Source organism: Pseudomonas sp. GM25, assembly GCF_000282255.1.
Taxonomy (GTDB): Bacteria; Pseudomonadota; Gammaproteobacteria; order Pseudomonadales; family Pseudomonadaceae; genus Aquipseudomonas; species Aquipseudomonas aphyarum.
On record NZ_AKJQ01000009.1, the window covers coordinates 112983 to 170251 of the forward strand.

The following is a 57269-nucleotide window of genomic DNA, read 5'->3' on the forward strand; positions in this document are numbered from 1 at the left end:
AAGACCGGTGCCGCCGAAGCCGTGGGCCTGGTGCTGCCGGAACTGGCGGGCAAACTGACCGGCATGGCCGTGCGTGTGCCGGTGATCAATGTGTCGCTGGTCGACCTGACCGTGCAGCTGAAGCGCGAAGCCTCGGCCGATGAAGTCAACGCATTGATGAAAGCCGCGAGCCAGCATTCGAAGATCCTCGGCTACAACACCCTGCCGCTGGTATCGAGCGACTTCAATCACAACCCGCTGTCGTCGATCTTCGACGCCAACCACACCAAATCCAGCGGCAAACTGCTGAAAGTGCTGGCCTGGTACGACAACGAGTGGGGCTTCTCCAACCGCATGCTCGATAATTGCCTGGCGCTGTGCAACGCGGAATAAAACCGCAGCCGCCGTTTTGAGAGCGGGCAAAAGCTTTACCAACCTTTGACAAATCAACGCTTGACCACTCGGGCGGATGATAAGCATTATCATTCGCTCGAAATGGATCAGGTCTTCCCGTGAGTCAATCACACTTCAATCACGTCTTCCTCGCCCAGCGCACTTCGCTGCTGCGGACCCTGGAACGGATGGTCAACAACCACAGCACCGCCGAAGACCTGTTGCAGGAAACCTACCTGCGCGTCACCCGGGCGCTGAGCGAACGGGCCATCGATCACCTTGAACCCTTTGTCTTCCAGACCGCGCGCAACCTGGCGCTGGACCATTTGCGTGCGCGCAAGATTCATTCGCGCACCATGGTCGACGACGTGCCGCAGGACGTGGTGCACAGCGTCGCCGCCCCCGCCAGCAGCGCCGAAGACGCCGCCCACGCCGAACAATTGCTGGAGCGCCTGAACGTGAGCCTCGGTGAACTCAGCCCCCGCCAACAGCAAATCTTCATCCTCAGCCGCCTGCACGGGCATAGCTATCAGGAAATCGCCGAAGAACTGAGCGTGTCCCTCAGCACAGTGCAGAAAGAACTCAAACTGATCATGACCATCTGCATCGGTGTCGCCGAGCGCTTGAACGGCGACTGATTTGTAGGCCTCGTCTGTATTCGACAGGATCGACTGCACTGATCATCGGGCTTTGTTACCCTTGCCCGACTTTTACGCTTCACTAAAAAAACAGCCGTGCACAGACACTGCCGAGGAAACACCGTGACGGACATCCACCGCTCCCCTTCGCCTTCATCGGCGCAGGACGCCGCAAGCGCAATGGACCAGGCTCTGGACTGGCTCATCGTGCTCGGCAGTCCGGACGAGGAGCAGACCCGGCAATTCCATGCCTGGCTGGCGGCCGATCCGTTGAATGCCGAGGCGTTCGCCAAGGCCCAGGCAATCTGGGACGGTCCGCAGATTGCTCAGTGCGCGCAGAACCTCGCCGCACAACCGAAGAAAGTCACCGTCCTCACTCGTCTGCGTCCGCACTGGAAACCGCTGGCCACCGCCGCGGTGCTGCTGCTCGGGCTGTTCAGTTTCAGCAACCTGCCGATGCGTTTGCAGGCCGATCACCTGACCGTGGTCGGCGAGCGTCAGCGCCTGCAGCTTGAGGACGGTTCGAAAGTCCTGCTCAACACCAATTCCGCGTTCTCCAGCACCATCAACGATCAGCAGCGAGTCGCGCGGTTGTATCAGGGCGAAGCGTTTTTCGAGATCCCCGCCAGCCGCAATCAGCCACTGGAAATCGACGCCGGCCCGGTGAAAGCCAGTGTGCGCGATACCGCATTTGCCGTGCGTTATCTGGACGGCGTGGCGCAGGTGCGGGTGCAGCGTGGCGATGTCGATCTGCGTGCGACCCGTGACGATGCCCGTGTGCGTCTGTCTGCCGGGGAAAGCATCCGCATCGGCCCGAACGGTTTCGACCGCCCGGCCAAGGTCGACGCCGCCACCGATCTGGCGTGGGTGCAGGGTCGGCTGATCTTCGAAAACTGCCCGCTGAATCAGGTGCTGGCCGAACTGCGCCGCTACTACCCGGGCTTCATCATCAACACCAACGAACAGTTGGCCGACGTTGCCGTCACCGGCAATTACCGTCTCGACCAGCCGCTGGACGTGGTGCGTTCGCTCGCTCACATCACCTCGGCCAAGCTTCAGGAATTCCCGGCGCTGGTGATTTTGAACTAAATGAGAATTATTTTTACTCGATAGCCAAAGCTCGTTCGTCTCGTTATAGCCAATGCAATTGATTCGCATCTCGCGAGATCAATCAGCACCTATAAAGATTCGTGCGACACGGAGCGCTATCGATGTCCTCACGCCTTACCCGCCAGACTTCTTCCCCTTCCCGCGTGCTGTCGCTGCTGACCGCTGCCATCCTGATGGCCGGCACCGCGCCGCTGATGGCCGCCACCGAACAGCCGACGCGCAACATGGGCGATTACTCGTTCGCCATTGCCCAGCAGCCGCTGGTGTCGGCGCTCAATGCGTTCACCGCCGTCACCGGCTGGCAGGTCGGTTTGCCGGCGGAACTGGGTCAGGACGTGTCGTCGCCGGGCGTGCGCGGTTCGCTGCCACCGGAAAAAGCCCTGGAGCGCCTGTTGGTGGGGACCAACCTGAGCTTCCGCAAACTGAGCAACAACAACGTTGTGCTGGAAAAACGCGCCAGCAGCGGTGCACTTAACCTCGATCAGGTGACCATCAGCGCCACCCGTCAGGAACAATCGGTGAGCAGCGTGCCGGCCACCGTCACCGTGCAGACCCGTCAGGATCTGGACCGCAACAACGTCAACACCATCAAGGATCTGGTGCGCTACGAGCCGGGTGTGTCCGTCGGCGGCGCCGGCCAGCGCGGCGGGATCAGCGGCTACAACATTCGCGGCATCGACGGCGACCGCATCCTGACTCAGGTCGACGGCGTCGAAGTGCCTGATGGTTTCTTCAACGGCCCCTACGCCAAGACCCAGCGCAATTACGTCGACCCGGAAATCGTCAAACGCGTCGAAATCCTCCGTGGCCCGGCCTCGGTGCTGTACGGCAGCAACGCCATCGGCGGCGCCGTGAGCTACTACACCCTCGACCCGGACGACATCATCAAGCCCGGCAAAGACGTCGGCGCCCGCCTGAAGACCGGCTACAGCTCCGCCGACGAGAGCTGGCTGAAATCCGCCACCGTCGCCGGTCGCGCCGACCAGTTCGACGGCTTACTGCACTACAGCCAGCGCGACGGCCACGAAACCGATTCCTACGGCAGCAACAACGGCACGGGCCTTGAGCGCACCGCCGCCAACCCGGAAGACGTGAAAGCCAGCAACGTGCTGGCCAAGATCGGCTGGAACTACAACGCAGGTTCGCGCCTGGGCCTGACCTACGAAAAGTACAAGGATGATCGCGACACCGATCAGAAAAGCGCCTACGGCGGCCCGTACTTCAACGGTGCTCCGACGATCCCGAACAGCGTGCTGCCCGGCGGCATGTACCAGTGGCGTACCGGCAACGACACCATCACCCGCGAGCGTTTCGGCCTGGAGCACAGCTTCGAGCTCGACAGCCTGCTGGCGGACAACGTGAAATGGAGCCTCAACCACCAGACTGCCAAGACCGACCAGAGCACCGACGAGTTCTACTACCCGATCACCCGTAAAGTGCTGCGCACCCGCGACACGATCTACGAAGAGAAACAGTGGGTCTTCGACGCGCAACTGGACAAGGCCTTCAGCATCGGCGCCACCGATCACGTGCTGACTTACGGCACCACCATCAAGCAGCAGAAAGTTACCGGCTCGCGCAGCGGCGACGGCACATGCCTGGCGGTCGGTCGCGGCTGCACCGCGATCGGCGCCACCAGCGCGGCTGACGTATTGAAAAAATCCAGCGACTTCCCGGACCCGACCATCAACACCTACAGCCTGTTCGCCCAGGATCAGATCAGCTGGAACAACTGGACCTTCCTGCCGGGCCTGCGCTACGACTACACCCAGCTCAAGCCGCACATTACCCAGGAGTTCCTCAACACCGTGGCCGCCGACGGCAACGGTACGGTCAGCGACGAGAACAAGACCTGGCATAAAGTCTCGCCGAAATTCGGCCTGACCTACGCCCTGACCGAAAACTACACTTGGTACGGTCAGTACGCCGAAGGCTTCCGCACCCCGACCGCGAAAGCGCTGTACGGCCGCTTCGAGAACAGCACCACCGGCTACAACGTGGCGCCGAACCCGGACTTGGAACCGGAAAAGAGCAAAAGCTATGAAACCGGTCTGCGCGGCAACTTCGAACAAGGCTCGTTCGACGTGGCGGTGTTCTATAACAAGTACCGCGACTTCATCAACGAAGATGCCGTCACCCCGGGCTACAGCGAGCTGACGTTCCAGTCCAGCAACATCAAGCACGCCACCATCAAGGGTGCTGAAGTCAAAGGTCGCCTGAACCTGGATTCCTTCGGTGCGCCGCAAGGCCTGTACACCCAGGGTTCGATCTCCTACGCCTACGGACGCAACAACGACAACGGCGAGCCGTTGAACAGCGTCAACCCGCTGACCGGCGTATTCGGCCTCGGTTACGACCAGGACAACTACGGCGGCCTGCTGAGCTGGACCGTGGTCAAGAAAAAGGATCGCGTCGACGACAGCAACTTCAAGTCGCCGGACGGTGTGAGCAGCCAATTCAAGTCGCCGGGCTTCGGCATTCTCGATCTGGCCGGTTATTACAAGGTCACCGACGACGTCACCGTCAGCGGCGGCATCTACAACCTGACCGACAAGAAATACTGGCTGTGGGATGACGTGCGCGGTTACGACAGCGTCGGCGAAGCGTCGGTGACACAACCGGCCAACCTCGATCGCCTGACCCAACCGGGTCGCAACTTCGCGATCAACCTGGTCTGGGATATCTGATCCGGATGACCTCACGGCGCGCGTGCATTGCCGCGTCGTGAGGTTTTTTTACTGTCCGGCGCTTGCCCGTACGTCTCGTTATCAAGCGCCTCTTCTTTTCAAGGACATCTCATGAGCACCCCGGAAAAAGCCCTGCGTTCGCAACGCCTGAACCAGATCACCCACGAGCCGCACAGCAAACTCGACGCACTGGTCAAGGCCCACGCACCGTTCGAGACCCGCGCCAATTTCGCCCGTTTCGTGGTCGCGCAGTACCTGTTCCAGTCGGAACTGGTGTCGCTGTACAACGATGCCGAACTGACCGCCATCGTCCCTGACCTGCCGGCCCGCTGCCGCGCCGAAGCGGCCAGGGCCGACCTTGCCGATCTCGACACTGAAGTGCCTGCGCCAGTCGCCGGCGCGGTGAAAAACCCGAGCAAGGCCCGCGCCCTGGGCTGGATCTTCGTCTCTGAAGGTTCCAAGCTCGGTGCTGCGTTCCTGATCAAACGAGCCGTAGCGCTGGAGCTGAGCGAAACCTTCGGCGCCCGCCACCTTGGCGAGCCTGAGGGTGGTCGCGCCGAAGGCTGGAAGAGCTTTGTGCGTACCCTCGACTCGCTGCAATTCAGCGCTGAAGAGGAAGCCGAAGTGGAGCAAGGCGCGATTGACGCGTTCAATCGCTTCACCGTGCTGCTGGAACAGGCTTACTCGACTGAAGCCGAACCGGCCTGATTGCTGAACCCCTGTGGAAGCCTGGCTTCCACAGGGAACTGCATAAGCCTGTAAGATTCCCATCCCGCTTCATAAGCCTCTCGCTGAGCCCATGCCCCAACCCGCCTCCTCCCGACTCGCCCGCCTGCTGTTCGGTCTGCTCGCCTATGTCAGTCTCGGCATCGGCCTGATCGCCATCGTCGTGCCCGGCCTGCCGACCACCGAGTTCATCCTGCTCGCCGCCTGGGCCGCGACCCGCAGTTCGCCGCGCCTGAGTGCCTGGCTGGAAAACCATCGGCTGTTCGGCCCGATCCTGAGCAACTGGCGCAACGGCAAGATCATCGCCCGCAAGGCCAAGCTCAGTGCCACCGTCAGCATGCTGCTGTGCGCCACGCTGATGCTGGTGATGCTCGATCACGGCTGGCCGATCTATCTGGCGATTGCAGGCATGACGATGGGCAACCTATGGATCTGGTCACGACCGGAAGCGCTGCCGAAGATTTCCTGATTTTCCCCTTGTTTTCAGGGCTTTTACCCGCGCAAACGTTTAGCCATGACCGTTCGTCGGCATGCGGCTCATGCGCCCTCGCCCCGCGCCGATGAGCATTGAATGGCGCTGAATGGATTTGGCGAACCGGGCACCTCCCTGCCCCGTAGCCAACAGTTCATTCATTCGCGAGAACGTCCCATGTTCGACTCTCTGTCCATTCGCCTGAAAATCGTCCTGCTGTCCGGCCTGTGCCTGCTCGGCGTGGTTGCGCTGATCGTCGGCATCAACATCTACCAGACCAACCAGAACGACGAACTGGTCAGCCAGTCGAGCAGCAAGATGCTCACCGCCAGCGTGCAGGATCTGCTGCAGGCCAAGGCGGCCGAGCAGGCGGTGCAAGTGCAGAAAACCTTCGGCGAAAGCCTGTTGGTGATCACCGCGCTGGCCGACCAGATCAAGGACATGCGCGTCATGGCCGCCAAGCGTTCGCTGGACGCCGGCGCCCTGCGTGAAGAATTGAACCTGAGCCTGAAGACCGCCTTCGAGCGCAACAGCAAGGTGCTCGGCATCTGGCTGGCGTTCGAACCGAACGGGCTGGACGGCAAGGACAGCGAGTTCGTCAACGACGCCGCACGCCAGTCCAACGAAGCCGGGCGCTTCGCCACCTACTGGAGCCGCGCCGCCGGTTCTGCGCTGAATACGATCATGGTCGAAGAAGACATGACCAAGACCACCCTCAGCCTCAGCGGCACGCCCTATAACAGTTGGTACACCTGCCCTCGCGACAACAAGCGCACCTGCCTGCTCGACCCGTACGCCGACACTGTGGGCACCAAGGAAATGCTCATGACCACGATTTCCGTGCCGCTGCTGGTGGACGGCAAGGCCATCGGCGTGGTCGGTATCGACATCGCTCTCGATGCGCTGCAAGCGGCGGCCGTGGGTTCCCAGCGCGAACTGTTCAACGGTGCCGGGCACATGCTGATTGTCTCCGGCAGCGGCGTGTTGGGTGCCTACAGCACCGACGCGACCAAGGTCGGCAAAGGCATCGCCGAAACCCTCGGCGCCGAAGGCAAGGACATCCTGCAACTGCTGAGCGCCGGTACGCCGAAGATTCTCGAACAGGGCGACCTGATCCGCGCCGTGTACCCGGTCGATCCGATCGGCAACTCCCGCGCCTGGGGCGTGGTCATCGACCTGCCGAAACAAGTGCTGCTGGCCGACTCGGTCAAGCTGCAAGCCGTACTCGACGACGCGCAGGAAACCGGCACGATTACCGCCCTCGCCGTTGCAGTGATCGCCGGTCTGATCGGCCTGGTGCTGATCTGGCTCACCGCCTCGGGCGTGACCCGTCCGATCAACAGCGTTGCCGAGATGCTGAAGAACATCGCCAGCGGTGAAGGCGATCTGACCCAGCGCCTGAACTACACCAAAAAGGATGAACTGGGCGAACTGGTGAACTGGTTCAACCGCTTCCTGGACAAGCTGCAACCGACCATTGCCCAGATCAAACAGAGCATCACCGAGGCCCGTGGCACCGCCGATCAGTCGTCGGAAATCGCCCGCCAGACCAGCGAAGGCATGCAGGTGCAGTTCCGTGAGATCGATCAGGTGGCCACCGCCTCCAACGAAATGAGCGCCACCGCCCACGACGTGGCCAACAGCGCGTCGAATGCGGCCAACGCGGCGAAGGGCGCCGACCAGTCGGCCAAGGACGGGATGTCGATCATCGAGCGCAGCACCCGCGACATCAATCAACTGGCGGACGAAGTCAGCAAAGCGGTGACCGAAGTCGAAGAGCTGGCAGTCAACAGTGAGCAGATCGGTTCGGTGCTGGAAGTGATCCGCAGCATCGCCGAACAGACCAACCTGCTGGCGCTGAACGCTGCGATCGAAGCGGCCCGTGCCGGTGAAAGCGGTCGTGGTTTTGCGGTGGTGGCCGACGAAGTCCGTAACCTGGCCAAGCGCACCCAGGATTCGGTGGAAGAAATCCGCGTGGTCATCGAACGTATCCAGACCGGCACCCGTGGCGTGGTCGCGACCATGCACTCGAGCCAGACCCAGGCCCACAACAACGCCGGGCAGATCCGCCAGGCCGTGGACGCCCTCGGCAAGATCAGCGACGCGGTCACCGTGATCAGCGACATGAACCTGCAGATCGCCAGCGCCGCCGAACAGCAAAGCGCCGTGGCCGAAGAGGTCAACCGCAACGTCTCGGCGATCCGCACCGTCACCGAAACCCTGACCGAACAGGCCACCGAATCGGCTGCGATCAGCAGCCAGCTCAACGCCCTGGCCAGTCAGCAGATGAAATTGATGGATCAGTTCCGCGTCTAGAACATCACTGTCATCCCTTCCCTGATCGTTCCCACGCTCCGCGTGGGAATGCAGCCCAGGACGCTCCGCGTCCAGCTCCTGAACTGGAACGCAGGGCATGGGAACGATCTCGTCATCTGTTCTATGATCAAGCCCTCTTCCGGAGGGCCTTCGATGACTGATCTGCTCACGTCCATTCAAGCCGCGCTCGGCTTGTCCCCCACGCCGATTCCGTTCACCGCCGAGGGCGCCCTGCCTTCGGCGTTTGCCGTCACCGACCTTGCCTGCGCGAGCATTGCCGCTGCCGGGCAAGCCGTCGCCGAACTCCTTCAGCAGCAAACCGGCGACTTGCCCACTGTAGAAGTCGACCGCCGACTCGCCTCGTTCTGGTTCGCCACGTCGTTGCGACCGATCGGCTGGGAAGTGCCGCCGCTGTGGGATCCGGTGGCCGGCGACTACGCGACCAAAGACGGCTGGATCCGACTGCACACCAACGCCCCGCATCACCGCGCCGCCGCTGAAAGCGTGCTCGGCGCCTGTGCCGACCGCGCAGCGATGGCGGCGAAAGTCGCGCAATGGGCCAGTGCCGATCTGGAGCGAGCGGTGGTCGAGGCCACGGGCTGTGCGGCTGAAATGCGCAGCTGGGAACAGTGGCAGAAACATCCGCAAGGGCTGGCGGTGAATGCCGAACCCTTGGTGCATTTCAGTGATGGGAAAGACGAAAGCCATCAACCCTGGCATGGCTCGGTGGCGCAGCCATTGGCCGGGCTCAAGGTGCTCGACCTGACCCGCGTCCTCGCCGGCCCGACCGCCAGCCGCTTCCTCGCGGGGCTCGGCGCCAATGTGCTGCGCATCGACCCACCGACCTGGAACGAACCCGGCGTGGTGCCGGAAGTGACCCTCGGCAAACGTTGTGCACGACTGGATCTGCATGAGCCGGCGGATCGCGCAGTGTTCGAAAGTCTACTCAAGGATGCCGACATTCTGCTGCACGGCTATCGCGCCGACGCCCTTGAACATCTCGGCTTCGACGTCGAGCGTCGCCGACAACTGGCGCCGGGGCTGATCGATGTCTGCCTCAACGCCTACGGCTGGAACGGCCCGTGGCAGAACCGCCGGGGCTTCGACAGTCTGGTGCAGATGAGCAGCGGGATTGCCGAAGCCGGGCAGCGCTGGAAGCAGGCGGACAAACCGACACCGCTGCCGGTGCAAGCGCTGGATCACGCGACGGGGTATCTGATGGCGGCGAGTGTGATCCGGTTGCTGGCTGAACGGTTGCGCAGTGGTCGAAGTGGATCGGCACGGTTGTCGCTGGCGCGGACGGCGAAGTTGTTGGTTGAGCGTGGGGCTGGGACGGATGAAACGTTGCGTCCGGAAAATCCACAGGATCAAAGCTCGCTGGTGGAGCAGACACCTTGGGGGCCGGCGCATCGGCTACAAGCGCCGCTTCGCATCGCAGGAACGCCGTTGCAGTGGGCATTGCCGGCGACCGAGTTGGGCTCACATCCAGCACAATGGTTTTGAAGGCGTGCGGATATCAATCCGCACGACTCAAAGACGCCCACAAAACCTGCGCCGCATACCCCCGAAACGGCCGCCAGGCCTCTGCCCGAACAGACAATTCCCGCGCCGTCATCCGCTCCCCTTCCAGCACCTCCAACGCCCGCAGCAATCCCACATCGCCAGTCGGAAACCCGTCCATGTCCCGCAACTGCCGCAGGGCAATGTACTGCGCCGTCCAGTCGCCAATCCCGTGCAGCGCCAGCAAGCGCGCCGTCCCGGATGCAAACAGCAACGGATCCTCCAGCGACGCCTGCGCCACCCCGGACAAGGTGCGCCCGCGACTTTTCGGCATGCCCAGCGCGGCCAGATCAGCGTTCGCCAAAACCGCAGCCCGAGGAAAAACGTGAGTCAGGCCCGGCACCGCAGAACGCAAAGGCTCGCCATACTGCGCCACCAGTTTCCCCGCCAGCCGAATCGCAGCGACCACGGTGATCTGCTGTCCCAGCACCGCCCGAAACGCCAACTCCAAACCGTCCCACGCCCCCGGTACCCGCAACCCCGGACGCTCGGCGATTAGCCGCGCCAGCAGCGGATCCGCCGCCAGATGCCGCTGCATCGTCGGCAAATCCGCATCCAGGTCAAACATCCGTCGCAAGCGCGCAACAATCTCGGGAACCGCCGACGGATCCGGGAAATCCAGTTCCACCTCCATTGCATCACCGTCACCGGGCCAGACCGAAACCGTGCCGTGAAGCCCATTCAGCCCGATGCTGCGCGAATACACGCCATCGACCACCGTCTCCATCCCCGCCACAGCCCGGGCCGCGAGAAACCCGAGCATCGCCGGCCAGTCACAGGATCCCTGATAGTCGAGCCGTAACCTCACAGAGACAACACGCCGCTGTACAACCCGTAGGCCGCGAGCCCGGCCCCGGCAATGACGCAGGTGAAAATCCCCTTCTCGAGCGTGGTGAACAGCGGCTCGCCCTGCTCATGCTTGGCCTTGGCGAACAGGATCACCCCCGGCGCATACAGCAGCGCCGACAACAGCAGGTATTTCACCCCGCCGGCATATAACAGCCACACCGCGTAACACAGCGCGATGCCGCCGATCAGCAGATCCTTGGTGCGTTCGGCGGAGGCATGTTCATAGGTTTCGCCCCGTCCACTGAGTAACACGGCATAGGCGGCCGACCACAGATACGGCACCAGAATCATCGACGAGGCGAGGTAAATCAGACTGGTATAAGTGCCAGCGGAAAACAGCGTGATCAGCAGGAAAATCTGGATCATCACGTTGGTCAGCCACAACGCATTGACCGGCACATGGTTGGCGTTTTCCTTTTTCAGGAACGCCGGCATCGTATTGTCCTTGGCGGTGGCGAACAGGATCTCCGCGCACAACAGCGCCCACGACAGCAACGCACCGAGCAACGAAATGGCCAGGCCCACACTGATCAGCAGCGCGCCCCATGGCCCGACAATGTGTTCCAGCACGGCGGCCAGCGACGGGTTCTGCAAGGTCGCCAGTTCCGGCTGGCTCATGATCCCCAGCGACAACACATTGACCAGCACCAGCAGCGCCAGCACACCGATGAAACCGATCACCGTGGCGCGGCCCACATCCGAGCGCTTCTCCGCCCGTGCCGAGTAAACGCTGGCGCCTTCGATACCGATGAACACGAACACCGTGACCAGCATCATGTTGCGCACCTGATCCATCACGCCGCCGAAATTCGGGTTGCTGCGGCCCCAGATATCCCGGGTAAACACGTCCGCCTTGAAGGCCACGGCGGCAATGACCACGAACATGATCAGCGGAATGATCTTGGCCACGGTGGTCAACTGATTGATCAGCGCGGCTTCCTTGATCCCGCGCATCACCAGAAAGTGCACGGCCCACAGCAACACCGAAGCGCAGCCGATGGCAATCGGCGTATTGCCTTGACCGAACACCGGAAAGAAGTAGCCAAGGGTGCTGAACAGCAACACGAAATACCCGACGTTGCCCAGCCAGGCACTGATCCAGTAACCCCACGCCGAAGAGAACCCCATGTAGTCGCCGAACCCGGCCTTGGCGTAGGCATACACGCCGGAGTCCAGTTCCGGTTTGCGGTTGGCCAAGGTCTGGAACACGAAGGCCAGGGTGAGCATGCCGATCGCCGTGATGCCCCAGCCGATCAGGATGGCGCCAGCATCGGCGCGGGCCGCCATGTTCTGCGGCAGGGAAAAAATCCCCCCGCCAATCATCGAACCCACCACCAGGGCGATCAGTGCGCCAAGGCGCAGCTTTTGCGTCGGTTGCGACATTCCAGCGTCTCCAAGTTCCAGAGCGGCGAATGCCGCGAAACCGTTATGCAACCGGCTTTTAACTAAATGGATAAAGCGTAATGACGTTTATTGAATAACGCCAACTTGCGCCTTTTATATATAGCCATTGGCGCTAACGCCCTAGCACGCTCAGACAGTTTTGTGCGCGAATCCTAATAAATCAATTCTGTACTGAAAACAGCGGTGAAAAATTTGCCAAAACCTGAAAAGGAACTAGCGTGATAATTCGAAAGTAATAGGATCCATTCTTAACCACTTCGGACAAAAGGCCTCTAGGACGGGCCTTCCAGACAATAGCTTTATGCCTCCAGACGTTTCATAAGTCATTCATTAACAATGGAATGTGACTATGCACTGATCTAAGTCAGCTGTTTGAAAAGCCAACAGAACTACGCTGTGAACTCTTCTCTCCTGCAATGGAGTCATGCAATGTCTGAAGCTCCCGGAAAACTACGACTAGGTGCACTGGTTGCATTGGTAGTCGGTTCAATGATCGGTGGCGGGATATTCTCTTTGCCACAAAACATGGCCGCCAGTGCCGACGTCGGCGCGGTACTGATTGGCTGGGCCATCACCGCTGTCGGCATGCTCACCCTCGCTTTCGTCTTCCAGACCCTCGCCAATCGCAAGCCTGACCTGGACGGCGGTGTCTACGCCTACGCCAAGGCCGGTTTCGGCGATTACATGGGTTTCTCCTCGGCCTGGGGTTACTGGATCAGTGCCTGGCTGGGCAACGTCGGTTACTTCGTTCTGCTGTTCAGTACCCTCGGTTACTTCTTCCCGGTTTTCGGTGAAGGCAACACTGTTGCAGCCGTGATCGGCGCCTCTGTCCTGTTGTGGGGCGTGCACTTCCTGGTGCTGCGCGGGATCAAGGAAGCGGCGTTCATCAACCTCGTGACCACCGTCGCCAAGGTCGTGCCGCTGCTGCTGTTCGTGCTGATCGCGGTCTTCGCCTTCAAACTGGACATCTTCACCGCCGACATCTGGGGCGTGAAAAACCCGGACCTGGGCAGCGTGATGAACCAGGTGCGCAACATGATGCTGGTCACCGTGTGGGTGTTCATCGGCATCGAAGGCGCGAGCATCTTCTCGGCCCGAGCGGAAAAACGTTCGGACGTCGGCAAGGCGACCGTGATCGGTTTCATCACCGTGCTGCTTTTCCTGGTGCTGGTGAACGTGCTGTCGCTGGGCATCATGACCCAGCCGGAACTGGCCAAACTGCAGAACCCGTCGATGGCCGCCGTGCTGGAGCATGTGGTCGGTCACTGGGGCGCGGTGCTGATCAGCGTCGGTCTGATCATCTCGCTGCTGGGTGCGTTGCTGTCGTGGGTGCTGCTGTGTGCGGAGATCATGTTCGCCGCCGCCAAGGACCACACCATGCCGGAGTTCCTGCGCAAGGAGAACGCCAACCACGTGCCGGTCAACGCCCTGTGGCTGACCAACGCGATGGTGCAGCTGTTCCTGATCATCACCCTGTTCTCGGCCAGCACTTACCTGTCGCTGATCTACCTCGCCACTTCGATGATTCTGGTGCCGTACCTGTGGTCGGCGGCCTACGCCCTGCTCCTGGCGGTGCGCGGCGAAAGCTACGAAGGCTTCGCGGCCGAACGGCGCAAGGACCTGATCATCGGCGGTATCGCCCTGATCTACGCGGTGTGGCTGCTCTACGCCGGTGGCGTGAAGTACCTGCTGCTGTCGGCCCTGCTTTATGCCCCCGGCGCGATCCTGTTCGCCAAGGCCAAGCTCGAACTCAAACAACCGGTTTTCACCAACGTCGAGAAGCTGATTTTCGCCGCAGTGGTCGTGGGCGCCCTGGTGGCAGCCTACGGACTGTATGACGGCTTCCTGACTCTGTAATTGCCCAACGTTTTCACTCTGGAGGATCACTGAAATGACCACGGAAAAAGCTAAGTACGGCGTCCATTCCGAAGCCGGCAAACTGCGCAAAGTCATGGTTTGCTCCCCAGGTCTGGCCCATCAGCGGCTGACCCCGAACAACTGCGATGAACTGCTGTTCGACGACGTGCTGTGGGTCGCCCAGGCCAAGCGCGACCACTTCGACTTCGTGACGAAGATGCGTGAGCGCGGGATCGAAGTGCTGGAAATGCACAACCTGCTGACCGACATCGTTGCCATCCCCGAAGCGCTGGACTGGATCCTCGAGCGCAAGGTCACCGCCGATTCGGTGGGCCTGGGCCTGATCAACGAAGTCAAATCCTGGCTGAAAAGCCTGGAGCCGCGACACATCGCCGAATTCCTGATTGGCGGCGTGTCCGCCGATGACCTGCCGGACAGCTTCGGTGGCAAGACCATCCAGATGTTCCGCGACTTCCTCGGCCACTCCAGCTTCATTCTGCCGCCGCTGCCGAACACTCAGTTCACCCGCGACACCACCTGCTGGATCTACGGTGGCGTGACGCTGAACCCGATGTACTGGCCGGCGCGCCGTCAGGAAACCCTGCTGGCCACCGCCATCTACAAATTCCATCCGCAATTCACCAACGCCGAGTTCGAGATCTGGTACGGCGACCCGGACAAGGATCACGGCAGCTCGACCCTCGAAGGCGGCGACGTGATGCCGATCGGCAACGGTGTGGTGTTGATCGGTATGGGCGAGCGCTCGTCGCGTCAGGCCATCGGCCAACTGGCGCTGAACCTGTTCAAGAACAAGGCCGTGGAAAAAGTCATCGTCGCCGGCCTGCCGAAGTCCCGCGCGGCGATGCACCTGGACACCGTGTTCAGCTTCTGCGACCGCGACCTCGTCACGATCTTCCCGGAAGTGGTCAACCAGATCGTCGCCTTCACCCTGCGCCCTGACGAAAGCAAACAGGGCGGCATCGACATCCGTCGCGAAGAAGGCACGTTCCTCGACGTCGTGGCCAAAGCCCTCAACCTGCCGAAACTGCGCGTCGTCGAAACCGGCGGCAACAGCTTCGCCGCCGAACGCGAGCAATGGGATGACGGCAACAACGTGGTGGCCGTGGAGCCGGGCGTGGTCATCGGCTACGACCGCAACACCTACACCAACACCCTGCTGCGCAAGGCCGGGGTCGAGGTCATCACCATCAGCGCCGGCGAACTGGGCCGTGGCCGTGGCGGCGGCCACTGCATGACCTGCCCGATCGTGCGCGACCCAATCGACTACTAAACGACCATCTCCCCGGCCGCACTGACCCTGTCGCGGCCGGGCCGATTACCGAATCCAAGGAGAATCATCATGGCGTTCAACATTCACAACCGTAACCTGCTCAGCCTGGAACACCACACCCCACGTGAGCTGCGTTACCTGCTCGACCTGTCCCGCGACCTCAAACGCGCCAAATACACCGGCACCGAGCAGCAACACCTGAAGGGCAACAACATCGCCCTGATCTTCGAAAAAACCTCGACCCGCACCCGCTGCGCGTTCGAAGTCGCCGCTTATGACCAAGGCGCCAACGTCACCTACATCGATCCGAATTCCTCGCAGATCGGCCACAAGGAAAGCATGAAGGACACAGCCCGCGTGCTGGGTCGCATGTACGACGCCATCGAGTACCGTGGCTTCAAGCAGGAAATCGTCGAAGAGCTGGCCAAGTTCGCTGGCGTGCCGGTGTTCAACGGCCTGACCGATGAATATCACCCGACCCAGATGATCGCCGACGTGCTGACCATGCGTGAGCACGCCGACAAGCCGATCCACGAGATCAGCTACGCCTACCTGGGCGACGCGCGCAACAACATGGGCAATTCGCTGCTGCTGGTCGGCGCCAAACTCGGCATGGACGTGCGCATCTGCGCGCCGAAAGCCCTGTGGCCGCACGACGATCTGGTGGATCGCTGCAAAAAATACGCGGAGGAAAGCGGCGCTCGCATCACCCTGACCGAAGACCCGAAAGCAGCGGTCAAAGGCGTGGACTTCATCCACACCGACGTCTGGGTATCGATGGGCGAGCCGGTGGAAGCCTGGGCCGAGCGTATCCAGCAACTGCTGCCGTATCAGGTCAACGCCGAGCTGATGAAAGCCACCGGCAACCCGCGCACCAAGTTCATGCACTGCCTGCCGGCGTTCCACAACAGCGATACCAAGGTCGGCAAACAGATCGCCGAACAGTATCCGCACCTGAAAAACGGCATCGAAGTGACCGACGACGTGTTCGAGTCGCCAGCCTGCATCGCCTTCGAGCAAGCGGAAAACCGCATGCACACCATCAAGGCGATTCTGGTGTCGACTTTGGCTGATCTGTAAGCGTTGACCATTGACCTGCGAGCGCCGCAAAAAGCAGCGCCCGCAGGCTCACCGAATTCTGAAAGGACTGCATTATGCGTATCGTCGTAGCTCTGGGCGGTAACGCCCTGCTCCGCCGTGGTGAGCCGATGACCGCTGACAACCAGCGCGCCAACATCCGCATCGCCACCGAGCAAATCGCCAAGATCCATCCCGGCAACCAACTGGTCATCGCCCACGGCAATGGCCCGCAAGTCGGCCTGCTGTCGTTGCAGGCCGCGGCCTACACCTCCGTCACCCCTTACCCGCTGGACGTGCTCGGTGCCGAAACCGAAGGCATGATCGGCTACATCATCGAACAGGAACTGGGCAACCTGCTGGACTTCGAAGTCCCGTTCGCCACCCTGCTCACCCAGGTCGAAGTCGACGCCAACGACCCGGCCTTCAAGAACCCGACCAAACCGATCGGCCCGGTCTACGAGAAAGCCGAAGCAGAAAAACTCGCCGCCGAAAAAGGCTGGGCCATCGCCCCGGACGGCGACAAGTTCCGCCGCGTGGTCGCCAGTCCACGGCCGAAACGCATCTTCGAAATCCGCCCGATCAAGTGGCTGCTGGACAAGGGCAGCATCGTGATCTGCGCCGGCGGTGGCGGCATCCCGACCATGTATGGCGCTCACGGCAAGCTGCAAGGCATCGAAGCGGTGATCGACAAGGACCTGTGCTCGGCGCTGCTGGCCGAACAGCTGGAGGCGGATTTGCTGGTGATCGCCACCGACGTCAACGCGGCGTACATCGACTTCAAGAAACCCACCGAGAAAGCCATCGCCCAGGCCCACCCGGACGAACTCGAACGCCTTGGCTTCGCCGCCGGCTCCATGGGGCCGAAGGTGCAGGCAGCCTGTGAATTTGCGCGCCATACTGGCAAGGTCGCTGTGATCGGTTCGCTCTCGGACATCGAAGCCATCGTCCAGGGCACCGCCGGTACGCGGGTCAGCACGGCAGCGCCGGGCATCACCTACCGATAAAAAGAAACTCCGGGGGCAGACCTCAGGTCTGCCCTTCTCCCATGCCTTGAAAGGAGAAAACCATGGCCCAGTTCGAACCCGGCCGCTTGCACATCGAGCGTCACGCGTTGACTGACGATGACGTCAATTACAACGTGTGCCTCGACTATGAAGTGTTCACCGATCCTCAGAAAGGCAAAGGGATACAGTTCACCCTGCACGGCAGCATGCAGGGCAAGGACATGAAGGAGACGTTTTTCCTGCCCAAGGAAGAGGCCTACAACTTCGCCCGCGACGTGACCCGGATCGCCGAGAAATACGGGATTCCCAAGGCGCACAGCCAGATCGGCTCGGTGCACAAGCATTACGACCTGATGTTTGAAGACATCCGCAAGCAGTTGAATATGCAATCCGGGGATCCGGTTAATCCCGAGCATTTCGAGTAACCCTTTTCTAATGATCGTTCCCACGCTCTGTGTGGGAACGATCAGCGCAGGACGCAGATTTCACCATTTCCCCGCCCCAAGGCATACTTGCCCCCCTCCGCACTCCAGAACCCAGAACCGCCCCATGCGTATCCACGTCAGCTTCATCGACCGCGTCGGCATCACCCAGGAAGTCCTGGCCCTGCTCGGTGGGCGCAATCTCAATCTGGATGCGGTGGAAATGGTTCCGCCGAACGTCTACATCGACGCCCCTACCCTCAGCCCGCAAGTGCTCGAAGAACTCAAAGATGCGTTGTTCCGGGTGCGCGGCGTAGAAGCTGTGGTAGTGGTCGACATCCTCCCCGGTCAGCGTCGGCACTTGCAGCTCGACGCGTTGCTCGCGGCGATGACCGACCCGGTGCTGGCGCTGGACAGCGCCGGCAAGGTGCTGCTGGCCAACCCGGCGCTGATCGCTCTGTACGGCCGCGAGCCGGCGGGCGAAAGCGTCTCGGAACTGTTCAACGATCCGGGCCTGCTCGAAACCTTGCTCGAACAAGGCTTCCGCCTGCCGCTGCGGGAAATCACCGTCAACGGCCAGACCCTGTTGCTCGACGCCACGCCGATCACCGACGCTGGCGCCCTGCTGACCCTGTATCAACCGAACCGTATCGGCGAACAACTCTCGGCGCTGCATCACGATCACGCCGAAGGTTTCGATGCGCTGCTCGGTGAATCGCCGCCAATCCGCACCCTCAAGGCCCGCGCCCAGCGTGTCGCGGCCCTCGATGCGCCGCTACTGATCCAGGGCGAAACCGGCACCGGCAAGGAACTGGTGGCCCGCGCCTGTCACGCCATCAGCGCCCGGCACAGTGCGCCATTCCTCGCACTGAACTGCGCGGCCCTGCCGGAGAACCTCGCCGAGAGCGAACTGTTCGGCTACGCCCCCGGCGCCTTCACCGGCGCACAACGCGGCGGCAAACCGGGGCTGATGGAACTGGCCAACCAGGGCACGGTGTTCCTCGATGAGATCGGCGAGATGTCGCCGTACTTGCAGGCCAAACTGCTGCGTTTTCTCAACGACGGCAGCTTCCGTCGGGTCGGTGGTGATCGTGAGGTAAAGGTCAACGTGCGCATCCTCAGCGCCACCCACCGCGACCTGGAGAAAATGGTCAGCGAAGGCCTGTTCCGCGAAGACCTGTTCTACCGCCTCAACGTGCTCAATGTTGAAGTGCCGCCGCTGCGCGAACGCGGTCAGGACATTCTGTTGCTGGCGCGCTATTTCATGCAACAGGCCTGCGCGCAGATCCAGCGTCCGGTTTGTCGGCTCGCGCCCGGCACCTATCCGGCGCTGCTCGGCAACCGCTGGCCAGGCAACGTGCGGCAATTGCAGAACGTGATCTTCCGCGCCGCCGCCATCTGCGAAAGCAGCCTGGTGGACATCGGCGACCTCGACATCGCCGGCACCTCGGTGGCGCGCCAGACCGACACTGACGTCGACAGCCTCGAAGAAGCCGTGGAAGCGTTCGAGAAATCGCTGCTGGAAAAACTCTACGTCAGCTACCCCTCGACCCGCCAACTGGCCAGCCGCCTGCAAACCTCGCACACCGCAATTGCCCATCGGCTGCGCAAGTACGGGATTCCGGGCAAAGCCTGACACCACGCCAAAAGCGACCTCCATCTGTACTGAAAGCGCTACAGCGGAACGATATCGCTACACCCTCCTCCGATCACCGCTGTGCAAGGCTTTGATCCGGTTCAGCTTTTTTCTTCGCCCCGCGCTGTAGCGATTTCGCTACAGCCAACGTGATCGCGCTCGCCTACAAATCAATCAATCCATTGATTTATAACGATATTTTTACGTTGGCCGCGTTCTTGCTAAGTAACCGCTCATAAAATCAGGGCATTGCCGCCCGAGTATTCCACCGCGTCCACCAGACGAGTCTGGCCCCTAGGAGATTCCATGAGCGAGTTGCGTTTTACTGAAGATCACGAATGGCTGCGCGCCGAAGCCGATGGCTCTGTCACCGTTGGCATCACCGCTTTCGCGCAGAACGCCCTGGGCGACGTGGTGTTCGTGCAACTGCCTGAATTGCAGGCGTACGAGAAAGGCGCCGAAGCCGCCACCGTGGAATCGGTAAAAGCCGCCAGCGGCGTTTACATGCCACTGGACGGTGAAGTCCTGGCCACCAACCCGGCCCTGGAAGACAGCCCTGAGCTGGTGAACGAAGACCCGCTGGGCGAAGGCTGGTTCTTCCGCTTCAAGCCAGCCGACGCTTCTGCCGTCGCCAAGCTGCTGGATCAGGACGCCTACGACCGCCTGATCAAAGCCCAAGCCGAAGCCTGAGGAACCTGACATGACCCAAGTAGATCTCGGCACCGCCAACGAATTCATCGCCCGTCACATCGGCCCGCGCGCCGGTGACGAGCAAGCCATGCTCAACAGCCTCGGTTTCGACTCGCTCGAAGCCCTGAGCGCCAGCGTCATCCCGGAAAGCATCAAGGGCACCAGCGTGCTCGGCCTCGACGACGGCCTGAGCGAAGCCGATGCCCTGGCAATGATCAAAGGCATCGCCGGCAAGAACCAGCTGTTCAAGACCTACATCGGCCAGGGCTACTACAACTGCCACACGCCGTCGCCGATCCTGCGCAACCTGCTGGAAAACCCGGCCTGGTACACCGCCTACACCCCGTACCAGCCAGAAATTTCCCAGGGCCGTCTCGAAGCGCTGCTGAACTTCCAGACCCTGATCAGCGACCTCACCGGCCTGCCGATCGCCAACGCTTCCCTGCTCGACGAAGCCACCGCCGCTGCCGAAGCCATGACCTTCTGCAAACGCCTGAGCAAGAACAAGGGCAGCCACCAGTTCTTCGCCTCGATCCACAGCCACCCACAAACCCTCGACGTACTGCATACCCGTGCCGAGCCGCTGGGCATCGACGTGGTCGTGGGCGATGAGCGCGAACTGACCGACGTGACGCCGTTCTTCGGCGCGCTGCTGCAATACCCGGCCAGCAACGGTGATGTGTTCGACTACCACGAACTGACCGAACGCTTCCACGCGGCCAACGCACTGGTGGCCGTGGCCGCTGACCTGCTGGCCCTGACTCTGCTGACCCCGCCGGGCGAGTTCGGCGCCGACGTGGCCATCGGCAGCGCGCAGCGCTTCGGCGTGCCGCTGGGCTTCGGTGGCCCGCACGCGGCTTACTTCTCCACCAAAGATGCGTTCAAGCGCGACATGCCGGGCCGTCTGGTCGGTGTTTCGGTTGACCGCTTCGGCAAACCGGCCCTGCGTCTGGCGATGCAGACCCGCGAGCAACACATCCGCCGCGAGAAAGCCACGTCGAACATCTGCACCGCACAAGTGCTGCTGGCCAACATTGCCAGCATGTACGCCGTGTACCACGGCCCTAAAGGCCTGACCCAGATCGCCAACCGCGTGCATCACCTGACCGCGATCCTGGCCAAGGGCCTGAGCGCACTGGGCGTGACCGTCGAGCAAGCCAGCTTCTTCGACACCCTGACCCTGGCCACCGGCGCGCAAACTGCCGCGCTGCACGACAAGGCCCGCGCCCAACAGATCAACCTGCGTGTGATCGACGCCCAGCGTCTGGGCCTGTCGGTCGACGAAACCACCACCCAGGCCGACATCGAAACCCTGTGGAGCCTGTTCGCCGACGGCAAGACCCTGCCGGATTTCGCTGCTCTCGCCGCTGCCGCGCAAAGCACCATTCCAGCCGCGCTGGTTCGCCAGTCGCCGATCCTCAGCCATCCGGTGTTCAACCGTTATCACTCGGAAACCGAGCTGATGCGCTACCTGCGCAAACTGGCGGACAAGGACCTGGCACTGGATCGCACCATGATCCCGCTGGGCTCGTGCACCATGAAACTCAACGCCGCCAGCGAAATGATCCCGGTGACCTGGGCCGAATTCGGCGCCCTGCACCCGTTCGCCCCGGCCGCACAAAGCGCCGGTTACCAGCAACTGACCGACGAACTGGAAGCGATGCTCTGCGCCGCCACCGGTTACGACTCGATCTCACTGCAACCGAACGCCGGTTCCCAAGGTGAGTACGCAGGTCTCTTGGCGATTCGCGCCTATCACCAGAGCCGTGGCGAAGACCGTCGCGACATCTGCCTGATCCCGTCGTCCGCCCACGGCACCAACCCGGCGACCGCCAACATGGCCGGCATGCGCGTGGTCGTGACCGCGTGCGACGCCCGTGGCAACGTGGACATCGAAGACCTGCGCGCCAAGGCCATCGAGCACCGCGAACACCTCGCCGCGCTGATGATCACTTACCCGTCGACCCACGGCGTGTTCGAAGAAGGCATCCGTGAAATCTGCGGCATCATTCATGACAACGGCGGCCAGGTGTACATCGACGGCGCCAACATGAACGCGATGGTCGGCCTCTGCGCACCGGGCAAGTTCGGCGGCGACGTGTCGCACCTGAACCTGCACAAGACTTTCTGCATTCCCCACGGCGGTGGCGGCCCGGGCGTCGGCCCGATCGGCGTCAAGTCGCACCTGACCCCGTTCCTGCCAGGCCACGGCCACATGGAACGCAAGGAAGGCGCGGTCTGCGCAGCACCGTTCGGCAGTGCGAGCATTCTGCCGATCACCTGGATGTACATTCGCATGATGGGTGGCGCAGGTCTGAAGCGCGCTTCGCAACTGGCGATCCTCAACGCCAACTACATTTCCCGTCGCCTGGAAGAGCACTATCCAGTGCTGTACACCGGCAGCAACGGTCTGGTGGCGCACGAGTGCATTCTGGATCTGCGTCCGTTGAAAGACAGCAGCGGCATCAGCGTCGATGACGTCGCCAAGCGCCTGATCGACTTCGGCTTCCACGCCCCGACCATGTCGTTCCCGGTGGCCGGCACGCTGATGATCGAGCCGACCGAAAGCGAATCCAAGGAAGAGCTGGACCGCTTCTGCGACGCCATGATCCGCATCCGCGAAGAAATCCGCGCGGTGGAAAACGGCACCCTGGACAAGGACGACAACCCGCTGAAGAACGCTCCGCACACCGCAGCGGAACTGGTCGGCGAGTGGACTCACCCGTACAGCCGCGAACAAGCGGTGTACCCGGTGGCGTCGTTGATCGAAGGCAAGTACTGGCCGCCGGTCGGTCGCGTCGACAACGTGTTCGGCGACCGCAACCTGGTCTGCGCCTGCCCGTCGATCGAAAGCTACGCTTGACCTGTAAGGGGGCGGGTTCGCCCGCCCCTTTCATGCGTGCCTGATGTGCCTATAACAAGAAACCGGAGAACAACCATGTCGTTAAGCGTGTTCGACCTGTTCAAGATTGGCATCGGCCCCTCCAGCTCCCACACCGTCGGCCCGATGCGCGCAGCTGCGCGCTTCGTCGAAGGCCTGCGTCGGGAAAACCTGTTGTCCGCCACCACCAGCGTCAGGGTCGAGTTGTACGGATCCCTCGGCGCCACCGGCAAGGGCCACGGCAGCGACAAAGCCGTGCTGCTGGGCCTGGAAGGTGAACACCCGGACACCGTGGATACCGAAACCGTCGCCGCCCGTCTCGCGGAGATTCGTGGCAACGGACGTTTGAACCTGCTCGGCGAACACAGCATTGCGTTCAACGAGAAAGAACACCTGGCAATGATCCGCAAGCCGTTGGCCTATCACCCCAACGGCATGATCTTCCGCGCCTTCGATGCGGCGGGATTGCAGATCCGCAGCCGCGAGTACTACTCGGTCGGCGGTGGTTTTGTGGTCGACGAAGACGCGGCCGGAGCCGACCGCATCGTCGAAGACGCCACGCCGCTGACCTTCCCGTTCAAAAGTGCCAAGGACTTGCTCGGCCACTGCGCCACCTATGGTCTTTCGATCAGCCAGGTGATGCTGACCAATGAAAGCGCTTGGCGCCCGGAAGCGGAAACCCGCGCCGGTCTGCTGAAAATTTGGCAAGTGATGCAGGACTGCGTAGCCGCCGGCTGTCGCAACGAAGGCATCCTGCCGGGTGGCCTGAAGGTCAAGCGGCGGGCGGCGGCGTTGCACCGGCAACTGTGCAAGAACCCGGAATCGTCGCTGCGCGATCCGCTGTCGGTGCTGGACTGGGTCAACCTCTACGCCCTGGCCGTCAACGAAGAAAACGCCAACGGCGGGCGCGTGGTCACGGCACCGACCAATGGCGCGGCGGGGATCATTCCTGCGGTTTTGCATTACTACATGCGCTTCATTCCCGGCGCGAACGATGACGGCGTGGTGCGCTTCCTGCTCACCGCCGCGGCCATCGGCATTCTGTACAAGGAAAACGCCTCGATCTCCGGCGCCGAAGTTGGCTGCCAGGGCGAGGTCGGCGTGGCCTGCTCAATGGCGGCCGGCGCGTTGTGCGAGGTCCTCGGCGGCAGCGTGCAACAAGTGGAAAACGCCGCTGAAATCGGCATGGAACACAACCTCGGCCTGACCTGCGACCCGATTGGCGGGCTGGTGCAGGTGCCGTGCATCGAACGCAACGCCATGGGCTCGGTCAAGGCGATCAACGCCGTGCGCATGGCCATGCGCGGAGACGGGCAGCATTTCGTCTCCCTCGACAAGGTCATCCGCACCATGCGCCAGACCGGTGCCGACATGAAAAGCAAATACAAGGAGACCGCCCGTGGCGGTCTGGCGGTCAACATTATCGAGTGCTGATCGCGCCATCAAATCTCCCTCCCTTTGGGAGAGAACACAAAACTGGCCCCCTCTCCCTCCGGGAGAGGGTTGGTGTGAATCAAGGAGTCACGCATGTCCACCGAACAACTGTCGAAAACCCCGCTGCACGCTCTGCACATCGAACTCGGCGCCCGCATGGTGCCGTTCGCCGGCTACGACATGCCGGTGCAATATCCGCTGGGCGTGATGAAAGAACACCAGCACACCCGTGAGCAGGCCGGGCTGTTCGATGTCTCGCACATGGGCCAGATCCGCCTGACCGGCGCGAATGCCGCCAAAGCCCTGGAAACCCTGGTGCCGGTGGACATCATCGACCTGCCGGTCGGCATGCAGCGCTACGCGATGTTCACCAACGAAACCGGCGGCATCCTTGATGACCTGATGGTCGCCAACCTCGGCAACGACGAACTGTTCCTGGTCGTCAACGCCGCGTGCAAGGACCAGGACCTGGCCCATCTGCAAAAACACATCGGCGATCAATGCAAGATCGAGCAGCTGTTCGAAGAACGCGCCCTGCTCGCCCTGCAAGGCCCGGCCGCCGTGACCGTACTGGCACGCCTGGCGCCGGAAGTGGCGAAGATGACCTTCATGCAGTTCACCCGCGTGAAGCTGCTGGGCGTCGACTGCTTCGTCAGCCGTTCGGGCTACACCGGTGAAGACGGTTTCGAAATCTCGGTTCCGGCAGCCGACGCAGAAAAACTCGCCCGCGCCCTGCTGGCCGAACCGGAAGTCGCCGCCATCGGCCTCGGCGCCCGTGACTCGCTGCGCCTGGAAGCCGGCCTGTGCCTGTACGGCCACGACATGAACACCGAGACCACCCCGATCGAAGCCAGCCTGCTGTGGGCAATCTCCAAGCCTCGGCGTGCCGATGGTGCACGTGCCGGTGGTTTCCCGGGTGCAGAACACGTCTTCGCTCAACAGCAGAACGGCGTTCAGCGCAAACGCGTCGGCCTGCTGCCGCAAGAGCGTACGCCGGTCCGTGAAGGTGCAGAAATCGTCAACGAAGCCGGTGAAATCATCGGCAGCGTGTGCAGCGGCGGTTTCGGCCCGACCCTGGGCGGCCCGCTGGCCATGGGTTACCTGGACAGCGCCTACGTCGCGCTCGACACGCCAGTTTGGGCGATTGTTCGTGGGAAAAAGGTGCCATTGCTTGTAAGCAAAATGCCATTTGTTCCACAACGCTACTATCGCGGTTGATTGACTGTTTCTATAAGTAACGCGATTGCGTTATGCGTGCACTAATGTGTAACGCAATCGCCATAAAACAGTGCACTCCGTTTACATTCGATTCGAATATGAACTTGGCTTATAACGTTCGAAAACAATTGAACAAGCCAATCGAATAAGCCGGACTAGTGGACCGACTAAGTGCCAGCAAGGGCAGGAAAACCGGGGCCTTCACAGGGCTTGTTTTTCCTCCCGTAGTTGGCGTAGAGTTTGTCCACTGTGTTTGCATGGGTCAGCTTGGAATCGTGACCTGGGCAGTAGCCTACAAGTTAGCTACATCCCGTTCGACGTCTTCTTACTCTCCTGCAACCAGCCCCAGTACTCTTTCATGAGAAAGAGACTGTCATCAATTTATGCGTCAAAGGAAATAAGAAATGTCCACACGTCAGAGCGGTACCGTCAAGTGGTTTAACGACGAGAAAGGTTTTGGTTTTATCACTCCAGAAAGCGGTCCGGATCTGTTCGTGCATTTCCGCGCCATTCAGGGCAACGGCTTCAAGAGCCTGAAAGAAGGCCAGAAAGTGACCTTCGTTGCAGTGCAAGGCCAGAAAGGCATGCAAGCTGACGAAGTCATCGCAGAAGCCTGATTTCTGTTACGAAAAAGCCCCTGATATTGATATCAGGGGCTTTTTTGTGGGCGCAAATCCGTAAAATGGCGCTTCACTTTCCGTCCAGAGGCTGCCATGTCGAAACACCTGCTCACTCCCCAGGGCGATTTCCCCGCCGTCGGCCTGGGCCGTCGTCTGGCAGCGATGTTCTATGACTTTCTGCTGTGCACTGCCCTGCTGATCGTGACCGGTGGCGTCTACAAGATGATTCAGGCCGCGATCATCGGTGAGGAGCGTCTGCGGGTTCTGACCGATGCCGGGCAACTGGATGGCGATCCGTTGTACTCCACGGTGCTGCTGCTGGTGCTGTTCGGCTTCTTCGCCAAGTTCTGGACCCACGCCGGGCAAACCCTGGGCATGCAGGTCTGGGGCATTCGCGTGCAGAACGCCGATGGCACTGCGATCAGCCTGTGGCAGGCGTTGCTGCGGTTCATGGTGTCAATAGCGTCGTGGCTGTGCCTGGGCCTGGGATTCTTCTGGTCGCTGTTCGACAAACAGAAACGCGCCTGGCATGACATCTATTCGGACACGCAGCTGGTGCGAATTCCGAAGAAAGCCAAATAATCCTGCAGATGCAAAAACGCCCCGATCCAATCGGGGCGTTTTTGTTTGCGTCTCAAGGTCAGGCGTTGCCGGCCAGTTTCATCCGCGCAGCTTGAGTGAAGTCGAGCATGCGTTTGAGCGGACGAATCGCCTGCGGGATCAGCGCCGGGTCGACGAAGATCTCGTTCGAGCCTTCCTTCAGGCACTTGAGCGTGCGCTCAAGGGTGTTCATGGCCATCCACGGGCAATGTGCGCAACTGCGGCACGCCGCGCCATTACCGGCGGTTGGCGCCTCGATGAAGACCTTGTCCGGGCACAGCTGCTGCATCTTGTAGAAGATGCCGCGATCGGTGGCGACGATCAGGGTCTTGTTCGGCAGCGATTGCGCGGCAGCAATCAACTGACTGGTGGAGCCGACGGCGTCCGCCAGTTCGATCACCGACGTCGGCGACTCCGGGTGCACCAGAATGGCGGCGTCCGGGTAAAGCGCCTTCATGTCTTCCAGCTGCTTGGACTTGAACTCTTCGTGGACGATGCAGGCACCGTCCCAGAGCAACATGTCGGCGCCGGTATGACGCTGGATGTAGGTGCCCAGGTGCTTGTCCGGGCCCCAGATAATGGTTTCGCCGTTGTCCATCAGGCTTTCGACGATTTCCAGTGCGCAGCTGGAGGTCACCACCCAGTCGGCCCGGGCTTTGACCGCCGCCGAGGTGTTGGCATACACCACCACGGTGCGCTCCGGATGCTGATCGCAGAACGCCGAGAACTCGTCCACCGGGCAACCAAGATCCAGCGAGCAGGTCGCTTCCAGGGTCGGCATCAGCACACGCTTTTCAGGGTTGAGAATCTTCGCGGTCTCGCCCATGAATTTCACGCCGGCAACCACTACGGTCTTGGCCGGATGGGCGTTGCCGAAGCGGGCCATTTCCAAGGAGTCGGACACGCAACCGCCGGTTTCTTCGGCGAGGGCCTGGATGATCGGATCGCAATAAAAGTGGGCAACCAGCACCGCGTCCTGAGCCTTGAGCTCGGCGGCGATGGCGGAACGGTAATAAGCCTCTTCCTCGGCCGTCAGCGGCTTGGGCTGCTTGGCGTCGAGGTGGGCTTGTACCAGAAGGCGTTCGGAAATCTGCGTCATGTTCGCAAGACCTGCAGGCGCTTTCGCGCGAAAGTCGAGTATACACCCGGCTCCGGACCGCTTGAGGGTACCGCCGGGAGAGTGAGTATTATCAGGCACGGACAGCATTGAAGCTGCGCAAGGCTACAGAATATCCCGTTGATACAAAAGATGATTCTGACCTGCGTCACGGCAGGAAGAAACGAAGGGAGGTATGCCCGAATCGCAGGCAAAAAAAAACCCGGAAATCCTCACTTGCGTGGGCCTTCCGGATTTTCTAAACCGCCAAATATGGTGGGTCGTGTGGGATTCGAACCTACGACCAATTGGTTAAAAGCCAACTGCTCTACCAACTGAGCTAACGACCCGCTGTGTGGTGGCGCGTATAATACTGATTTTTAAGGACTATTCAACACCTAATTTGAAAATAATCAAAAATAAGGTGTCGGGTCGCTGATTCCGGCCGCCGCGAAGCCTTCTGCACGCAGTCGGCAGCTGTCGCATTTGCCGCATGCACGGCCATCATCGTCCGCCTGATAGCAGGAAACGGTCAGCCCATAATCAACGCCCAGCTTCACGCCCGCCTGGACGATCTGCGCCTTGCTCAGGTTCTGCAGCGGTGCCTGGATGCGGAAACCATTACCTTCGACGCCAGCCTTGGTTGCCAGGTTGGCCATGCGCTCGAACGACTCGATGAACTCGGGACGGCAATCCGGATAACCGGAATAGTCCACTGCGTTGACGCCGATAAAGATGTCACGGGCGCCGAGCACTTCAGCCCAGCCCAAGGCCAGCGACAGGAAAACCGTATTGCGCGCCGGCACGTAAGTCACCGGGATGCCTTCGCCCAGCTCTTCCGGGATATCGATGCTGGTGTCGGTCAGGGCCGAGCCGCCCATGCCGTTCAGGTTCAGGCCGATCACCTTGTGCTCGACCACACCCAGGTCGCGGGCAACGCGAGCAGCGGCATGCAGTTCGGCGTGGGAACGCTGACCGTAATCGAAACTCATGGTGTAGCAGGCGTAGCCTTCAGCGCGGGCCATGGCCACGACAGTGGCCGAGTCCAGACCACCCGACAGCAGGATTACCGCACGTTTCTGGCTAGTGTTCAGTTGTTCAGTCATCTCAGCGCCCCGGCTCATCATTCCATAGATATTTATGCAGCTGCAGTTGCAGGCGCACTGGCAGGTTATCCGCCACCACCCAGTCCGCCAGATCCCGAGCGTTCAGGTCGTGGTGACTTGGGGAAAACAGCACTTCACCTGCACGTCGCTCGAGACCGTACTGGATCAGCTTCGATACCGCCCAGTCATAGTCCTCCCGCGAGCAGATGACAAACTTCACCTGATCGTTGGGCGTCAGCAGCTCGATGTTTTCGTAACGATTGCGATGGGCTTCTTTCGAGTCAGGCGTCTTCAGGTCGACCACCCGACTGACCCGCGGATCGACCGCCGAGATGTCGAGGGCGCCGCTGGTTTCCAGCGAGACTTCGTAGCCGGCATCGCACAACTGTTTGAGCAAAGGGATGGCATTGGGCTGCGCCAGCGGCTCACCGCCAGTGACGCAGACGTAGCGCGGGCGAAAGCCGGCCACTTGCTCGAGGATGTCGTCGAGGGTACGGATCGTGCCACCGCTGAATGCGTAGGCGCTGTCGCAGTATTGGCAACGCAATGGGCAACCGGTCAGGCGCACGAAAACAGTGGGCAGCCCGGCAGTCCGCGTTTCCCCCTGCAACGAGTAGAAAACTTCGGTGATTCTCAATGTGTCTTGCATAGTCGCCACGGGCGTAACAGCTAAACAGGCTGTCCGCCTCCGTCAGGCACTTCAGGCAACCCCGCCAACGCGTAGATCACCAGAAGCGTGTTTCATAAAAGGGCGTGAATTCTAACGAAAAAACCCGCGACAAGCGCGGGTTTCTTCCAAACGGGTCAAAGCTGTTACATGCGTTGCAGATCGCGCTGGGCCAACTGAGCGGCGGACGTGCCCGGATACTGGGCCACCACCTGCTGCAGAATGCCTTTGACCTTGTCGGTATGACCGAGGCGGCGCTCTACGTCAGCCAGCTTGTACAGCGAATCCGGCACTTTGGCGTGCTTGGGATACAGCTGCGAAACCTTGGCGAAAGCCTGGCCTGCACCTTGCAGATCGCCTTTTGCCAGGTTCACTTCACCCAGCCAGTACTGGGCGTTGCCCGCGTATTGACTGTTCGGGTATTTACGCAGGAAAGCGGCAAACGCCTGGCTGGCCTTGTCGAAATCCTTGGCCTTGATCAGGTCGAAAGCGGCATCGTAATACAGCTTTTCCTTGGCCGGATCAGCCGGTTCGCCACCCGCGGCGGGTGCCTGGGCGGCCGCTGCGGCGCCGGCTCCAGCGGCGGCACCGGCAGCAGCACTTGCATCGCCACCGGCAGAAGAATTCTCGGGAGTCGCGGCAGGTGCAACGCCGGATCCTATGCGCCGATCAAGATCCTGGTATCGCTCCAGGGACTCTTGCTTCATGCGCGAAACTTGGTTCTGCAGTTCTTCGATCACGCCTTGCTGGCGCGATATCTGATCCTGCATTTGTTGCAGTTGGTTGAACAGCATGCCGTTTGCCGAGGCAGGGGCCGAAGCCGCTCCCCCGGCATAGGCGCCGTTCGTACCGTAACCTGCAGGCGGATAACTGCTCCCGCTATTGTTATAACCGGAGTTGTCATCGACCACAGGAACCGCAGCCCACGCCGCAAGCGGCGCGAGGCTGAGAGCCAGAACAGTTACAGCACGACGGCACGTTCGCATATCGAATTACTTACGCAGTTCGACGCGACGGTTTTGAGCCCAGGACTGCTCGTCGTTGCCGGTAGCAACTGGACGCTCTTCGCCGTAGGAAACCAGTTCCAGCTGAGCTGGGGAAACACCTTGCAGTACCAGGTAGCGCTGAACGGCTTTCGCACGACGCTCGCCCAGTGCCATGTTGTACTCACGAGTACCACGTTCGTCGGTGTTGCCTTCCAGAACAACGCGAGCGCCGTTTGCTTTCAGGTCTTTGGCGTGAACGTCCAGAGCGCGCATGGCTTCTGGCTTCAGGTCCGAGCTGTCGTATTCGAAGTAGAAGGTGGTGATTGCGCGCAGAGCAGCTTCTTCGCTCAGGGAACCGTCAACTGCACCAGTGTTTGCGCCGTAACCAGCGTTTGGATCAACAGCGCCTTCACCGGCGTTGTCGCCGCCTTTGGACGAGCAACCTACAGCTACAGCCATGGCCAGAGCCAGCGCAGCAAATTTACCAAACTTCAGCATTTCCATCGTGAAACTCCTAATGAACCCCAGTGTGTTAAGTAAAACGTAAAGCGCCGCGTCAGTTCAGGTAAGGGGACCAGGACGGTTCTCTGACTTCGCCTTGAGCGGTAGGAAGCGGGAGCCTCACGCGTCCATTAATGGACACGAGCATCAAGACTCCCCGGCCCTGCTGGCGGGTGGCGTAGATTACCATGGTGCCGTTGGGCGCAACAGTAGGCGACTCGTCCAGAGTGCTATCAGTGAGGATTTTTACACTTCCGCGCTGCAAATCCTGGGCCGCCACTTTGAAATTGGTGAAACCGTCCTGACGATGGATCATCACCAGGGTCTTTTCATCCGCCGAAAGCTTGGGGTTGGCGTTGTAGTTGCCTACGAACGTCACACGTTCGGCACCGCCGCCACCGGCGCTGGTTTTGTAGATCTGCGGCTTGCCGCCACGGTCGGAGGTGAAGTAGATGGTCGAACCATCCTTGCCCCAGTACGGTTCGGTGTTGATGCCAGGACCTGCGGTCACGCGGGTGATCTGACGCGAACCGAGGTTCATCACGTAGATATCCGGGTTACCGTCTTTCGACAGCACGAACGCCAGGCGATTGCCGTCCGGCGACCAGGCTGGCGCGCCGTTCAGGCCTTCGAAGTTGGTGATCTGCTCGCGGCGACCGGTGTCGATGTTCTGCATGAAGATGCGCGGACGCTTCTGTTCGAACGAAACGTAGGCGATACGCTTGCCGTCCGGTGCAAAACGCGGCGACAGGATCGGCTCGCGCGATTGCAGCAGGGTCACGGCGCGGGCGCCGTCATAGTCCGAGCGCTGCAGGGTGTAACGGGTGTTCTTCTCGGAGAAACGCTCGGCTGTGACGTACAGCAGGCGAGTCGAGAATGCACCTTTAATACCGGTCAGTTTTTCGAACGACTGATCGGAGATGAAGTGCGCCATGTCACGCAGCTGTTCGGTGGTACCGGACACACTGCCGTCAGCCACTTTCTGCTCGGTGGCGACGTTGAACAGAGCCCACTGCACCTGCAGACGGCCACCGGCCGGCGCGATGCTGCCGACCATCATGTATTGCGCGCCCACCGCCTTCCAGTCACGGAAGATGATTTCGCTCGGCTGGCTTGGCTGGCTGATCATGTTTTGCTTTGGAATCGGCGAGTAATAGCCCGAGTTGCGCAAATCGTTACCAATGATTTCAGCCATGTCATCCGGCAGGACGGCACCGCCCTGGAAACCGAACGGTACGACGGCGATCGGAGTTGCCCGATCGCTGCCGCTGGTGACCAGAATGTTCTTTTCATCCGCCATCGCGATCCCTGCCATGCAGCAGATCACGACCAGCATTCCTCGAAGAAGGTTTCTCACAAGGCTAGATCCTCAGGTGTGAATGTCATCTTGAATGAACGATACGGAGCGAAATCGCTCGGCTTCATTCCCTGCATTTCCGTCAAACGTCCAATATTCTTGACCGCTGCCACTGCCGACGCATCGAACGGACCGTCGCCACTGGACTTGGCCACGCTGACCGAAGTCACCGTACCGTCCGGCAACATGCCGATCTGCAGCACAACCGTCATGCCTTTGCGTGCCGAAGGTGGACGTGCCCAGCCTTCCGCTGTCCGCGCACGAATCAGGTCATCGAAACTGCCCGCGACTTCATCGCCCTGCTCATCGGCCAAGGCCTGCTGGCGCTGCGGCGTGTCGGAAAGCAAATCTGCCAGGGCCTGAGCCTTTTTGTCTTCGGCGGATTTACGTGCCGCTTCCTGCGATTTCTTCTTCGCAGCATCGGCAGCAGCTTTCTTCTTCGCGTCCTCGGCGACTTTCTTCTTCGCCTCTTCAGCTTCAGCTTTCTTCTTGGCGTCTTCGGCGGCTTTCTTCTTCGCGTCTTCGACGATCTTCTTCTTGGCTTCTTCAGCGGCCGCTTTCTTGGCCTCTTCTTCAGCAGCCTTCTTGGCTTCTTCTTCGGCTTTCTTCTTGGCTATATCAGCCAATTGTTTCTCTTCTGCCTTCTTGGCTTCGGCGGTTTTCTTCGCGTCTTCGGCTTTCTTGGCTTCATCAGCCTTCTTCGCCTCGTCCGCTTTCTTCGCCTCATCGGCCTTCTTGGCTTCCTCGGCCTTTTGAGCCGCTTCTTCTTTCTTTTGTTCCGCAGCCTTCACCGCTTCCTGCTCGACCTTTTTCTGCTCCATCTGCTCGACTTCGGTCTGGCGCGCGGCGGATTTCTTCGCCTCACCCGCAATCTTCTGATTGGTCTGGGTGGTTGCCTGACTTTTCGATTTCAGCTGGTACAGGGTCGCCTGGACAATCGGCTTGGCCGGCGGCAGCTCCGGGGTCAGGGCGAAACTGACGAACAGCATGCCGAACACCAGCACGTGCAAGCCAATCGCCCAGACACTAGGCCAGAAGTAGCTTTCCGAGGCGGACGGCTCTCGCTGTTGCTGCATCAGGGCGCCTCGGTGATCAAGCCAACGTTACCGACCCCGGCTTTCTGCAACCCGCCCATGGCGCCCATGACGGAGCCATAATCGACGGACTTGTCGCCACGGATGAAGACCTGGGTACGCTTGCCGCCTTCAGTGCCGGCGCGAATGATCTTGGTCACCGCGTCGGTCATCTGTGGCAGGGTCATGGCCCGGTCCTGCTGCTTCTCGGTGTCGACTTCGCTGCCAAGGTTCCAGTAGTAGGTCTTGTCCGACTTGATCGAAATGGTCAGCACCTGGGTGTTGTTGTCCTGCGGCAAGGCTTCGCTGGAAACCTTGGGCAGATCCACTTTCACGCCCTGATTGAGCATCGGCGCAGTCACCATGAAGATGACCAGCAGCACCAGCATCACGTCGATGTAAGGCACTACGTTCATCTCGGCGACCGGCTTGCGCTTGTGTCGGGCTCGAGTGATTAAAGCCATCGGGAAATACCTGCTTATTCTTCGCTGGTGTGCACTTTGCGGTGCAGGATCGCCTGGAACTCATCGGCGAAGGTGTAGTAGCGGCTCAGCAAGGTTTCGCTGCGGGCAGAGAAACGGTTGTAAGCGATAACGGCCGGGATCGCGGCAAACAGACCGATCGCGGTGGCGATCAGGGCTTCGGCGATGCCGGGAGCCACGGTGGCCAGAGTGGCCTGCTGGGCGCTGGCCAGACCGCGGAACGAGTTCATGATCCCCCAGACGGTACCGAACAGACCGATGTACGGGCTGACGGAACCTACGGTGGCGAGGAACGGCAGGCTCTGCTCGAGCTTTTCTTCTTCGCGGGAGATGGCGACGCGCATGGCACGGGCCACGCCTTCCATCACCGCTTCAGGATCGACGCCTGGCTGCTGACGCAGACGGGAGAACTCCTTGAAGCCGGCACGGAAGATCTGCTCGACGCCCGAATCCGGATCCGGGTTGCTGCCGGCCTGACGGTAGAGTTTGGACAGGTCGATACCCGACCAGAAGCGCTCCTCGAAGCTCTCCAGGGCACGTCGACCGGCGCGCAGCAGGTTGCTGCGCTGAAAGATCATGATCCATGAGGTCACCGATGCGGCCACCAGGGTCAACATTACCAACTGCACCACGATGCTGGCATTGCTGACCAGGCTCCACATGGAGGAATGGTCGACGACGTTAGCTTCCACGCTTTATCTCCTGCTTTGAGTGTGTACCCGTGCCGACCGCGTCGGCAAAGGCCGCACGCAGGTCTTCGGGAAGGGCCCGGGGTTTCAAACTGTTAGTGCGCACACAGGCCACCAGAAACTGCCCTTCGCAGAGCAGCACATTATCCGTTGCCCGCCTGACCTGCTGTCGAAAGCGCAGGCTGGCACGGTTCAATTCGATTACATCAGCGCTTACCAGAAGCTCGTCGTCCAGTCGCGCCGGCGCGTGATAACGCGCTTCGCTGGAATGCACGACGAACAACAGGTCCTCCCCTGCCAGCGCCGACTGGGCAAAGCCCAGCTCCCGGAGCCGCTCGGTTCGAGCCCGTTCCATAAACTTGAGGTAATTAACGTAATACACGATGCCGCCCGCATCGGTGTCCTCGTAATAAACGCGACAACGATGTGCGAACGGCTCAAGCCCGTTTTGCGCGCGCATACTCTAGTGCTTACTCCTCGGGTTGCCAATCCGGCCAGGCAACTGTTTTTCATTGTTCGAAGGCTTTACCGCAAAAGTACCGTCCTGAGACAGTACAAACGCTGAATAAATCGACAATAAATGTGTATTAATCGTCCACGGCATCGAGAAACTCGTCTACCACGGGCATTTCGCCCATTCGTGTCGGAATGTTTAAACCAAAATGCAGGTACGCGTGACGGGTAACCACCCGTCCCCGCGGCGTCCGCATGATGTAACCCTGCTGAATCAGGTACGGCTCGAGCACGTCTTCAATGGTGTGGCGTTCTTCGCTGATCGCCGCCGCCAGGCTGTCGATGCCCACTGGACCGCCGTCGAATTTCTCGATCATGGTCAACAGCAGACGCCGGTCCTGATGATCGAAGCCATGTTCGTCGACATCCAGCAGGTTCAGCGCCAGATCCGCGACAGCCTTGGTGATGTGGCCCTTGGCCCGGACTTCGGCGAAATCCCGCACCCGACGCAACAGTCGGTTGGCGATTCGCGGCGTGCCACGGGCGCGGCGGGCAATCTCGAAAGCCCCTTCCGGATCCAGCGGCAGGCCGAGAATGTTCGCCGAACGGCTGACAATCGTCGCCAGGTCAGCGGTGCTGTAGAACTCGAGACGCTGGACAATACCGAAACGGTCACGCAACGGGTTGGTCAGCATGCCCGCCCGCGTGGTCGCGCCGACCAAGGTGAACGGCGGCAGATCGAGCTTGATCGAACGCGCCGCAGGCCCTTCACCGATCATGATGTCGAGCTGGAAATCTTCCATCGCCGGATACAGAACCTCTTCGACGATCGGCGACAGGCGATGGATTTCATCGATGAACAGCACATCGTGCGGCTCAAGATTGGTCAACAGCGCCGCCAGATCCCCCGGACGTTCCAGCACCGGGCCGGAAGTGCTCTTGATCGACACGCCCATTTCCTGGGCGATGATGTTGGCCAGCGTGGTTTTACCCAACCCCGGCGGACCGAAGATCAGGGTATGGTCGAGGGATTCGCTACGGCCACGGGCGGCCTGGATAAACAGTTCCATCTGCTCGCGAACGGTCGGCTGGCCGATGTATTCGGCCAGGCTGACGGGACGTATCGCCCGATCCTGGACTTCTTCGCGCTCACGCGGACTGTGCGTGGCGGCGATCAGACGATCAGCTTCAATCACTTAAATCATTCCCTTCAGGGCGCGTCGAATCATGTCTTCGCTGCTCAGGCCTTTCTCTTTGATCGCGGAAATCGCCTTGCTCGCTTCCTGTGGCTTGTAGCCCAGGGAAATCAGCGCGCTGACCGCATCGTTCTCGGCGGTGTTGACCGGCGCCGGGCCGTCCGGCTGGTTCGGCACCAGTGCGAACATGGCCGGCGAGGTTTCCCAGGCCTTGAAGCGATCCTTGAGCTCGACCAGCAGACGCTCGGCGGTTTTCTTGCCCACGCCCGGCACCTTGGTCAGCGCCGAGGTGTCCTGGGATTGCACGCAGCGGATCAGTTCGTCGACTTCCAGACTCGACATCAAGGCCAGGGCCAGTTTCGGCCCCACACCATTGAGACGGATCAACTCGCGAAAAAAGTCTCGCTCACGCTTGCCGGCAAAACCATAGAGTAACTGCGCGTCTTCGCGTACGACCAAATGGGTGTGCAAGGTCAGCGGTTCACCGACCGACGGCAGACGATAAAGGGTGGTCATGGGCACTTCCAGCTCATACCCGAGGCCGTTTACATCCAGAATCAGGTGCGGCGGCTGTTTCTCAGCCAGAGTGCCGCGCAAGCGTCCAATCACGTTTCAGATCCTTGAGCGTTGGCCAGCCGTGGGCTGGCGACCGACAGAACATGGATTGACGGCCGACGACCCAGGCGCGAAATCCACATTCCGTGAAATTGACTGCTGATGCTATCAGAGACGCAGGCGCCCGCCACGACTGCGTGCTGTTCCCAGGCCATGCGGCAGCAGACTGGAGCGCGTGTGGGCGTGACAAATGGCAATCGCCAGGGCATCCGATGCGTCGATTTGCGGTTTGCTGGTCAGCTTGAGCATGTGCATGACCATCATCTGCACCTGCTCTTTATTGGCAGCGCCAGTTCCCACCACAGCCTGCTTGACCTGAGTGGCCGTGTACTCGGCGATCTCCAGGCTTTCTTCGGCGCCAGCAACGATAGCGGCCCCACGGGCCTGCCCGAGCTTGAGCGCCGAGTCGGCGTTTTTTGCCATGAACACCTTTTCGATGCCCATGGTGACCGGGCCGTAGGTCTGGATGATTTCCCGCACGCCGCGATAGACGATCTGCAACCGCTCATGCAGCTCACCGGCACCAGTGCGGATACAACCCGAGGCGACATAGATGCAACCGCCGCGTCCGGTATCGCGAACAATGCCGTAACCGGTAATGCGTGAACCGGGGTCGATACCAAGAATTAAAGTCATAAGCCTGCTGGTTCGAAAAAACACAAAAACAAATGTGGGAGATCCCGTGCTTGAGGGTAAGCCTCAAACACGGAATCTCCCACATTGAATCGTAGTCGCTCTCAACCGAGCTGAGCGGCCACGTCTTCCGGAATGTCCGCGTTGGAGTAGACGTTCTGCACGTCGTCCAGGTCTTCCAGCATGTCGATCAGCTTGAGCACCTTCTCCGCGCCCTCCAGATCCAGTTCGGCGCTGGTGGTCGGCTGCATGACGATTTCCGCGTCATCACCCTTGAAACCAGCGGTTTCCAGGGCATTGCGTACCGCGTAGAAACTGGTGAACGAGGTGAACACGTCGATCGAGCCGTCTTCGTGGCTGACCACGTCGTCGGCATCGGCTTCCAGCGCCGCTTCCGTCAGTGCGTCTTCGTCCACGCCTGGCGCAAAGCTGATCTGCCCCTTGCGTTCGAACAGGTAGGCTACCGAACCGTCGGTACCAAGGTTGCCGCCACACTTGCTGAACGCGTGGCGAACAGCTGCTGCGGTGCGGTTGCGATTGTCGGTCATGCACTCGACCATCACCGCCACGCCGCCCGGGCCGTAACCTTCGTAGGTCAGTTCTTCAACGTTGTCGGCTTCGGTCGCGCCGGCGCCACGAGCCACGGCACGGTCGATGATGTCGCGGCTCATGTTGGCGCCCAGCGCCTTGTCCAGCGCCAGACGCAGACGCGGGTTAGAGCCCGGATCACCGCCGCCCTGACGGGCCGCCACGGTCAGTTCGCGGATCCACTTGGTGAAGATCTTGCCTCTCTTGGCATCCTGGCGTTCTTTGCGGTGCTTGATGTTCGCCCACTTGGAATGACCTGCCATAACTCGCTCCGAATTCTCTTGAACAATGCCCGCCGTGCAGGTGCATCGGCCAGCAAAAAAATCTTGTTTTCAATCACTGCAGAAAGAAAAAAGGCGCATCCGAAGATGCGCCTTCAGGCCCGTCTTACTCGGCCTTTGGCGTTTCGCGCAAACGAATGTGCAATTCGCGCAATGCCTTCGCATCCACCACACCCGGCGCCTGCGTCATCACGTCGGCAGCACTCTGGGTTTTCGGGAAGGCGATCACTTCACGGATCGACTGCGCGCCGGTCATCAGCATCACCAGACGGTCCAGACCGAAGGCCAGACCACCGTGCGGCGGCGCGCCGTATTTCAGGGCGTCGAGCAGGAAGCCGAACTTCTCTTCCTGTTCCGCTTCGTTGATGCCCAGCAGACGGAATACCGCCTGTTGCATCTCTTTGCGGTGGATACGGATCGAACCGCCACCCAGCTCGGTGCCGTTCAGCACCATGTCGTAGGCACGGGACAGAGCGCCAGCCGGGTTGGCTTCCAGCTCTTCCGGCGAGCACTTCGGTGCGGTGAACGGGTGGTGCAGAGCCGAGAAGCTGCCATCGTCGTTCTCTTCGAACATCGGGAAGTCGACGACCCACATCGGAGCCCATTCGCAGGTCAGCAGCTTCAGGTCGTGACCGAGCTTGATACGCAGCGCGCCCAGGGCTTCGCTGACGATCTTGGCCTTGTCGGCGCCGAAGAACACGATGTCGCCGTCGACTGCACCAACACGATCGAGGATCACGTTCAGGTTGGCTTCCGGGATGTTTTTCACGATCGGCGATTGCAGACCGTCAACACCTGCAGCACGCTCGTTGACCTTGATGTACGCCAGGCCCTTGGCACCGTAGATGCCGACGAACTTGGTGTAGTCGTCGATCTGCTTGCGCGGCATGCTCGCCCCGCCTGGAACGCGCAGCGCGGCGATACGGCATTTAGGATCGTTGGCAGGGCCGCTGAAGACCTTGAAATCAACTTCTTTCAACTGATCGGCCACGTCGACCAGTTCCAGCGGGTTACGCAGGTCTGGTTTGTCGGAGCCGTAACGGCGCATGGCTTCTTCGAAGGTCATGTGCGGGAATTCGCCGAATTCCAGATCCAGCACTTCCTTGAACAGGTTGCGGATCATGCCTTCGGTCAGGCCCATGATGTCTTTTTCGTCGAGGAAGCTGGTTTCGATGTCGATCTGAGTGAACTCAGGCTGACGGTCGGCACGCAGGTCTTCGTCGCGGAAGCACTTGGCGATCTGGTAGTAACGGTCGAAGCCGGCGACCATCAGCAGCTGCTTGAACAGCTGTGGCGATTGCGGCAGCGCGAAGAACGAACCGGCGTGGGTACGGCTCGGTACGAGGTAGTCGCGCGCGCCTTCCGGAGTGGCACGGGTCAGGATCGGCGTTTCGACGTCGAGGAAGCCGTTCTCGTCCAGGTAGCGGCGGATGCTGGTGGTCATGCGCGAACGCAGACGCAGCTTCTCGGCCATTTCCGGACGACGCAGGTCCAGGAAGCGATAACGCAGACGGGTTTCTTCGCCGACGTCGGAGAACTCGTTCAGCGGGAACGGCGGGGTTTCCGACTCGTTCAGCACTTCCAGTTCGTAGCCCAGCACTTCGATCATGCCCGACGCCATGTTGGCGTTGGTGGCACCGGCCGGACGCAGGCGAACCTTGCCGGTGATCTTCACGACGTATTCGCTGCGCACGCGATCGGCGGCGGCGAAGCTCTCGGCGCGATCCGGATCGAACACTACCTGGGCCAGACCGTCACGATCACGGATATCGAGGAAAATCACCCCGCCGTGGTCGCGACGACGGTGAACCCATCCGCAAAGGGTAATTTCCTGGCCTTCCAGGCTTTCGTTCAGTTGGCCGCAATAATGGCTGCGCATCATGGTAGTGGTTCGCTTCTCGTAATTCGAAATTCGGTGGAGATCCCGCTGCACTCAAGCAATGTGCAACGTGTGGAAACTCGCGCGTGTCGTTCGACCTGGGTTTGAACCCTAGTCAGATTTGTCGCCACCGGCCAGATTCTTCTTCGCGCCGGTCTTGAAATCGGTTTCGTACCAGCCGCTGCCGCTGAGGCGAAAGCCCGGCATCGACAGCTGCTTCTTGAGTTCCGGCGCCTGGCAGGCAGGGCAATCGACCAGTGGTGCGTCGCTGATCTTTTGAATGGCTTCCAACTGATGACCACAGGAAGCACATTGGTAATCGTACATCGGCATGGGGTTGTCTCGGCAATCAGATTGCCAGCACGCGCAGGGCTGTGCGGCGAAAGAGCGGGATTATATCCATTAAATGCGGCCTGTGCAGCCGGAAGACTGCACAGGCCGTCTTGTCAGTGACAACCCGCGTCGTGCATCCCCGGAGAATCCCGCAGGCCATGCACCACACACACCACCCGCACCAGACCGCTGAAGTTTTTCACCCCGCCATGGCGCAGGTGAACTTCACGATCGACACGGGACAACAACGTGCCGACCGAACAGCAATTGTCCTCAGCCATCCGGCCCAGGATGTTCCAGTAAACCTGCTCCAGCCGCATGCAGGTCGCGAACCCGTTCAAGCGTACCGATCGGGACAGCGGCCGAGTCAACGCCATGTCGAACCCGCCGAGAAACGGCTCCCCGAATCTGTCCTGCTGCAAACCGACAGCAATGTCGCCTCGCCTGTCTCCACCTTCCATATCGCTGACACTCCTTTGCCATTTCTGCGCCTGTGATCAAGGCGAATTCCTGTGACCTCATTTAAAGCGCAGGTGCAAAGGCAGTTCCAGATGACTTTTTGACCATCTGTGTAGGATAAGCCAACGCGATACGGAGGATCATGGAGCGGCGGGTCGTCTTCCTTGTTTCCTACCGTCGCGAATGATTTTTCCGGGCAAAAAAGAGAAAAGCGCACGAACGAAGGATCCGTGCGCTTTCCGTCATCAGGCCTCGAGCAGTGCGCGGAGCATCCACGCGGTTTTCTCGTGAACCTGCATGCGCTGGGTCAGAAGGTCGGCGGTCGGTTCGTCACTGACCTTGTCCAGCAGAGGGAAAATCCCCCGCGCCGTGCGCGTGACCGCTTCCTGCCCCTCGACCAATTGTTTGATCATGTCCTCGGCACTCGGCACGCCCTCCTCTTCCTTAATAGAAGACAGACGCGCATAGGTCGCGTACGCGCCCGGCGCCGGAAAGCCCAGCGCCCGAATGCGTTCGGCAATCGAGTCGACCGCCAGGGCCAGTTCGTTGTATTGCTCCTCGAACATCAGATGCAGGGTCCGGAACATCGGCCCGGTGACGTTCCAGTGGAAATTGTGAGTCTTCAGATACAGCACGTAGGTGTCCGACAGCAGGCGCGAGAGCCCTTCGACGATGGATTTGCGGTCTTCTTCACTGATACCGATATCGATTGCCATGCTTACCCCCTAACGGCGATTGAATTCATCCAGCAGGTGTCGGTTCACTGTAGCAAGGCCTCCCTCGCATCGCAGCCCCCGTATCGACCCGATAGAGGCGACAAATCGCCCCACACGCTGCCGCTGGCCGGCGTGATTTGAGTAGCCGCAGGCTTTGCTGTTAAATAGGCAGTGTGTCGCTACGCCCCGTTTTCCGGGCCTGCGCATAGGCTGATGCCGTGCACGTGTCCAACGCCTCTTATTGTTCCGAAGCGAACCGTGCGCCTTCAGCTCTTCCTTGTGAGCCGTCATAACGTGAGTCAATAAAAATGTTGAAAATCGTCCACCTGCTAATGGGCGCAGCAGCCTTGCTGCTGTCCTTCATACCCAGCCTGAAGTCCGAAGCGGTACCTTACCTGCAACAACCCGATGCACTTTACCTGGCCTTTTTCGGCCTGCTGAACCTGATCCTTGCGCCAGTTATCCCTTACTGGAACAAAGGTCCGCGCCAGCATCTGCAAAACCTGGTCAGCGCCTTGCTGGTCCTGACCGTTGTCCTGCAAACCCTGACCCTGATCGCGCCGATGCCTGTCATCGCCGGCCAGCCAGCCGTGCTGTTCAGCCTGGTGATCGCACTGGTCGCCGTGGTTCTGCACCTGGCCGTCAGCTTCTACAAATCCTCACCGGCCGCCGCCGCGCAAAGCTACGACATGAGCAATCGCGATACCGGCACCGTCAAGTGGTTCAACACCTCCAAGGGCTTCGGCTTTATCTCCCGGGATTCCGGCGATGATATTTTCGTGCACTTTCGCGCCATCCGTGGCGAAGGCCACCGCGTTCTGGTCGAAGGCCAGCGTGTGGAGTTCTCGGTGATGAACCGTGACAAGGGCCTGCAGGCCGAAGACGTGATCGCCGCCCTGCCGCGTCGCTGATCCACGTCTCCCGCAATAAAAAAACCGCGAACAGCCCGGCTGTTCGCGGTTTTTTAATGAATGCGTTTTTCATGGGAGCATGCCCGCGCACTTCTCAATAGTGTGGCGGCGGTGCGTCTTCTTCGAAAGAACCGAACTGCCCCACCATCTCTTCCTGGCGCTTGAGTACGGCTGCCATCTGCAATTGCAGACGCTCGACCACTCGCTGCTGCTCTACCAGCACATCGTTCAATGCCTGGATGGTGTCATCCTGAAATGCCAGACGACTTTCCAGCTCGGTAACGCGTTGCTCGAGGCTCATGATCAGCCCTCCAGAAAGGTGAATTCTTCGTCCAGCACCAGACGCAGGCGCTCGCGAATCGCGGCCACTTGCTCGGCACTGTAAGGCTTGGCGGGATGTTTGCCCCAGACCGGTGCCGGCCAGGCGGCGTCGTCCCGTTTACGCACGATCACATGCATATGCATCTGGCTGACCACATTACCCAGGGTCGCCACATTCATCTTGTCGGCGTCGAAGGAGTCCTTGAGCACCTCGGCCAGGGCCGTGGTTTCCTCCCACAAGCGCTGCTGGTCGGCGACATCCAACTGAAACAACTCGCTGATATCGTCGCGGCGTGGCACCAGGATGAACCACGGGTAGTTGGCGTCGTTGGACAACAGCAATCGGCAAAGCGGGAAATCGCCGATGGTCAGCGTGTCCTGTTGAAGTCGTGGATCTAAAGCAAACACTGCGCGCACTCCCGGCGAAATGACCTGTTTTCAGCTTAGCGCCCCGCTGTGAATGCGCTGCGCCAAGCGACTGGACGGCAGCATACCTGCGATTGGAGTGAGCTTCACGGCGAACAGCGTTGCAGCAAGAATGCCTCCACGCTCCAGGATGTGACATTTATGCTTCGCGTGCACCAGGACGGAACCGGGAATGCGAATAAACCGAGCAAAATGACCCGCTCACACCTCAGCGTTTACGTTCATCCAGCGACCCAACTGTATGAATTCAGTACAGCCTTTGAATTTTTTTGCACCAAAACCGCACAGTGCGTCTACGCTCAGTGCGTCGGGCATCCGCCGAATACTCACCGACGGGGTGAACCGGTAACGTTTTTGGTTGTCGCGCTGCGACTTTCAGGGAGCAACACCATGCGAAGGACGGCGTCAAGCCTGTTTGAAAGGCCCTCGAAGCCCCCGGTTTTATGAGGTTTTTACAGCGTCAGACGAGCACCTTGAAAAAAACCGGAACAATTCAGCGGTTTGTGCACGCTTGTTGCATTCATACCCATATGGACTATAAGCGCACCACAAGAAGTGGATGCCTTGAGCCCCATAAAAACAGTGGCAGGGTTGCCCGATGGAGATTCAAGCGTTTTGCCAAGGGACTCTTTTTTACCGATGCTCAAGCCCTGTAAAACAGCGCTGAAGTTGTCAGTCCCATTGCATTTGGACTGTAAATTTGCGACATCTACCAAGCCGATTGCGACACGCTCGTAAAGAAGCTGAAAGGTTGGATGCGCAAGTATCGCCAACATTGTCGGCGTGATATAAGTTTGCGCCGACACAAAAAGAAAGAGCCGCCCAGATAATAAAACAGGTGGGACGGCAGTACTCTTCTAAAACCAAAGGAGCAAATCACGATGCGCGTGATGAAGTGGAGCATGATCGCACTGGCAGTTGCAGCAGCCGCCAGTACTCAGATGGCTACGGCCGCACCGTTCGTAAGTGACCAGGCTGAAGCCAAAGGCTTTGTTGAAGACGCGAAAGCTGATTTGCTGATTCGCAACTATTACTTCAACCGTGACAACAAAGACGGTTCCCGTGACGTAAAAGACTGGACCCAGGGTATCTGGGGCAACTTCAGCTCCGGTTACACCCAAGGTACTGTTGGCGTCGGCGTTGATGCGTTCGGCTACCTGGCCATCAAACTGGACGGCGGTGCCGGCACCAGCGGCTCCGGCAACATGAGCCGCAGCAACGAGTTCAATGCAAACGGTTCCCGCGACCCTGACGACAGCCAAGGCAAAGCCGGCGCTGCCATCAAGTTCCGCGTATCGAAAACCGAGCTGAAAATCGGTGACATGCAGCCTAGCACCGCTCCGGTGTTCGCTGTCGGCGGCTCCCGTATCCTTCCGCAAACTGCCAGCGGTTTCCAACTGCAGAGCAGCGAGATCAAAGACCTTGACCTCGAAGCCGGTCACTTCTACTCGGCAACCAGCCAGGACCGCAACGCCCGTGAAGGCGGCCTGTACGCGACCTACGCTGGCGTTGAAGCCAACACCATCGACTACTTCGGTGGCAAGTACGGCATCACCGAAAACCTGAGCGCATCGCTCTACGGCGCCAAACTGGAAGACATCTGGAACCAGTACTACGCCAACGTGAACCTCACCACTCCATTTGGTGGTGACACTTCGCTGAACACCGACTTCAACATCTATCGCACCACCGACACCGGTAGCGCGAAAGCCGGTGACATCAGCAACACCGCGTTCTCCCTGGCCACCGCTCTCTCGTTCCTGAAAGCGCACACCATCACCCTGGCCTTCCAGAAGGTCAACGGTGACACTCCGTTCGACTACATCGGCGTGGGCAAGAACAACCGTGGCGGCGACTCGATCTTCCTCGCCAACTCCATCCAGTACTCTGACTTCAACGCCCCAGGCGAGAAGTCTGCCCAGATCCGTTACGACATCAAGATGGCCGAGTACGGCGTTCCAGGTCTGAGCTTCATGACCCGCTACGTTAAAGGCTGGGACATCGACGGCACCCACACTCCAGCAGGCAGCGCCTACGCTGGTCTGTATGGCGAAGATGGCAAACACAACGAAACCAACTTCGAAGCCAAATACGTAGTTCAGTCTGGCCCGGCCAAAGACCTGTCCTTCCGTATTCGTCAAGCCTGGCACTTCGCTAACGCCGACGAAGGTGAAGGCGATACCAAAGAGTTCCGTCTGATCGTCGACTACCCGCTGTCGCTTTTGTAATCGCACCGAGTTAGTTGCGGTAACAAAACAAAAAGGCCCATCTTCGGATGGGCCTTTTTTATTGCCTGTCACTTGTAATAACTGCCTGACCGATAAGTCAGGCAATTAATTAGCAACCTATCATTACACTGCCGATTCCTGAACCACACGAATCACTCGTTGCGGAAAAGGAATATCAATGCCAGCAGTCTTTAAACGATCACGGGATTGTTCATTAAACATGAACATGACATCCCAGTAATCCGCCGTTTTAACCCACACGCGCAGAGAAACAGTGATCGAACTGTCACCCAGCGTCGAAATAACGGCCTGAGGTGCCGGATCCTGCAGAACACGATCATCCTTTGCCAGATCCAGCAGCACCTGACGGGCCTTTTGCAGATCGGCTTCGTAATCCACACCTACGTCGAACACAACCTTGCGGGTTGGCTGACGGTTGGTGTTGGTGATGATGCCGTTCGACAGGTTGCCGTTCGGGACGATGATGGTCTTGTTGTCACCGGTGCGCAGCACGGTGTGGAAGATCTGGATGCTGTCGACAGTACCTGCCACACCCTGGGCTTCGATCCAGTCACCGATACGGAACGGACGGAACAGCAGAATCAGCACGCCGCCGGCGAAGTTCGCCAGACTGCCCTGCAACGCCAGACCGATAGCCAGGCCGGCCGCACCGATCGCCGCAACGAACGAGGTGGTCTCGACGCCGATCATCGACGCCACGCTGACAATCAGCAGCACCTTGAGAATGATGTTGGCCAGACTGCTGATGAAACCTTGCAGTGCCAGGTCGGCATTGCGCAGGGCCAGCAGGCCGCCGAGCTTTTGCGTGACCTTGTTGATCAGCCACCAGCCGATGGCCAGGGTAATCACCGCCAGCAACACACGGCTGCCGTATTCCATGATCATCGGAATCCACGCCTGGGATGCCTTGACCAGGTTGTCCACCTCAGCATTCAAATCCATCTTTTATCTCCTGATTGCCGGCTTCCCGGGCTGTAAAAAACCAGCGGCAGAAAGACCGGGCCTTAAAGGGCTCAATCGTTTCTGCCGTTGCTTGGGCCTCGGACGCTTTAAACGCCGAGAGGTTCCCGACCGAAAAGCTTAGTCGCGGAAGTTGTTGAACTGCAGTGGCATGCCGAATTCCTTGGCACGCAGGGCCGCGATGGCCTCCTGCAGGTCGTCACGCTTCTTGCCGGTCACACGCACCTGCTCGCCCTGGATGGCGGCCTGCACCTTGAGCTTGGCTTCCTTGATGTGGCCGACGATTTTCTTCGCCAGCTCCTTGTCGATGCCTTCCTTGAGGACGGCGTCCTGTTTCATCAGTTTGCCCGAAGCGAAGGAGTCTTTGACTTCAAGGCACTGCACGTCGATCTTGCGCTTGACCAGGGCCAGCTTGAGGATCTCGATCATCGCTTCCAGCTGGAAATCGGCTTCAGCGGTCAGGTGGACGGTCAGGTCCTTTTCCTTGAATTCAAAGCTGCCCTTGCCTTTCAGGTCATAACGACGATCGAGTTCCTTCACGGCGTTCTCGACCGCGTTGGTGAGTTCGTGTTTGTCCAGTTCGGATACCACGTCGAACGACGGCATGTAATCTCTCCAATAAAAAGGCGCGCTCGTACGGGACGCGGCGCGCGTGGCTTGCGGTTAAAATCGGGCTCATTATAACGGGTCTTTTCCCACCGACACGGCGAGCCTTGCATGCCTGTACCTTACCGAGTGAAAAACTGATGTCCACCCCCTGGCACGTCCTCGGCGCCGGAAGTCTCGGCACGCTCTGGGCCACGCGTCTGACCCGGGCCGGATTGCCGGTCCGGCTGATCCTGCGCGACATCGACCGCCTGCACGACTATGCAACGGCGGGCGGCCTGACCCTCGTCGAACAAGGCGTTGCCAGCCGTTACGAGATCCCCGGTGAAACCCCGGACAGTCCCGGCCCCATCCGTCGCCTGCTGGTGGCCTGCAAGGCCTACGACGCCGAAGCGGCCGTGGCCGGGCTTGCTCATCGCCTGGCACCGGACGCCGAACTGATTCTTTTGCAGAACGGCCTCGGCAGCCAGGAAGCGGTCGCCGCACAAGTCCCGCAGGCCCGCTGCATCAGCGCCTCCAGCACCGAGGGCGCGTTTCGCGACGGCGACTGGCGCGTGGTATTCGCCGGCCATGGCTACACCTGGCTCGGCGACGCCGGCCATCCCGTGGCGCCATTCTGGCTGGACGATCTTGAGGCAGCGAAAATCCCCCATGAATGGAGCGCCGACATCCTCACCCGCCTGTGGCGCAAGCTGGCGCTCAACTGTGCGATCAATCCGCTGACGGTGCTGCACGATTGCCGCAACGGCGGCTTGCAGCAACATCACTGCGAAGTTGCCACCCTGTGCGGCGAACTGACCGAACTGCTCGAACGCTGCGGGCAACCGGCGGCGGCAGACAACCTGCAACAGGAAGTCGAACGGGTGATCCAGGCCACGGCGGCGAACTTCTCGTCCATGTATCAGGACGTGGCCAGCAAACGCCGCACCGAGATCAGCTATTTGCTTGGGCATGCCTGCAAGGTTGCAGAGCGTCACCAGTTGAACCTTCCGCATCTGAAGCAATTGCAGCAGCGCCTGACTGCTCATCTGCACAGTCTCGGATTGCCCGTCGACTGAGCAGCGGCTACGCTGGCCACTTGTTCCTTTGCTGCGATAAACCTGATGCCATTGCGCCAGCGTCTTGAAAACCTGCCGGTCGGCCAGAAACTGCTGGCCGCTCTGCTGGTGCTGTTGACCACTGTGTTGCTGGTCGCCAACCTGACCTTTATCAGCGCCGCCTATTACATTTCCCAGGAAAGCATGGCGCCTCAGGCGTTGCAGACCATCGGCCGGCTGGTGTCGAACCCGAGTCTGGTGGCCGAAGCCTTGCAGTCGCCGCAAAGCGCCGAACGCCTGCTCAAGGAACTCGACAGCTATTCCCCGCTGCGTGCCGCCGCGTTATATGACGGCAAAGGCGAACGTCTGGCGCAGCTGCAACACGGCGACAAACTCAAACTGCCGGAACGCTACCGGCACATCGAAGCCTGGCAACTGACCGAGTTTCGCAGCAATCAACTCATCACCCTGCCCCGCCCCGGTACTGCGCCGGGCCACCTGCTGTTGGTGGCCAGCAGCGAGCTGCCAGTCGCGTTCTACACCGGCACACTCACGGCCAGCCTAGGGATTCTGATTTTCAGTGTGCTGCTGTGGCTGGTCATCGCCCGGCAGATCAAGCGCCTGATCACCCGTCCCATCCATCAACTGGAAGAACTGTCCCGCCAGGTGACCCGCGAGGAAAACTACGCCCTGCGCGCCTCTCGGGGCAACCATGACGAAATCGGCAGTCTGGCCGAGGCATTCAACACCATGCTTTCGCGCATCGAGGCCCGGGAGCAGCAACTCAAGCGCGCCCGCGATGATTCCCAGGCAGCCTACGATCAGGCCCAGGGGCTGGCCGAAGAAACCCGCCACACCAACCGCAAGCTGGAACTGGAAGTCCAGGTGCGCAGCAAGATCGAGAAGAAACTCACCGGGTTCCAGAACTACCTCAACAGCATCATCGACTCCATGCCTTCGGCGCTGATCGCCCTCGACGAGCAACTCTACGTCACGCAGTGGAACCAGGAGGCCAGCGCCCTTTCCGGTACACGGCTGGACGAAGCGCTGAACCAGCCGATCTTTCTCGCGTTCGAGCCGCTCAAGCCGTTTCTGCCGCAACTCAAGCAGACCGTCGAGCAACACACGGTGGCGAAAATCGAGCGGGTGACGTGGTTCAAGGACGACGAGCCCAAGCACTACGCCCTCACCTTTTACCCGTTGATGGGCGGCGCCGGGCGCGGCGTGGTGATCCGAATCGACGACATCACCCAGCGCCTGTCGCTGGAAGAAATGATGGTGCAGTCGGAGAAAATGCTGTCGGTCGGTGGCCTCGCCGCCGGCATGGCCCACGAGATCAACAACCCGCTGGGGGCGATCCTGCACAACGTGCAGAACATTCGCCGACGCCTGTCGCCAGACTTGCCGAAGAACCTCGAACAGGCCGAACAACTGGGCATCGAACTCGATACCGTGAACCGCTACCTGCAAGGCCGGGAAGTCCCGCAACTGCTCGACGGCATCCAGCAGGCCGGGGCGCGGGCGGCGAAAATCGTCACCCACATGCTCAGCTTCAGCCGCCGCAGCAACCGCCAGATGGCGCCGTGCGACCTGCCGGCGCTGATCGATCAAGCCGTGGAAATCGCCGGCAACGACTTCGACCTGGCCATCGGCTTCGACTTCAAGGGTCAGGCGATCATTCGCCAGTTCGACCCGGCGCTGGGCCCGGTACCCGGCACTGCCAACGAACTCGAACAGGTGCTGCTCAACCTGTTGAAAAACGCCGCGCAGGCGATCCACCAGCGCGAAGATGACAGCGAGCCGGGGCGAATAACCTTGCGCACCCGGCTCAATCCGCCCTGGGCCGAGATTCAGGTCGAGGACAACGGCATCGGCATGAGCGAGAACGTGCGCAAACGCACCTTCGAGCCGTTCTTCACCACCAAGGAAATCGGCCAGGGCACGGGCCTCGGCCTGTCGGTGTCGTACTTCATCATCACCAACAACCACAAAGGGCAGATGGAAGTGCAGTCGGCACCGGGGCAAGGCACCTGCTTCACCCTGCGCCTGCCACTGGCGCAACCGGCGCCCATCGCCGCCGAAAACAATCAACTACCGAGGTAAACCATGGGCTTTCGCTTGTCGAAGATCTACACCCGCACCGGCGACAAGGGCGAAACCGGACTCGGCGACGGCCGCCGGGTGCCCAAGAATCACCCGCGCATCGAGGCCATTGGCGAGGTCGATACGCTGAACAGTCAGGTCGGCGTGCTGCTGGCCGGATTGATCGCCGAGCGTGAAACCTGTCCCGGGCTGAATGAATTGATCGACGTGTTGGCGCCATGCCAGCACCGGTTGTTCGATCTTGGTGGCGAGCTGGCGATGCCGGAATATCAGGCGCTGAACGCAGCAGAAATCGAACGGCTGGAAGCGGCCATCGATGTGTGGAACGAGGAATTGGGGCCGCTGGAGAACTTCATTCTGCCGGGCGGTTCGATGCTGATCGCCCAGGCCCATGTCTGCCGCAGTCTGGCGCGTAGTGCCGAAAGGCGTTGCCAGCATTTGAATGCGATCGAGCCGTTGGCCGGGGTTGGCCTGGCGTATATCAATCGCTTGTCGGATCTGTTGTTTGTGGCGGCGAGGTTGATCGCCCGGCGCCAGGGCATTGCCGAGATTCTGTGGCAACCGGCGGCGAAACCCGAGAACTGATCACTCCCACGCCAGGCGCGGGAGTGATCGGGTGCCTATTCAGGCCTCAGGCCAGAACGCCCGAATCCCCGCCACGCCCTGAGCCCCGGCATTCCATGCTTTTTCGCGTTCCGCCGGGCCGACTCCACCCAACAGAAACACCGGTTTGCTGAAGCCTTCGATCAGCGTCGAAGCCTGCTCCCAGCCCAACGGCTGTGCATCCGGATGAGTCAGGGTCGGTTGAACCGGCGACAGGGTGACGAAGTCCACGCCCATCTGCTCGGCCAGCGCCAGTTCTTCAGCATTGTGGCAAGAAGCCGCCAACCAGCGATCTGCCGGCAGCGGACGCCCCGCGGCTGCGTACTTGCGCAACTGCGCTGAAGTGATGTGCCATCCCGCGGCCGGGAAATCGCCCAGCCACTCGAACGGGCCCTTGATCATCAACTGGGCCTTGCCGGCGCAGAGGCCGACCGCATCTACCGCCAGATCGCGATATTTCGGGTCATAACCATTGGGCGCACGCAGCTGGATCAGCTTGATGCCACCGGCGATTGCCTTCTGGATACCGCGCAGCAAGGCCGGGGTTTCCAGGTCTTCTGGGGTGATCAGGTATTCAGCGGGCAAACGCGCTGCCGCGACGATCGGCTGGTTGGCTGCAGGGAATTCGTAATCCGTCAGTTCCTTGGCCGAAACCCAAGCCAATGGCTGGCCTTCGGCACCGTGGGGTTCGCCGGTGAAGCTCGAAACTTCCCAGACATCCAGCAACACCTGCTTGTCCGGGTAATCGTGGCGCACCTTGATCAGCGGCCGAGCGGCACCGACGACAATGCCCAACTCTTCTTGCAGCTCGCGAGCCAGAGCGGTTTGCACCGACTCGTCGGCTTCGACCTTGCCACCGGGAAACTCCCAGAGGCCGCCCTGATGCTGGGTATCGGCACGGCGGGCGATCAGAATCTTGCCGCTGCCGTCACGAATGACGGCGGCGGCGACGTGTACACGTTTCACGACTGCAATTCCTCCAGTCCAGCCTTTTGCCAGGCCTTGAAGGCCGGCCATTGGTAGACGGTTTCAACATAGGCTTCATCATCGGCCGGCAACTTCACCTGATAGGTGCGCAGGCGCACGGCAATCGGTGCGAAGAACGCATCGGCCAGCGACACCCGACCAAACAGGTAAGGCCCAGGCTCGGTCGCGACAGCGCGGCATTCAGCCCACAGCGCGAGCATGCGCTCGACATCGACCTTCACTTCCGGCGGCACCGGGTTGAGCGGCGCGTCGTGGCTCAGGTTGAACGGCATGTGGTTGCGCATGGCGAAGAAGCCGCTGTGCATCTGCGCGCAGGCGGATCGGGCCTGGGCACGGGCGGCGATATCGGTCGGCCAGAGTTGTTCGGAAGGAAACTGTTCGGCCAGGTATTCGGCAATCGCCAGAGAATCGGCGACGGTGCCACGGGCGGTTTTCAGCAGCGGCACCTTGGCGGTCGGCGAGTGCGAGAGCAGCCGTTCGCGGGTGTCGGGCTTGCCGAGTTTGACCAGTTCTTCGGTGTAGGGCGCGCCGGTCAGTTCAAGCGCCAGCGCCGCGCGCAGGGACCAGGAGGAAAGCAGTTTGTCGCCGATGATCAGGTGAAGGCTCATGTTCGGGTCCTTTCATGGGACAGAAGAAAAGGAGGTCCGCAGACCTCCCTCTTCGGCAGGGATCAGGTGCGGTATTCGGCGTTGATCTTCACGTACTCGTGGGACAGGTCAGTGGTCCAGATGGTTTCGCTGCAATCGCCGCGACCCAGTTCGATACGGATGGTGATTTCTTCCTGCTGCATCACTGCCGAGCCCTGGGCTTCGGTGTAGGTCGCGGCGCGGGCGCCACGGCTGGCGATGCACACGTCGCCGAGGAACACGTCGATCTTGCTCACGTCCAGTTCCGGCACGCCGGCACGGCCGACAGCGGCGAGGATGCGGCCCCAGTTCGGGTCGGACGCAAACAGTGCAGTCTTGATCAGCGGCGAGTGGGCCACGGTGTAGCCGACGTCCAGGCATTCCTGGTGATTGCCGCCGCCGTTGACTTCAACGGTCACGAACTTGGTCGCGCCTTCGCCGTCACGCACGATGGCCTGGGCCACGTCCATGCACACTTCGAAAACGGCCTGCTTCAGCTTGGCGAACAGCTCGCCTTCGGCACGGGTGATTTCCGGCAGCGCAGCCTTGCCGGTGGCGATCAGCATGCAGCAGTCGTTGGTCGAAGTGTCGCCATCGATGGTGATGCGGTTGAACGACTTGTTGGCGCCGTCCAGCATCAGGTTTTGCAGCACGTCGCGGGAGACTTTGGCGTCGGTGGCGATGTAGCCGAGCATGGTCGCCATGTTCGGGCGGATCATGCCCGCGCCCTTGCTGATACCGGTGACGGTGATGGTCACGCCGTCATGCTGGAACTGGCGGCTGGCGCCTTTTGGCAGCGTGTCGGTGGTCATGATGCCGGAGGCGGCAGCTTCCCAGTTGTTTTCCGACAGATCGTCCAGTGCGGCCTGCAAGGCGCCTTCGATTTTCTCGACCGGCAGCGGCTCGCCGATCACGCCGGTGGAATACGGCAGGATCTGGCTGGCATCCACGCCGGTCAATTCAGCCAGTTTGGCGGTGGTGCGCTCGGCGGCGGCCAGGCCTGGTTCGCCGGTGCCGGCGTTGGCATTGCCGGTGTTGGTCAGCAGGTAGCGCACCGGGTTCTGCACGCGCTTTTTGGCCAGGATCACCGGCGCTGCACAGAACGCGTTCAACGTGAACACTCCCGCCACGGTGGAACCTTCGGCGCAACGCATCACGACGACATCCTTGCGCCCCGGGCGCTTGATGCCGGCCGAAGCGATACCGAGTTCAAAACCGGCAACCGGGTGCAACGTTGGCAAAGGACCAAGACCAACAGCCATGAATGCGCTCCTTACTCAATGATGTCAGCACCGCCAAGCGTAGTGGCGGTGGTGTAAATGGCAAAACGCCGCGACGGCTGGTGCCGGTCGCGGCGCGGGTATTTCAGCGATTGAAACGGGGTTTACTGGATCTGCCCGTGGCAATGCTTGAATTTCTTGCCCGAACCGCAGTAGCACAGTTCGTTGCGGCCCAGCTTCTGCTCGTTGCGAACCGGGGCGGTGGCGAGGGCCACATCGACCTCTTCACCGACCAGTTCCGGTTGCGCTTCCAGGCCAGGAGCCTCGGCGTGTTCGAACTGCATGCGGGCGGCCAGTGCTTCGGCTTCCTGACGCAGGCGTTGCTCTTCCTCGGCCGGATCTTCGCGGCGAACCTGAACGTGCGACAGCACACGGATCGAGTCGCGCTTGATCGAATCCAGCAGCTCGGAGAACAGCGTGAAGGACTCGCGCTTGTATTCCTGCTTCGGGTTCTTCTGCGCATAACCACGCAGGTGGATGCCGTGACGCAGGTGATCCATGGTCGACAGGTGGTCTTTCCACAGGTCGTCCAGAACGCGCAGCACGATCTGCTTCTCAAAGGAACGCAGGGCTTCGGCGCCAGCCTGGTCTTCTTTTTCGTTGTACGCGGCGATCAGCTCGTTCATCAGCTTCTCGCGCAGGGTTTCTTCGTACAGGTGATCGTCTTCGTCGAGCCATTGCTGGATCGGCAGTTTCACGCCGAAGTCGCTGGCGATCGACGCCTCCAGACCGGCCACGTCCCACTGCTCTGGCAGCGATTGCGGCGGAATGTGCGCGCTGACGGTGGCGTTCAGGACGTCCTGACGGAAGTCAGCGATGGTCTCGCCGATGTTGTCCGCAGCCAGCAACGTGTTACGCATGTGATAGATCACTTTACGCTGTTCGTTGTTGACGTCGTCGAACTCGAGCAGTTGCTTGCGGATGTCGAAGTTGCGGCCTTCAACCTTGCGCTGTGCCTTCTCGATGGCGTTGGTCACCATGCGGTGCTCGATCGCTTCACCGGACTGCATGCCCAGGGCCTTCATGAAGTTCTTCACCCGGTCAGAGGCGAAGATGCGCATCAGGCTGTCTTCCAGCGACAGGTAGAAGCGGCTGGAACCGGCGTCGCCCTGACGGCCGGCACGGCCACGCAGCTGGTTGTCGATACGACGGGATTCGTGACGCTCGGACGCGATCACCTGCAGACCGCCGGACTCCAGCACTTGCTGGTGACGCTTCTGCCAGTCGGCCTTGATCTGGGCGATCTGCTCAGGGGTCGGGTTTTCCAGCGACGCGACTTCAACTTCCCAGTTGCCGCCCAACAGGATGTCGGTACCACGACCGGCCATGTTGGTAGCGATGGTCAGTGCGCCCGGACGACCGGCCTGTGCAATGATTTCAGCTTCTTTTTCGTGGAACTTGGCGTTCAGAACCTTGTGTTCGATGCCTTCCTTCACGAGCAACGCGGACATGTGCTCGGAGGTTTCGATGGTCGCAGTACCCACCAGCACCGGACGGCCAGCGGCCATGCTTTCCTTGATGTCGTTGACGATCGCCGCGTATTTCTCTTCGGCGGTCAGGAACACCAGGTCGTTGTAATCCTTACGGGCCAACGGCTTGTTGGTCGGGATCACGATGACCGGCAGGCCATAGATCTGATGGAATTCGAACGCTTCGGTGTCGGCCGTACCGGTCATGCCGGACAGTTTTTCGTACAGACGGAAGTAGTTCTGGAACGTGGTCGATGCCAGGGTCTGGCTCTCGGCCTGGATGTTCAGGTTTTCCTTGGCCTCGATGGCCTGGTGCAGGCCTTCGGACAGACGACGACCCGGCATGGTACGGCCGGTGTGTTCGTCGACCAGTACAACCTGACCGTCCTGCACGATGTATTCGACGTTGCGATGGAACAGCTTGTGCGCACGCAGACCGGCGTAGACGTGAGTCAGCAGGCTCAGGTTGTGTGCCGAGTACAGGCTCTCGCCCTCGGCCAGCAGACCGATGCTGGTCAGCTGGTCTTCGATGAACTGGTGACCGGCTTCGTTGAGTTCGACCTGACGGGTCTTCTCGTCGACGGTGTAATGGCCTTCCTGAGTGACTTCGCCTTCGACTTCTTCGACGTGCAGCTTGAGTTTCGGGATCAGCTTGTTGATCTCGATGTACAGCTTGGAGCTGTCCTCGGCCTGACCGGAAATGATCAGCGGGGTACGCGCTTCGTCGATGAGGATGGAGTCGACTTCGTCGATCACGGCAAAGTTGAGTTCGCGCTGGAATTTCTCTTCCATGCTGAACGCCATGTTGTCGCGCAGGTAGTCGAACCCGAATTCGTTGTTGGTGCCGTAGGTGATGTCGGCGGCGTAGGCGGCGCGCTTCTCTTCCGGCGGCTGGAACGGCGTCACGATGCCGACGGTCAGGCCGAGGAATTCATACAGCGGGCGCATCCAGTTGGCGTCACGGCGGGCCAGGTAGTCGTTCACGGTCACAACGTGCACGCCCTTGCCGGACAGCGCGTTGAGGTAAACACCCAGGGTACCCACCAGCGTCTTGCCTTCACCGGTACGCATTTCGGCGATCCGGCCTTCATGCAGGGTCATGCCGCCGATCAGCTGGACGTCGAAGTGGCGCATGCCCATGACACGCTTGCCGGCTTCGCGGGCGACCGCAAAAGCTTCCGGCAACAGCTTGTCGAGGGTCTCCCCCTTGGCAATGCGGTCCTTGAACTCTGCGGTCTTGGCGCGCAGTTGATCGTCCGAGAGGGCGACCATCTTCTCTTCGAAGGCATTGACGAGCTGCACCGTCTTGAGCATGCGTTTGACTTCACGCTCGTTCTTGCTTCCAAAAAGTTTCTTTAACAAAGGCGCAAACATATCGGCAGGATCTTCCACACTAAAGGGATGGAGGGCGGCCCCGTGAGTCGCCCGTGCAGCCCTCATGGCCGCATGCGAACGAGCATTCTACCCGGAAACGGTGGTGAGGAAAGTGGGGATATTCCACGATGCTGGCACTGCGCTTTGACGGGGCTCACTTAAAATAGGGGCGTTTTGCTCAACTTCAAGCCGTACAGCAAAGAAGTTAGTCGTTGATTTAATGGGCAAAGCAGGGACAAAAGCAATGGGCGAGTGAAATGGGTGCCATCTGCTACCATGGCGGCTCTGTAACTTCAGGTCCTAGATCATGGCATTTCGCCCTCTCACAGCCAGAGCGCCC

The 57269-nt window shown here is 60.5% G+C and carries 55 protein-coding genes, 1 tRNA gene and 1 pseudogene (2 of these 57 cut by a window edge); 27 read left to right on the plus strand and 30 right to left on the minus strand.

The window, feature by feature from the left end:
- The 9 genes and pseudogenes from gap to PMI24_RS03145 all read left to right on the plus strand — a co-directional run.
- Positions 1-372 carry the final stretch of a type I glyceraldehyde-3-phosphate dehydrogenase gene (gap, locus tag PMI24_RS03110; protein WP_007951174.1) on the plus strand. 630 nt of this gene lie to the left of the window's left edge, so the window shows 372 of its 1002 coding nt (coding positions 631-1002); its start codon lies off the left edge, out of view; it ends in the stop codon at positions 370-372.
- Positions 373-491: 119 nt separating this feature from the next.
- Entirely contained in the window at positions 492-1010 is a 519-nt protein-coding gene (locus PMI24_RS03115) for an RNA polymerase sigma factor (protein ID WP_007951175.1), read from the plus strand.
- Positions 1011-1133: 123 nt separating this feature from the next.
- Entirely contained in the window at positions 1134-2099 is a 966-nt protein-coding gene (locus PMI24_RS03120) for a FecR family protein (protein WP_007951176.1), read from the plus strand.
- Between the two features lie 122 nt (positions 2100-2221).
- Positions 2222-4807: a TonB-dependent receptor gene (locus tag PMI24_RS03125; RefSeq protein WP_007951177.1), complete on the plus strand. Its 2586-nt coding sequence runs from the start codon at positions 2222-2224 to the stop codon at positions 4805-4807.
- A gap of 111 nt (positions 4808-4918) precedes the next feature.
- Complete coding sequence (locus tag PMI24_RS03130; protein WP_007951178.1) at positions 4919-5515, plus strand: biliverdin-producing heme oxygenase; 597 nt, start codon at positions 4919-4921, stop codon at positions 5513-5515.
- A gap of 91 nt (positions 5516-5606) precedes the next feature.
- On the plus strand, positions 5607-6002 hold the full coding sequence (locus PMI24_RS03135) for a YbaN family protein (protein WP_007951179.1): 396 nt from the start codon (positions 5607-5609) through the stop codon (positions 6000-6002).
- Positions 6003-6455: 453 nt separating this feature from the next.
- Positions 6456-7463: pseudogene (locus PMI24_RS29705) on the plus strand (PDC sensor domain-containing protein); the annotation flags it as partial.
- 102 nt (positions 7464-7565) lie between these two features.
- Positions 7566-8321 carry a methyl-accepting chemotaxis protein gene (locus PMI24_RS29710; RefSeq protein WP_371320921.1) on the plus strand — a complete coding sequence of 252 codons (756 nt, stop codon included), beginning with the start codon at positions 7566-7568 and terminating at the stop codon, positions 8319-8321.
- Between the two features lie 153 nt (positions 8322-8474).
- Positions 8475-9824, plus strand: a complete 1350-nt coding sequence (locus tag PMI24_RS03145; protein WP_007951181.1) for a CoA transferase — start codon at positions 8475-8477, stop codon at positions 9822-9824.
- Positions 9825-9837: 13 nt separating this feature from the next.
- Here the strand turns inward: PMI24_RS03145 and PMI24_RS03150 are convergent, their stop codons facing one another.
- Entirely contained in the window at positions 9838-10689 is an 852-nt protein-coding gene (locus PMI24_RS03150) for a DNA-3-methyladenine glycosylase family protein (RefSeq protein ID WP_045121635.1), read from the minus strand.
- Complete coding sequence (arcD, locus tag PMI24_RS03155; protein ID WP_007951183.1) at positions 10686-12113, minus strand: arginine-ornithine antiporter; 1428 nt, start codon at positions 12111-12113, stop codon at positions 10686-10688. Before arcD (PMI24_RS03155) ends, PMI24_RS03150 begins: the two co-directional genes overlap by 4 nt.
- 450 nt (positions 12114-12563) lie before the next feature.
- Between arcD (PMI24_RS03155) and arcD (PMI24_RS03160) the strand changes: the two genes are divergently transcribed.
- From arcD (PMI24_RS03160) to PMI24_RS03215, 12 genes are all read left to right on the plus strand, one after another.
- Positions 12564-13991 carry an arginine-ornithine antiporter gene (gene arcD, locus PMI24_RS03160; protein ID WP_007951184.1) on the plus strand — a complete coding sequence of 476 codons (1428 nt, stop codon included), beginning with the start codon at positions 12564-12566 and terminating at the stop codon, positions 13989-13991.
- 34 nt (positions 13992-14025) lie between these two features.
- Entirely contained in the window at positions 14026-15282 is a 1257-nt protein-coding gene (gene arcA, locus PMI24_RS03165) for an arginine deiminase (protein ID WP_007951185.1), read from the plus strand.
- 69 nt (positions 15283-15351) lie between these two features.
- The gene (locus PMI24_RS03170) at positions 15352-16362 is read left to right on the plus strand and encodes an ornithine carbamoyltransferase (RefSeq protein WP_007951186.1); all 1011 of its coding nucleotides are present in this window, start codon (positions 15352-15354) and stop codon (positions 16360-16362) included.
- A 74-nt stretch (positions 16363-16436) separates the two neighbouring features.
- Positions 16437-17366, plus strand: a complete 930-nt coding sequence (gene arcC, locus PMI24_RS03175; RefSeq protein WP_007951187.1) for a carbamate kinase — start codon at positions 16437-16439, stop codon at positions 17364-17366.
- A 62-nt stretch (positions 17367-17428) separates the two neighbouring features.
- The gene (locus PMI24_RS03180; protein ID WP_007951188.1) at positions 17429-17791 is read left to right on the plus strand and encodes a DUF5064 family protein; all 363 of its coding nucleotides are present in this window, start codon (positions 17429-17431) and stop codon (positions 17789-17791) included.
- 124 nt (positions 17792-17915) lie between these two features.
- Positions 17916-19424: a sigma-54-dependent transcriptional regulator gene (locus tag PMI24_RS03185; protein ID WP_007951189.1), complete on the plus strand. Its 1509-nt coding sequence runs from the start codon at positions 17916-17918 to the stop codon at positions 19422-19424.
- 306 nt (positions 19425-19730) lie between these two features.
- Positions 19731-20114 carry a glycine cleavage system protein GcvH gene (gcvH, locus tag PMI24_RS03190; RefSeq protein WP_007951190.1) on the plus strand — a complete coding sequence of 128 codons (384 nt, stop codon included), beginning with the start codon at positions 19731-19733 and terminating at the stop codon, positions 20112-20114.
- Between the two features lie 10 nt (positions 20115-20124).
- Positions 20125-22977 carry an aminomethyl-transferring glycine dehydrogenase gene (gcvP, locus tag PMI24_RS03195; RefSeq protein WP_007951191.1) on the plus strand — a complete coding sequence of 951 codons (2853 nt, stop codon included), beginning with the start codon at positions 20125-20127 and terminating at the stop codon, positions 22975-22977.
- A 75-nt stretch (positions 22978-23052) separates the two neighbouring features.
- Positions 23053-24429 carry an L-serine ammonia-lyase gene (locus PMI24_RS03200; protein ID WP_007951192.1) on the plus strand — a complete coding sequence of 459 codons (1377 nt, stop codon included), beginning with the start codon at positions 23053-23055 and terminating at the stop codon, positions 24427-24429.
- A 93-nt stretch (positions 24430-24522) separates the two neighbouring features.
- Positions 24523-25647 carry a glycine cleavage system aminomethyltransferase GcvT gene (gcvT, locus tag PMI24_RS03205; protein ID WP_007951193.1) on the plus strand — a complete coding sequence of 375 codons (1125 nt, stop codon included), beginning with the start codon at positions 24523-24525 and terminating at the stop codon, positions 25645-25647.
- Positions 25648-26051: 404 nt separating this feature from the next.
- Positions 26052-26264, plus strand: a complete 213-nt coding sequence (locus PMI24_RS03210; RefSeq protein ID WP_007951194.1) for a cold-shock protein — start codon at positions 26052-26054, stop codon at positions 26262-26264.
- A gap of 96 nt (positions 26265-26360) precedes the next feature.
- Positions 26361-26849 carry an RDD family protein gene (locus PMI24_RS03215; RefSeq protein WP_007951195.1) on the plus strand — a complete coding sequence of 163 codons (489 nt, stop codon included), beginning with the start codon at positions 26361-26363 and terminating at the stop codon, positions 26847-26849.
- Between the two features lie 58 nt (positions 26850-26907).
- Here PMI24_RS03215 and nadA read toward each other — a convergent pair whose 3' ends face one another.
- From nadA to PMI24_RS03310, 19 genes are all read right to left on the minus strand, one after another.
- The gene (nadA, locus tag PMI24_RS03220; protein WP_007951196.1) at positions 26908-27966 is read right to left on the minus strand and encodes a quinolinate synthase NadA; all 1059 of its coding nucleotides are present in this window, start codon (positions 27964-27966) and stop codon (positions 26908-26910) included.
- 271 nt (positions 27967-28237) lie between these two features.
- Positions 28238-28313 (minus strand) — tRNA-Lys (locus PMI24_RS03225).
- 63 nt (positions 28314-28376) lie between these two features.
- The gene (queC, locus tag PMI24_RS03230; protein WP_007951197.1) at positions 28377-29069 is read right to left on the minus strand and encodes a 7-cyano-7-deazaguanine synthase QueC; all 693 of its coding nucleotides are present in this window, start codon (positions 29067-29069) and stop codon (positions 28377-28379) included.
- A 1-nt stretch (position 29070) separates the two neighbouring features.
- Positions 29071-29718, minus strand: a complete 648-nt coding sequence (gene queE / locus PMI24_RS03235) for a 7-carboxy-7-deazaguanine synthase QueE (protein ID WP_007951198.1) — start codon at positions 29716-29718, stop codon at positions 29071-29073.
- A gap of 164 nt (positions 29719-29882) precedes the next feature.
- The gene (gene ybgF / locus PMI24_RS03240; protein ID WP_007951199.1) at positions 29883-30722 is read right to left on the minus strand and encodes a tol-pal system protein YbgF; all 840 of its coding nucleotides are present in this window, start codon (positions 30720-30722) and stop codon (positions 29883-29885) included.
- A 6-nt stretch (positions 30723-30728) separates the two neighbouring features.
- A complete protein-coding gene (gene pal / locus PMI24_RS03245; protein WP_003178634.1) occupies positions 30729-31226 on the minus strand; it encodes a peptidoglycan-associated lipoprotein Pal in 498 nt (165 codons plus the stop codon).
- 52 nt (positions 31227-31278) lie between these two features.
- Positions 31279-32559 (minus strand): Tol-Pal system beta propeller repeat protein TolB, encoded by a 1281-nt coding sequence (tolB, locus tag PMI24_RS03250; RefSeq protein ID WP_162831782.1) that lies wholly within the window; start codon positions 32557-32559, stop codon positions 31279-31281.
- A 17-nt stretch (positions 32560-32576) separates the two neighbouring features.
- Positions 32577-33656 carry a cell envelope integrity protein TolA gene (gene tolA, locus PMI24_RS03255; RefSeq protein WP_007951201.1) on the minus strand — a complete coding sequence of 360 codons (1080 nt, stop codon included), beginning with the start codon at positions 33654-33656 and terminating at the stop codon, positions 32577-32579.
- Positions 33656-34108, minus strand: a complete 453-nt coding sequence (gene tolR, locus PMI24_RS03260; protein ID WP_162130475.1) for a protein TolR — start codon at positions 34106-34108, stop codon at positions 33656-33658. Before tolR ends, tolA begins: the two co-directional genes overlap by 1 nt.
- A 23-nt stretch (positions 34109-34131) precedes the next feature.
- On the minus strand, positions 34132-34827 hold the full coding sequence (tolQ, locus tag PMI24_RS03265; protein WP_007912733.1) for a protein TolQ: 696 nt from the start codon (positions 34825-34827) through the stop codon (positions 34132-34134).
- Entirely contained in the window at positions 34817-35284 is a 468-nt protein-coding gene (gene ybgC, locus PMI24_RS03270; protein WP_007951203.1) for a tol-pal system-associated acyl-CoA thioesterase, read from the minus strand. The genes tolQ and ybgC overlap by 11 nt, the downstream gene beginning before the upstream one ends.
- Before the next feature lie 127 nt (positions 35285-35411).
- Positions 35412-36473, minus strand: coding sequence for a Holliday junction branch migration DNA helicase RuvB (ruvB, locus tag PMI24_RS03275; protein ID WP_007951204.1), 1062 nt, complete (start codon positions 36471-36473; stop codon positions 35412-35414).
- Complete coding sequence (gene ruvA, locus PMI24_RS03280) at positions 36474-37082, minus strand: Holliday junction branch migration protein RuvA (protein ID WP_007951205.1); 609 nt, start codon at positions 37080-37082, stop codon at positions 36474-36476. It lies immediately after the preceding gene.
- Between the two features lie 114 nt (positions 37083-37196).
- A complete protein-coding gene (ruvC, locus tag PMI24_RS03285) occupies positions 37197-37724 on the minus strand; it encodes a crossover junction endodeoxyribonuclease RuvC (protein WP_007951206.1) in 528 nt (175 codons plus the stop codon).
- Between the two features lie 101 nt (positions 37725-37825).
- Positions 37826-38572: a YebC/PmpR family DNA-binding transcriptional regulator gene (locus PMI24_RS03290; RefSeq protein ID WP_007951208.1), complete on the minus strand. Its 747-nt coding sequence runs from the start codon at positions 38570-38572 to the stop codon at positions 37826-37828.
- Positions 38573-38696: 124 nt separating this feature from the next.
- The gene (gene aspS, locus PMI24_RS03295; RefSeq protein WP_007951209.1) at positions 38697-40472 is read right to left on the minus strand and encodes an aspartate--tRNA ligase; all 1776 of its coding nucleotides are present in this window, start codon (positions 40470-40472) and stop codon (positions 38697-38699) included.
- A 108-nt stretch (positions 40473-40580) separates the two neighbouring features.
- Positions 40581-40802 carry an FmdB family zinc ribbon protein gene (locus PMI24_RS03300; RefSeq protein WP_007951210.1) on the minus strand — a complete coding sequence of 74 codons (222 nt, stop codon included), beginning with the start codon at positions 40800-40802 and terminating at the stop codon, positions 40581-40583.
- A 113-nt stretch (positions 40803-40915) separates the two neighbouring features.
- A complete protein-coding gene (locus PMI24_RS03305; RefSeq protein ID WP_007951211.1) occupies positions 40916-41263 on the minus strand; it encodes a ribbon-helix-helix domain-containing protein in 348 nt (115 codons plus the stop codon).
- Positions 41264-41506: 243 nt separating this feature from the next.
- Positions 41507-41977, minus strand: coding sequence for a Dps family protein (locus PMI24_RS03310; protein ID WP_007951212.1), 471 nt, complete (start codon positions 41975-41977; stop codon positions 41507-41509).
- A gap of 308 nt (positions 41978-42285) precedes the next feature.
- Here PMI24_RS03310 and PMI24_RS29590 point away from each other — a divergent pair, with 308 nt between their 5' ends.
- Positions 42286-42888 carry a cold-shock protein gene (locus tag PMI24_RS29590; RefSeq protein ID WP_007951213.1) on the plus strand — a complete coding sequence of 201 codons (603 nt, stop codon included), beginning with the start codon at positions 42286-42288 and terminating at the stop codon, positions 42886-42888.
- A 94-nt stretch (positions 42889-42982) separates the two neighbouring features.
- Here the strand turns inward: PMI24_RS29590 and PMI24_RS03320 are convergent, their stop codons facing one another.
- From PMI24_RS03320 to PMI24_RS29185, 3 genes are all read right to left on the minus strand, one after another.
- Positions 42983-43189 carry a SlyX family protein gene (locus PMI24_RS03320; RefSeq protein ID WP_007951214.1) on the minus strand — a complete coding sequence of 69 codons (207 nt, stop codon included), beginning with the start codon at positions 43187-43189 and terminating at the stop codon, positions 42983-42985.
- Between the two features lie 2 nt (positions 43190-43191).
- Entirely contained in the window at positions 43192-43617 is a 426-nt protein-coding gene (locus PMI24_RS03325) for an HIT family protein (protein WP_007951215.1), read from the minus strand.
- Between the two features lie 470 nt (positions 43618-44087).
- Positions 44088-44441: a hypothetical protein gene (locus PMI24_RS29185; protein ID WP_157222925.1), complete on the minus strand. Its 354-nt coding sequence runs from the start codon at positions 44439-44441 to the stop codon at positions 44088-44090.
- A gap of 75 nt (positions 44442-44516) precedes the next feature.
- Here PMI24_RS29185 and PMI24_RS03330 point away from each other — a divergent pair, with 75 nt between their 5' ends.
- Positions 44517-45863 (plus strand): OprD family porin, encoded by a 1347-nt coding sequence (locus PMI24_RS03330; RefSeq protein WP_007951216.1) that lies wholly within the window; start codon positions 44517-44519, stop codon positions 45861-45863.
- A 123-nt stretch (positions 45864-45986) separates the two neighbouring features.
- Here the strand turns inward: PMI24_RS03330 and PMI24_RS03335 are convergent, their stop codons facing one another.
- Positions 45987-46826, minus strand: a complete 840-nt coding sequence (locus PMI24_RS03335; protein ID WP_007951217.1) for a mechanosensitive ion channel family protein — start codon at positions 46824-46826, stop codon at positions 45987-45989.
- 138 nt (positions 46827-46964) lie between these two features.
- Complete coding sequence (locus PMI24_RS03340; RefSeq protein ID WP_007951218.1) at positions 46965-47450, minus strand: YajQ family cyclic di-GMP-binding protein; 486 nt, start codon at positions 47448-47450, stop codon at positions 46965-46967.
- 140 nt (positions 47451-47590) lie between these two features.
- On the opposite strand from PMI24_RS03340, the gene PMI24_RS03345 reads away from it, so the two are divergent.
- The 3 genes from PMI24_RS03345 to PMI24_RS03355 are packed head-to-tail and all read left to right on the plus strand — an operon-like array spanning position 47591 to position 51175.
- A complete protein-coding gene (locus PMI24_RS03345; protein ID WP_007951219.1) occupies positions 47591-48508 on the plus strand; it encodes a putative 2-dehydropantoate 2-reductase in 918 nt (305 codons plus the stop codon).
- A 45-nt stretch (positions 48509-48553) separates the two neighbouring features.
- Positions 48554-50590 (plus strand): sensor histidine kinase, encoded by a 2037-nt coding sequence (locus tag PMI24_RS03350; protein ID WP_007951220.1) that lies wholly within the window; start codon positions 48554-48556, stop codon positions 50588-50590.
- A gap of 3 nt (positions 50591-50593) precedes the next feature.
- The gene (locus PMI24_RS03355) at positions 50594-51175 is read left to right on the plus strand and encodes a cob(I)yrinic acid a,c-diamide adenosyltransferase (protein ID WP_007951221.1); all 582 of its coding nucleotides are present in this window, start codon (positions 50594-50596) and stop codon (positions 51173-51175) included.
- 39 nt (positions 51176-51214) lie between these two features.
- Here the strand turns inward: PMI24_RS03355 and PMI24_RS03360 are convergent, their stop codons facing one another.
- The 4 genes from PMI24_RS03360 to secA form a co-directional block, all read right to left on the minus strand.
- Positions 51215-52159: a Nudix family hydrolase gene (locus PMI24_RS03360; protein WP_007951222.1), complete on the minus strand. Its 945-nt coding sequence runs from the start codon at positions 52157-52159 to the stop codon at positions 51215-51217.
- Positions 52156-52788, minus strand: coding sequence for a glutathione S-transferase family protein (locus PMI24_RS03365; protein WP_007951223.1), 633 nt, complete (start codon positions 52786-52788; stop codon positions 52156-52158). The genes PMI24_RS03360 and PMI24_RS03365 overlap by 4 nt, the downstream gene beginning before the upstream one ends.
- 62 nt (positions 52789-52850) lie before the next feature.
- Positions 52851-54068, minus strand: a complete 1218-nt coding sequence (gene argJ / locus PMI24_RS03370) for a bifunctional glutamate N-acetyltransferase/amino-acid acetyltransferase ArgJ (protein WP_007951224.1) — start codon at positions 54066-54068, stop codon at positions 52851-52853.
- 122 nt (positions 54069-54190) lie between these two features.
- Positions 54191-56929, minus strand: a complete 2739-nt coding sequence (gene secA / locus PMI24_RS03375; protein ID WP_045121637.1) for a preprotein translocase subunit SecA — start codon at positions 56927-56929, stop codon at positions 54191-54193.
- 307 nt (positions 56930-57236) lie between these two features.
- On the opposite strand from secA, the gene PMI24_RS03380 reads away from it, so the two are divergent.
- A protein-coding gene (locus tag PMI24_RS03380) for a DUF721 domain-containing protein (RefSeq protein ID WP_007951226.1) crosses the window boundary here: on the plus strand, positions 57237-57269 show its start. The gene runs 423 nt beyond the window's last position; the window shows 33 of its 456 coding nt (coding positions 1-33); the start codon lies at positions 57237-57239; the stop codon falls past the right edge of the window.

Excerpts from the sequence above, each read along its gene's own strand:
- PMI24_RS03125 (WP_007951177.1), top strand. The coding sequence starts at position 2,222 with ATGTCCTCACGCCTTACCCGCCAGACTTCTTCCCCTTCCCGCGTGCTG.
- PMI24_RS03130 (WP_007951178.1), top strand. The coding sequence starts at position 4,919 with ATGAGCACCCCGGAAAAAGCCCTGCGTTCGCAACGCCTGAACCAGATC.
- PMI24_RS03135 (WP_007951179.1), top strand. The coding sequence starts at position 5,607 with ATGCCCCAACCCGCCTCCTCCCGACTCGCCCGCCTGCTGTTCGGTCTG.
- PMI24_RS29710 (WP_371320921.1), top strand. The coding sequence starts at position 7,566 with ATGCAGGTGCAGTTCCGTGAGATCGATCAGGTGGCCACCGCCTCCAAC.
- PMI24_RS03145 (WP_007951181.1), top strand. The coding sequence starts at position 8,475 with ATGACTGATCTGCTCACGTCCATTCAAGCCGCGCTCGGCTTGTCCCCC.
- arcD (WP_007951183.1), bottom strand. The coding sequence starts at position 12,113 with ATGTCGCAACCGACGCAAAAGCTGCGCCTTGGCGCACTGATCGCCCTG.
- arcD (WP_007951184.1), top strand. The coding sequence starts at position 12,564 with ATGTCTGAAGCTCCCGGAAAACTACGACTAGGTGCACTGGTTGCATTG.
- arcA (WP_007951185.1), top strand. The coding sequence starts at position 14,026 with ATGACCACGGAAAAAGCTAAGTACGGCGTCCATTCCGAAGCCGGCAAA.
- PMI24_RS03170 (WP_007951186.1), top strand. The coding sequence starts at position 15,352 with ATGGCGTTCAACATTCACAACCGTAACCTGCTCAGCCTGGAACACCAC.
- arcC (WP_007951187.1), top strand. The coding sequence starts at position 16,437 with ATGCGTATCGTCGTAGCTCTGGGCGGTAACGCCCTGCTCCGCCGTGGT.
- PMI24_RS03180 (WP_007951188.1), top strand. The coding sequence starts at position 17,429 with ATGGCCCAGTTCGAACCCGGCCGCTTGCACATCGAGCGTCACGCGTTG.
- PMI24_RS03185 (WP_007951189.1), top strand. The coding sequence starts at position 17,916 with ATGCGTATCCACGTCAGCTTCATCGACCGCGTCGGCATCACCCAGGAA.
- gcvH (WP_007951190.1), top strand. The coding sequence starts at position 19,731 with ATGAGCGAGTTGCGTTTTACTGAAGATCACGAATGGCTGCGCGCCGAA.
- gcvP (WP_007951191.1), top strand. The coding sequence starts at position 20,125 with ATGACCCAAGTAGATCTCGGCACCGCCAACGAATTCATCGCCCGTCAC.
- PMI24_RS03200 (WP_007951192.1), top strand. The coding sequence starts at position 23,053 with ATGTCGTTAAGCGTGTTCGACCTGTTCAAGATTGGCATCGGCCCCTCC.
- gcvT (WP_007951193.1), top strand. The coding sequence starts at position 24,523 with ATGTCCACCGAACAACTGTCGAAAACCCCGCTGCACGCTCTGCACATC.
- PMI24_RS03210 (WP_007951194.1), top strand. The coding sequence starts at position 26,052 with ATGTCCACACGTCAGAGCGGTACCGTCAAGTGGTTTAACGACGAGAAA.
- PMI24_RS03215 (WP_007951195.1), top strand. The coding sequence starts at position 26,361 with ATGTCGAAACACCTGCTCACTCCCCAGGGCGATTTCCCCGCCGTCGGC.
- nadA (WP_007951196.1), bottom strand. The coding sequence starts at position 27,966 with ATGACGCAGATTTCCGAACGCCTTCTGGTACAAGCCCACCTCGACGCC.
- queC (WP_007951197.1), bottom strand. The coding sequence starts at position 29,069 with ATGACTGAACAACTGAACACTAGCCAGAAACGTGCGGTAATCCTGCTG.
- queE (WP_007951198.1), bottom strand. The coding sequence starts at position 29,718 with ATGCAAGACACATTGAGAATCACCGAAGTTTTCTACTCGTTGCAGGGG.
- ybgF (WP_007951199.1), bottom strand. The coding sequence starts at position 30,722 with ATGCGAACGTGCCGTCGTGCTGTAACTGTTCTGGCTCTCAGCCTCGCG.
- pal (WP_003178634.1), bottom strand. The coding sequence starts at position 31,226 with ATGGAAATGCTGAAGTTTGGTAAATTTGCTGCGCTGGCTCTGGCCATG.
- tolB (WP_162831782.1), bottom strand. The coding sequence starts at position 32,559 with ATGCTGGTCGTGATCTGCTGCATGGCAGGGATCGCGATGGCGGATGAA.
- tolA (WP_007951201.1), bottom strand. The coding sequence starts at position 33,656 with ATGCAGCAACAGCGAGAGCCGTCCGCCTCGGAAAGCTACTTCTGGCCT.
- ybgC (WP_007951203.1), bottom strand. The coding sequence starts at position 35,284 with ATGCGCGCGCAAAACGGGCTTGAGCCGTTCGCACATCGTTGTCGCGTT.
- ruvC (WP_007951206.1), bottom strand. The coding sequence starts at position 37,724 with ATGACTTTAATTCTTGGTATCGACCCCGGTTCACGCATTACCGGTTAC.
- PMI24_RS03290 (WP_007951208.1), bottom strand. The coding sequence starts at position 38,572 with ATGGCAGGTCATTCCAAGTGGGCGAACATCAAGCACCGCAAAGAACGC.
- aspS (WP_007951209.1), bottom strand. The coding sequence starts at position 40,472 with ATGATGCGCAGCCATTATTGCGGCCAACTGAACGAAAGCCTGGAAGGC.
- PMI24_RS03300 (WP_007951210.1), bottom strand. The coding sequence starts at position 40,802 with ATGCCGATGTACGATTACCAATGTGCTTCCTGTGGTCATCAGTTGGAA.
- PMI24_RS03305 (WP_007951211.1), bottom strand. The coding sequence starts at position 41,263 with ATGGAAGGTGGAGACAGGCGAGGCGACATTGCTGTCGGTTTGCAGCAG.
- PMI24_RS03310 (WP_007951212.1), bottom strand. The coding sequence starts at position 41,977 with ATGGCAATCGATATCGGTATCAGTGAAGAAGACCGCAAATCCATCGTC.
- PMI24_RS29590 (WP_007951213.1), top strand. The coding sequence starts at position 42,286 with ATGTTGAAAATCGTCCACCTGCTAATGGGCGCAGCAGCCTTGCTGCTG.
- PMI24_RS03320 (WP_007951214.1), bottom strand. The coding sequence starts at position 43,189 with ATGAGCCTCGAGCAACGCGTTACCGAGCTGGAAAGTCGTCTGGCATTT.
- PMI24_RS03330 (WP_007951216.1), top strand. The coding sequence starts at position 44,517 with ATGCGCGTGATGAAGTGGAGCATGATCGCACTGGCAGTTGCAGCAGCC.
- PMI24_RS03335 (WP_007951217.1), bottom strand. The coding sequence starts at position 46,826 with ATGGATTTGAATGCTGAGGTGGACAACCTGGTCAAGGCATCCCAGGCG.
- PMI24_RS03340 (WP_007951218.1), bottom strand. The coding sequence starts at position 47,450 with ATGCCGTCGTTCGACGTGGTATCCGAACTGGACAAACACGAACTCACC.
- PMI24_RS03345 (WP_007951219.1), top strand. The coding sequence starts at position 47,591 with ATGTCCACCCCCTGGCACGTCCTCGGCGCCGGAAGTCTCGGCACGCTC.
- PMI24_RS03350 (WP_007951220.1), top strand. The coding sequence starts at position 48,554 with ATGCCATTGCGCCAGCGTCTTGAAAACCTGCCGGTCGGCCAGAAACTG.
- PMI24_RS03355 (WP_007951221.1), top strand. The coding sequence starts at position 50,594 with ATGGGCTTTCGCTTGTCGAAGATCTACACCCGCACCGGCGACAAGGGC.
- PMI24_RS03365 (WP_007951223.1), bottom strand. The coding sequence starts at position 52,788 with ATGAGCCTTCACCTGATCATCGGCGACAAACTGCTTTCCTCCTGGTCC.
- argJ (WP_007951224.1), bottom strand. The coding sequence starts at position 54,068 with ATGGCTGTTGGTCTTGGTCCTTTGCCAACGTTGCACCCGGTTGCCGGT.
- secA (WP_045121637.1), bottom strand. The coding sequence starts at position 56,929 with ATGTTTGCGCCTTTGTTAAAGAAACTTTTTGGAAGCAAGAACGAGCGT.